The following is a 57,671-nucleotide window of genomic DNA, read 5'->3' on the forward strand; positions in this document are numbered from 1 at the left end:
GTAGGGGCTGTGATGAAGTTGCTGAGCCATCTGAAGATCCGCACCAAGCTTGCCAGCATGGTCTGCCTCGCGGCCCTCACGGTCACGGCCATCATCGGCGTATCCGCCCTGCTCAGCAAGAGCCGCATGATGGAGGATCGAGTCCAGCAGATGCGGACGGCGGTGGAGTTGCTCTACAACTACGCGCAAGCGCTCCAGGACGAGGTGACCGCCGGCAAGTTGACGCAGGCCGAGGCCAAGTCCCTGTTCCACCAGCGCGGCCGCCGCATGAACTTCAATGGCAACCAGGGCTACCCGGTGGTCTACAACCAGGACTCCTCCCTGGTCGTGAACGGCGCCAATCAGCAGCTCGAAGGCAAGATCACGGGCGCGAAGGACTCCAACGGTGTGCTGATCGCCGACGCCATCATCAAGGCGGGTGATCAGACCGCACAGGGCGGCGTAACCTCCTATCTCTACCCCCGCCCCGGCCAGACCGAACCTGTCCGCAAGACGGTGTTCGCGCGCAAATTCGCGCCCTGGAACGTGACGATGAGCTACGGCCTCTATGTCGACGACATCGACGCGGACGTGCGCGCGCTGACGCTGGAGCTCGGCGCGATCGGCATCGGCCTGATGCTGCTGATGGCGGCGCTGTCCTGGCTGATCGCCCGCGACGTGCTCGGCGCGCTCGAACGCCAGAAGAACCGCATGCAGGAGATCTCCGAAGGCGCGATCGACAAGCCGGTCGAGGAAACCGGCCGCGGCGACGAGATCGGACGCATGGCCGAGACCCTCGAAGTGCTGCGTCAGACGGCTTTGACGGCGCGCGCGCTGGAGGCCGAGCAGGTCGCCACCAAGACCCGCACCGAGCAGGAGAAGCGCGACGCCCTGATCGCGCTCGCCGACCGTTTCGATGCCTCCGTCGGCCAGCTCGTCGGCCTGATGGCCTCCGGCTCCGGCCAGCTCGAGACCACCGCCAAGTCGATGTCCTCGACCGCTGAAGGCACCAACCGCCGCGCCGCCGTCGTCGGCTCGGCCGCCACCGAAGCCAGTCAGCGCGTCCAGACCGTCGCGGCTGCCGCCGAGGAGCTGTCCTCCTCCATCACCGAGATCAGCCGCCAGGTCGCGCAATCCGCCGAGGTCACCGGACGCGCTGTCGACAGCGCGCGCCGCACCGACACCATCGTGCGCGCGCTCTCGGACGGCGCCCAGCAGATCGAGCACGTCGCCGAACTGATCTCCAATATCGCCGCCCAGACCAATCTGCTCGCGCTCAACGCCACCATCGAGGCCGCCCGTGCCGGCGAAGCCGGCCGCGGCTTTGCCGTCGTCGCCTCCGAGGTGAAGTCGCTCGCGAGCCAGACCGCGGAGGCCACCCGCGAGATCGGCGACAAGATCGCCCAGATCCAGGGCGCGACCAGGGAAGCCGTCGACGCCATCGGCGGCATCACCGCCACCATCGAGGAGGTCAGCCGCATCGCTACCTCGATCGGCGCGGCGATCGAGGAGCAAGGCGCCGCCACCGCCGAGATCGCCCGCAGCGTCTCGCAGACCGCGGAGGCGACCCAAGAAGTCACCACCAATATCGGCGGTGTCTCCACCGCCGCCAACGAGACCGGCAACGCCGCCGGCATGGTGCTCGCCGCGGCCAGCAACCTCTCCAAGCAAGCCGAGCAACTCTCGGGTGAGGTCGGAACGTTCCTGGCCGGCGTGCGCGCGGCGTAGGCTGGCACTTAGAACTCAGGAAGTTTGGCGCTAAGGTGCCGCCACATCCTCATGGCTGGGCTTGTCCCGGCCATCCACGTTTTTGCCATGCCGCACGACGAACGTGGATGCCTGGGACAAGCCCGGGCGACGGCATCTTGGGCTTCGAACTTACCGCCGCGCCAGGCTGCAGCCGCTCGACAACTGGCGTGCCGAGCCGGTCGAGCCGTCGTTCGACTGCGAGGGGAATTCCTCGAACGGCGAATTCTGCTTGCCGGTGTTGAACTCGAAGATCTTGCGGAACAGGCCGGGCGCCATCGCCGAGATCGGATTGACGCGCATCACCGGCGCCGCCGGCGTGCCGACCACCTCATAGGTCACGCCGATCAACCCTTCATTGTTGCCGCCACCCAGGAAGATGCCGAACAGCGGAATCTGGCCGAAGATGTTGTTGACGCCATACATCGGGACGAAGGTGCCGCTCATGCAGACCTGGTTGCCGGGATAGTCGATCGATCCCTCGATGGTGGCGCCGATCATCGGGCCCTTGACCACGCCGTCGCGGATCGTGAGCGCGCCGTTCTGCCGGGTGAACTCGGCGCGGAGCGCGCTGAAGGAGACGCCGTTGCCGGTGCCGTTGGGCGCGCCGGCGGCGACGCGTTCGAGCTGCGCCTCGCCCTTCACCGTGAAGTCGCGGACGTTGATCAGGCCCTCGCGCGAGGTGTTCGGCTCCGACGACGGCGGCTCCATCGCCACCACCATCTGGCCGCCGACCGCCTTGGTGTAGGTGTCGGTGAAGCGCAGCAGCGCGCCGGCATCGTTGGTCTGGAGGTAGATCACCTCGCGGCTGCCCTGCGCACGCCCGCCGCGCAGGTCGGCGGCCACCGGCGTATCGCGGCCGATCTTGCCGCTCAGGGTAAAGGCCTTGATGGCGCCGTTGCGCTTCGACATCTTGGCATCGACGCTGCGCATCGCCTCGCCATTGAAACCGGCGACGGCACCGAGCTTCACGTCGATGTCGAAATCGACGTTCTTCATCTTGTTCCTGGAATCGTCCTTGGAATTGCCTGAGATCGCCGACTTCAGGAAACCGCGGCCATCGAACACGTCGCCGCGCATGGTGCCCCTGATGACGCCGTCCTGACCACGCTCGGCCTTCAACGACGTCTTGTCGCCGTCGGACGGCGAATAGATCGGGAAGTTCACGTTCATGAGGTCGCCGTTCGCGTCGACCTCGAGCGAGCCCCTGATCGAGGCGCCGCCGCCTTCAACGACGATGTCCTCCAGCCGCGTCGATTGCGCCGTCGGCACCACCTTGAAGCTGGCCTTGCCCGATTTCCCCGGCAGCTTGACCCAGCCCGGCAGGATATTGTCGAGCTTGACCGATGTCAGGTCGGCCTCGACGCCGAGCTTCGTCGTCTGGTCGGGACCTGCGGCGATCTTGCCCGACAGCTTGATCGGCAACGATCCGCTGACGGCAGGGCCGAGATCGAATCCCAAGCGCGCCCGGCTCGCATCGTCCAGCGTCGCCTGCAGTCTGACGTCCGCATCGCCTTCGGCCGGCTTGCGATAATCGAGCGAAGCCGCCTGCCCGTTGATCTTGACGTCGCCCTTGACCTGATACCCCCCGTTGTTCGCGACGATCTTGAGGCTGTTGGCCTCCAGCTTCTGGTTCATCACCAGCTTGTCGGCCGAGAAGCCGTTGAGGTCGGCCGCCACGGAATAGGTCGTGTCAGACTTGGTCAGCTCACCCTTGACCGGCAGTCCGAGCTGGATGTTCGCCGTGAATGTCCCCTTGCTGGTGTTGGGATCGACGACGGTCGACGACAGATCGCTCAAGCGATCATTGGAGAGTATTTCAGCCGCCGCGGGCACCGGACCCTCGACGCGGAATTTAGTCCGCGACGGCGACGGCTTGGGCGCCATGTCAGGCACTTCGAACACGAAATCGGAAATCGTGACCTTGCGGCCGGCGGGCGTATCGGCAATGCCCTGGCTGATATTCACGGTCGCGGTGCGCCCGGTTACGCGCGCCTTCAAATCGGCATCATGCACGACCGGCATGCCGTCCACGGGACGGACCGCGACGCCGCTCGCCACGATGTTGACCGACAGGCCGTCGTCGGGAATGGGCGGGCCCTTGCGTGGAAGGTTCTTCGTCGGCGAATTGACGCCGATCTCGATGCGCTGAAGCGTACCGCGCTCGATCCGCTCGATCACCCATTCGCGCAACTCTGGAACGACCAGCGTCGGCCACATCCGCTTCAGCGCAGAGGCCGACATCGGCGTTCCCGCAAAGCCCAGCGTCAGGCGCGGCTCGCCCGAATAGTCGATGGCGCCGGTGCCGGCGACGCCGATCTCGCCATTGCTGATGTCGGCTTGCGTCAGCAGGAAGCGCTTGTGGTCGGTGTCGAAACGGAAGCCGATCGCAATGCGGTTGAAGACGAGCGGCGGCTCGTTGTCGATACCGCCGAGCAGGATCGAACCGCCACTGAAGCCGAGCTGCCAGTCATTGACGGTGCCGTTGGGCGGCTCGAGATGGGCCAGAAGCGTCAGACGGTTCGCACCCGACAGGATCTTGAACGGTGCGACCAGCACCCGGCGATTGGCGTCCCACTCGACGTTGATCTCGGCCTGGTCGATCGCCATCGGATAGTCGGGCGTGTCGGTGTCGATGATGTTGCCCGCGCCGACCGCGATCTTGCCGCGGAAGAATGTCGGCACGCCATCGCGGCCGAGTTCGCCTTTGAGCTCGCCCGTCAGCGGCAGATCGGCCGTATAGGTGAGGTCCTTGACCCGCAGCGCCAGCAGGATGTTGGAGGTCGAGACCTTGTCGGCCTTGATGTCGACCGAGCGCACGCCGTTCTCGGCCGGCCCGATCGTGGCGCGCAGCATCCACGGGCGTGCGCCCTCCTCGCCCAGGCTCAGCGTAACGCCGCCGCGGCTCGGGCGGCGCAGGCTGAGCGTGATGTTCTCGAACGACCATTTGCTGCCGCGCTGCTGATCGTCGACGATCAGATTCCCGTTCTTCAAACCGATCTCGTTGAGATTCTGGCCGTCGAGGCCGGTCATGCTCAGGCTGTCGAGCCAGTCGAGGCCCTGCAGGATTCCGCTCTGCGCGGTTGCCTGAGGCGCCGCCTGGGACGCCTCCGGGCCTGCAGGCTGCTGCGTGACGAAGGGCGGCGGCGGAACGCCTGCGCGGGGGAATGTGGGCGGCAGGCCCGCCTCTTTCTTGGAGGCCACGCCCGTTGCCAGTGGCTTCGTGGTGTCACCGGCCGAAACCGTGACCGTGCCATCGGGCGCGATGCGGATCGCGAGCTCCGCGTCGACGAGATTGAGGCTTTCTGCACGCAGATGCCCCATCAGCAGACCCGCACCCGACAGCTTCACCTCGGCCTTGGGCGCGCTGGCAACGACGGCGTGATCGCGGTCGCGGACGACGATGTCACGGATGCGGACGGCGATGCGGATCCGCCCGGCCCGCTCGATCTGGGTGCCCCCGATCTCAACCGTGTTGCCGTGACCGATGTTGTCCTCGATCGCGGCCGCCAGCCATGGCGTTGCGATGTCGAGATTGATCGGACCTGCACCGAGCCGCCACCAGAGCGCACCGAAACAGCCGACGAAGATGACGACGAGAGTCCCGACGACGAGGATGAAACGCTTCAGCCAGCGATCGGCGGCCAGCCAGCGGCGCAACGCCCCAAACCCGTCACCGACGCGATGAAAGCCCGAATTGGAACGCGACAACAACCGGCGCGCGCGATAGCCCGCGGCCGCCTCCTGATCCGGGTCCCAATCGGCGTCGTCCCATTCCTGCGGTTGTTGCCCGCCACCACGCCGATCGAAGTCCCGATTGTAATCCTGGGGCGACTTATTCCTTGCCATTGCCTCTCGATACAGGCGCCCGTCGTAGGATTGAGCGCCGCCGGGACCACAGCCGTCCACGGGACGCGAAGCCCCCTGCGCCGGCACTGCAGCCATACCTCGAATATTCCTGCTGTTCGTCATTTCGCCCCGGGAGCGCGTTCAACGAGCAGTGGGGTGGTGCGTGGAATTCCTTGTAACCATACTCCGGCGTCGCCAGACTTGCCCAGCCGAGGGCGCGATTCCGGCACGCCGGACGAGAGCTGCAATACCGTTTCGGTTGACCCGCCGAAAGCGTCGAAAGGAAGGCGTATGTCCAAGAAATCCCGAACGAAATTGTCCAAAACGCCCTCCGGCAGTCCGACGGCTAAAAAGAAGGCCCTGAAAGCACGGGCATCGACTCAAACAAGCTCCGCGAAAACGCAACGGACACCGGCAGGCAAATCAACCGGGAGCTTGGCAAAAGCAGGATCACATAAGGCCGCATCGAAACAGTTAAATTCCTCCAAATCGGCATCCGCGCCCGCAAGCGCGAAATCGGGTCCCGCCGAGGGCACCAAGGCCCCCGCCTTCCGCCTGCCCCGCGACGGCGGCGAGATGGTCACGTTGGCCGACTATGCCGGCCAAAAGCTGGTCCTGTTCTTCTACCCGCGCGCCGATACCCCCGGCTGCACCCGGGAGGCGATCGATTTCACCCGCCTGGCTGGCGCTTTCGCGGCTGCCGGCACCGCCGTGCTCGGGATCTCAGCCGATCCGTTAAAGGCCCAGGAGAAGTTCCGCAACAAGCACGATCTCGGAGTCCCGCTGCTTTCGGACGAGCAACACGAGGTGCTCGAAGCCTATGGCGCCTGGGGCGAAAAGTCCATGTATGGCAAGAGCTTCTTCGGAATTCTTCGCACCACGGTGCTGATCGGGACTGATGGCAAAGTGGCCAAGGTCTGGCGGAATGTCCGGGTCGACGGACATGCCGACGCGGTGCTGAAAGCGGCAAGAAGTCTTTAACCAGTCCTTTGAATTCGCATGTTCCCGTTTCCGGAAAATTAACCATGACCGGCCCAGATTGCTGCGGCAATTAGGCCGTACGGACTCATCCGACCGGCGCGGGAGTGCCGATGTCGAAAAGTTCTGCCCAATACTCGCAGTACCCCCAACATCATCCTCACGACCACGGACGGGCCTTCCAACGCCGGCCTGCTGTCGCAGCAGCCGCAGCGATCCCCCTTCCCGCGACCGACGACGCCTACACCATCGTCCACGCCGGCAAACAGGTCCGCTTCGGGCCCGTGGTGTTCTGGATCGTGGTCGGTACGGTGGTGCTGCTCGGTCTCTGGTCGGCGGCGACCGCCACTTATTTTGCTTTCCGTGACGACGTCCTGACCCGGCTGATCGCGCGCCAGGCCGAGATGCAATACGCTTATGAAGATCGCATTGCCGAGCTGCGCGCCAAGGTCGACCGCACCACCAGCCGCCAACTGCTCGACCAGGAACAGTTCGACCAGAAGCTCGACCAGATCATGAAGCGGCAGACGGCGCTGGAGTCCCGGGCCACGGCGCTCGGGGCCATGCCCGACGTCACCGGCTCGATTCCCCGGGTGCCCCCACAGCGCGGCGATGCGAGTCAGAGCACGCCAAAACCCTCGCCGATCAGCGACACCGTGATCTTCGTGGCACCGCCGGACCGCGAGGCGCGGCTCGAATCGCGCGCGCCGGCCGTCTCTGGCCCGCCGACCAGCCAATTCGCCAAGAACCAGGGCTTCGACAACGTCCTCGTCCGGCTCACGACCTCGCTCGACCAGGTCGAGCGTCGCCAGATGGCGACGCTCAGCGCAGTCGAGGAAAGCATGGATTCACGCATGCGCCGGATGCGCGGCGTCGTCAGCGATCTCGGCCTCAATCTCGCCCATCTCGAAGCCGCCGTGCCGCGCGCGGCGATGGGCGGGCCGTTCGTGCCCGTCAAACTGACGGCCAATGCCGGACCATTCGAGAAGCAGCTCAACCGCATCAACATCACGCGGGCCGAGATGGATCGTCTCAATCGAACGCTGGCGCTGGTGCCTTACCGCAAGCCCGTCATCGGCGAGGTCGAGTTCACCTCCGGCTTTGGCGTCCGCAGCGATCCCTTCCTCGGACGGCCCGCGATGCATACCGGGCTCGACTTCCGCGCCGCCAGCGGCGATCCGGTTCGCGCCACCGCCTACGGCAAGGTGGTCTCCGCCGGCTGGTCCGGCGGTTACGGCCGCATGGTCGAGGTCGACCACGGCAACGGGCTTTCGACCCGCTACGGCCATCTCTCCGAGATCAACGTCAAGGTCGGCGAGACCGTGAAGATCGGCCAGGTCATCGGTCTCGCGGGATCGACCGGCCGTTCCACCGGGCCGCATCTGCATTATGAGACCCGCATCGAAGGCGAAGCGGTCGATCCGCAGAAGTTCCTGCGCGCCGGCGTACGCCTCAGCGCGGGCTAGCGCTGGCGCAACGTCGCGAAGTGAAACCCGCGAGCCCCAAATCTACCTGCCGTGGCGCAGCAGATTCGCAAGACGCCCGTCGATCACCAGCAGCGCGCTGCCGATGACTATGGCGCCCACGATCTCGCGCATCGAGATCGGCTCTCCCAGTACCAGCCATCCCAATAGAATGGCGGTGACGGGGATGAGCAGCGTCACCAGCACGACGTTGCTGGCGCCCGAACGCCGCAGGACCTGGAAGAAGACGATGTAAGCGAGCGCCGTCGACAGGGCCGCGAGGCCAAGCACCGCAAGCCAGGTCGCAAGCCCCGGCATCGGCAGACGCCAAGGCTGCTCCACAGCACCGGCGACGACCGCCATCATCACGGTCGACGCCATCAGCTGAAACGTCGCCGTGCCGAGCGGGGCTGCGTCCTTGAGCAATCGCCGCGCTGCCGGTGCGGCGAATCCGTAGCTGAAGGCGCCGCCAAGACAAAGCAGGATGCCGAGCCCCTGCCCGGTCCTTGTCTCGAGGCCCCATCCGCGCAGGATGATCACGCCCGCAAGGCCGAGCGCCACGCCGGCCACGCGGCGCATCTGCAAGGTCTCCTCGCCCGCTGCCGCCATCACCAGAACGGTGAACAGCGGCGTCGTCGCATTCAGGATCGAGGCCAGTCCGCTCGGAATGAACGTCTGGCCGATCACGATCAGCGAGAACGGGATGACATTGTTGAGCAGGCCGATGACAACGAATGGCGTCCAACCCGACATGCTCTTGGGAAAACCGATCCCCCGGACGCGCAGCAACGGCACGAGAATGGCCGCGCCGAGCAGGACGCGCAGGAACACCAGCGTCAGTGGCGGCAGCTCTCGCAACGCGGCGCCGTTGAAGAAGAACGAGCCGCCCCAGAGGATCGAGAGCACAGCGAGCAGCGACCAGTCGCGCGCGTCGATCCTGTTGTCGCTTGGGGGCATGGGTTCTCACATCGGCGGCCGAGCCCGCTGACCTAGGACGACGCGGCGACCAGTTCCACCCGATTTCCGACGAAGTGCCCGGCGGAGGCCACGCCTCCTGTTCAGTTTTCAATAGCGGACATGACCAAGTCGCCGCAGCTGGTCCGCTAGGGGCCAGAAGCGGGCACCGCACTAGATCGGAAGTTACCCACGGTTGGCAGAACCTGCCTTTCACCATAAACCAGCGACGACCGGGTCCTCCTTGCATCGCTCTGCTAGAAGCTACGAGCGACACAATCAGAGCGAGAGCGATGAGGCCCTTGGTTTTGGCGATAATCTTTACCGCAATTTGTCTATACGACGCCGCGCATGCCGCTTCCGCGACGAGTTCTACAGCCGCTACCCGCCACAGCGCTCAGAGATTTGATACCAATTTGCAGCAGGCACGTACTCCTGAGAGTGACGAAGCCTTCCGGAAGAGCGCTCCGCCCCCAGGCTCAGTGCGACTGAGCAATAGAGCTTTTGCAGTTTTAGAGACCTTTATGCGCGGGGTTCGTCGTGCAATGCCGGAAGGCGATCAAATCGCTTGGATTGGATGGGCGAAGGATCAAGCAGTCAAAAGACCGAGCGACACCAATTGGACAAGTCGCGGCTCGGGATGGGTTCTTGGCTCTTACTCAAGGGCTCAGGTACCGCCCGACGTCATCGACAAGTTTCGAGGCGTAGAAATTGTGTTCACTACTGATGAAGATCCGGCATCACTGACAGGAAAGACCATCGACGTAGCAAATCGCAGATTCTTTGTGCGCGACTAAATCACAGCAGAAAATTCTAACGGGGTCTCCGGTCCAACCTTTGACTCGATAGGGGGTCAGACCCAACGGGCAATCTGCCGATTGTGAACGAGTTGGACAAGCTGCCATTGTTGCAAGGATGAGGCTCATGGGCCGCTCGATCCGAATTGATTTTCAGATTCCAGCAGCATCAGGACTGGAACGGAGTTTGGCGATACACAATGTACGCAACTTCGCTGAAGAGCTCAGCTTGACGCTAGGCGAACGCGGTTACTTGCCGATGGAGCAAGCCGACGCTGCAACCAACAGCGTTATGATAATTGATATCAAGAAGAGGAGTGTCGGTCGCTGCCGTGCGCACGTGACGAGACTACTCGAAAAGTACGGGATCAGTGCAAACGTAACCAAACAGCTCTCGGATATGACATGAGCTTCCATGGCAGATCATGCTGTCAACCGGGCTGTCCTTTGGAAACTAATGATGCCACATTGGCTAGTCGTAGTTCTTGTGTTGCTGTTCGTCGGAGTATGCATGGCAATCGCGTGGCCTTCCCGCAAGAAAGTGGGGCACGACAAGGACGACTCCGGTGTCTGGACTGGCGGAGATGGAATGCACCACGGATCCGACTGACTTCAGCAATGGGTCAGAAGCGGCCCCCAGCTCGCATCACCGTAGGGTCCGCTACGGGCCACAACCGGACGTCTAGCGACCAAGATTGCCTTGGAGCATAGGAACGTCTGCAGGCCTGTGATCGTTGGTCCGCAGCTTGGTAACTATGAGCGTTCGGAAACGCGGTCGCAGACATCGTGAGATGTTGCAGCAACATTCCTGATGTGGATGTTCGGCGTTCTCGCGGCCGCACATCTGATCAAGAGGCGTTTCCGCGGAACGTAGCATCGATGTCTAGAGAAGCTCTTTCAGATGAACTCAGGAACGTAGAGCGCCAGGTGATCGAAGGAGAGCGGAGACTGGCCGTGTGCGAAGCGCGCATCGTTGAGCTCAAACGCAGTAAACAGGACACAACTGCAGCTGAAGCAGAACTTGACGCGATGCGAAAGGATCAGCGGGCTCTTGAACAGGACCGGCAGCGCCTCTTAGGGCATCTCCAGCCCTAGATCGCCGGATATCGGGCCGCAGCGGCGACTGTGAGGTGCTGTTTCTCTCAGCGCCGGCCGACTCGATTGACGGGGCCGCCCCGATTCATCGGCGTTCCAGGCCGAACGCCTACACCAACGGCGCCGACGCCGGGGGTTACCACGGCTCGGGCGACCGGTCGCGGTCGCAGCACGACACCGGGCCGTACAATGCACCCGACGGGGTAGGCAACATACTGGCAGTAAACCACGGCGCTCGCTTGTTCGGTGCTTGCGGCCACGAACCCGGCAACGAGTATGGCTGACATCGCGATCGACAGCTTCATGTTCATATCCTCAGTTGGTTGGGAAAGGTTTCGTCAAAGAACGTTTTTCTTCGCTTCCGAATGACAGGACCACGAGGCACCAGACCGCCAGCGCCGCGTGGGCGAGCACCACCGGCCACAAAGCGACGCCGGACAGTCCTTGGGTAGTCCACGCCAGAACGAGGATCGCGACCACGGCTGCATTGTAGATCAGCATGGAAGCGACCAATCCTTTTGCGGCAGGGCCAGCGGCGTCGTGCCGCGCGAGCCAGCACGCAACGCCGAGCGCGACCATCGCCACACCGGTTACGCGGCTGACTGTGATGCCGGCAGCCACGCCGGGCGCCGCGCCCAACAGCAATTCCACCAGCAGGGACGGTGCCACCGCGAGCGCCAGGCCGGTTGCTGCCTCGGCCGCGCCCATCGTTGAAAGGAGCGGCTTCGGGCCGGGAATTATCGACCCACTCATTTCCGCGCCTTCGATGCGCGCTGTTTGTCCGCGGGTTGTTCGATCGGATCCGGCTCCGGTGGTTGCATCGGTCCCAATTCGGCCTTGGACTGCGCGACGGCCTTGATCTCGGGTTCGAGCTTGAACGTCAGCCTGTTGATCCTGCCTGTGAACTTGAACGGCGGGTCGTAGCGATACTGCAGCATGGCGACACCGCTGCGGGTATCGATACCGACGTCGAAGCTTTCATCCTCAGGGAAGGTGACCGGCATGGAGTGCTCCATGGATTTCCGGGCCACTTCCTTGCCGTCGACGGAGAGAACGCCGGTCCCTCCCTTGCCCAGGCCCGGACCATCCGACTTGAAGTCGAAACGATGGTGTGCTTGCCCGCGCTTAACTCTGGTCCCTCCCAGCTCGTGCGCTTGAGGTTGAGCAGGTTGTAGAGGAACACTGGCTTGCCCGATCGAATGCCCGCCACACCCTTGCTCAGGAACAACCCATAACCGCCGAAGCGACCGCCTTCGGTGACGATCATGCCTTCCGCGCCGCCTTGCGGAATCGTGACCTCGGCGGTGATCGTATAGGACTTGTTGAGAATACTCGGCGCCGCGCTGGCCGGCACGCCCGACAGCTCGCCCGAATAGGTGAAGACGCTTCGTCCCGCCGTGAGGCTCGGGCGCGGCGTGTTCCAGCGTAGCAGTGTCGTGTTGTCGAGCGGCAGCACGTTGTACTTCTTCGCCTCCGCATCGAACACCGCCTGCAATTCCCTGACCTTGTCCGGCATCTGCGTGGCCAGGTCATTGAACTGAATCGGATCCTCCTTGACGTTGTAGAGCTCCCATTTGTAGGCGCTGACATCCGGGGGCGGCGTGGTGCTCAGCACCCACGGCTGGGTGACCGGCGTCGTCGCCGCCACCCAACCCTCGTGATAGATGGCGCGATTACCCAGCATCTCGAAATATTGCGTGGTGCGCCGGCTCGGGGCGTCGGTGTTGGCCTTGTCCAGCGTGTACAGCATGCTCACCCCTTCGATCGGGCTTTGCTTGATGCCGTTGACGAGCTCGGGTTGCGGAATGCCGGCCGCTTCGAGAATGGTGGGCACGATGTCGATGACATGGTGGAACTGGTGGCGGATGCCGCCCTTACCGTTGATATGGCCGGGCCAGGAGATTGCCATGCCCTGCTTGGTTCCGCCGAAATGCGACGGCACCTGCTTTACCCATTTGAACGGTGTGCTCATCGCCCATGCCCAGGGCGCCGCAAAGTGCGGGAACGTCTTGTCCGAGCCCCAGAACGGATACCAGAGGAACTGGGCCTTCACCGGCACCGGGACGCCATTGAACGTCGTGAACTCATTCGGCGTGCCGTTGAGCATACCTTCCGCGCTCGCGCCATTGTCGCCGCTGATGTAGATGATCAGCGTGTTGTCGAGCTGGCCCATGTCCTCGACCGCCTGGATGACGCGGCCGATCTCGTTGTCGGTGTAGGCGAGGTAGGCGCCATAGACATCCGCCTGCTTGATGAAGAGCTTCTTTTCCAGCTCGCCGATGGAATCCCATTCCGGAAGTTCCTTCGGCCAGGGCGTCAGCTTGGCGTAATCGGGCATGATGCCGAGCCGCTTCTGGTTGGCGAAGATGGTTTCGCGCAACCTGTTCCAGCCCTCGTCGAACAGGTGCATGTCGCCGATCTTCTTGATCCACTCCGGCGTCGGATGATGCGGCGCGTGGGTGCCGCCTGGCACGTAATAGACAAAGAACGGTTTTTCCGGCGCGACCTCCTTGAGCGTCTTCAAATGCTGGATGGCCTCGTCGGCCATTGCTGTTGTGAGATTCCAGTCAGGATTACCCTGGAAGGGATAGATCGCGGTCGTATTGCGGTACAGGTTAGGTTGCCACTGGCTGGCATCGCCGCCGACGAAGCCGTAAAAATATTCGAAGCCCATTCCGTTGGGCCACTGCTCGAACGGTCCGGCCTGGCTCGACTGGTAGGACGGCGTGTTGTGATTCTTGCCGAACCAGGAGGTACCGTAGCCGTTCGCCTTCAGGATGGTGCCGATGGTGCCCTTGTCGATTGGGATGATCGAATCGTAGCCCGGATAACCCGTTGCGATTTCGCCGACCACCCCGGTGCCGACCGAATGATGGTTGCGACCGGTAATGATGGCTGCGCGTGTGGGCGAGCAAAGCGCGGTGGAATGGAAATTGGTGTAACGCAGACCCTGTGCTGCGATGCGGTCGAGCGCAGGAGTGGGGATCACTCCACCAAACGTGCCGGGCGCACCGAAGCCGGCATCATCGGTCATGATGAGCAGCACGTTGGGCGCGCCTTTCGGCGGCACCACGCGCGGCGCCCACCAGGGTTTTGATTCCGAAGCTCTCGCCCTGATTTCCCCGCCGAACGCGGGGGGCGGTGGCGGAATTTGTTTTCCGTCGATGGTGGTGGTGGCACCGGGCGTGCCCGGCTCCCCCGTCGTCATCACTTGAGCATTCGTGGGTCCCGAAAGCACGGTGAGAAGGAGTACAACGAGGCCGTTGGTTTGCAGGACATCGCGACGGGTGCGCATGACGAAGTTCCCCTTTGTCGGCTAGTTGGCGGCCTCCGGGATCTTGCTTCTGCGTCTGACGCAGCGGAATCCGACGTGACTTGTGGATGTATCGATCGCTTCCGCATGGCGCGCGGCCGGCCGATAACGGCGGCAATAGTTCGGCGCGCAGAGATGCGAGCCGCCCTTCAAGGGTTTGCCCGGAATCCGCATATTGGGTTGATCTGGATCAAGGCTTTTGACTTCCGGTCCGCCGCGCGGGTCTTCCGGGATGCAGCATGCCTTCGTCGCGAGCGCATCCGAATAGGCGACATGTACGACAGGATGACTGTCGTGCACATTGATACTACTCTTTGGGCCATAAGGGTGCCGCCAGTCGGCACCCTTCATGAATTGCCACCATCTGCTCCAGTCGCGGACATCGACGGCCCGCGCGGGCGCTTCCTCGAGGTAATGCTGATCAGAACCCATGCGGAATATGCCGTCGGTCGCCCCGGTTTCCGCTTCGGGTCAGAAGTCGACTTTAGCGCGTTCCTGCCCACGTCAGCTTTGGGTCAAAAGCGGCCCACGAACGAATGGGGTTCGTAGGTCCTCAACGGGCCAGAAGCCGAAGTCCGCGAACCCAGCGTTCCTTTGGATGTTTGCCAAGATCGATCCCGTGAAATGCGTTCGCAGTTCGACACGAAATGCGCGCTGGAGATGCGTTGCAACCGCGCTGCAGTTTTAGTCGCCGCGATGCCGGCGTGATCCAGCGCACACTTGATACCGCGCTGATCCGAACCCCTCCGCTTTGCGTAGCCACCAACGGATGTCTGAAACTCAAACTCCAAAAGGACAAAACCATGATTACCAAAACGCTGTTCGCCGGGCTTCTTACAGTCGGTTTTCTCTCCGCAGCTTTCGCGGTCGACGCACAAGCAGAGCCACGTCATTCCCAGCACGTGAAAAACGTGGGAACGACCCAGGGTGGTGCCCGGGCGGGCTCTATGGATAGCTGGCCGCAGACGATGGACGAACTGACCAACGCCTATAACTGTGGTCCGTATGCGGACAAAGAGTCGGCCAAGAAGTGCAAGAAGTAACGCTCTTTAACCGTTACAGTGCTGCAGAAGGGGTCAGTTAAACGCTGGCCCTTTCTCTTTGGGCAATGACTCCGTGGCCACCACAACTTGTCAGTGATGGGCGACGCTCCTCCTGCGGCCGCGCGCACGAGCAGAATCCGGCGGGCAGCTCGCCGTGGCCGCGCCTGGCGCGAAGCGCAGAAACACCAACGTCAGCGGCGGCAATTCCCGCTACGCGGCACCATTGAAGAAGAATGAGCCGCCCCAGAGGATCGAGAGCAGCGAGCAGCGACCAGTCGCGCGCGTCGATCCTATTGCTTGAGGGCATGGGTTCTCACATCGGCGGCCGAGCCCGCTGAGCTGAGGCAAAAGACCTACGTTCGGATCATCACGCGATAGACTTGCGCGACGCCCATCGCTTATCTGCAACCATCGATAGGCAACGGGCGTGACGAGACTTCGCACTTGCAGCATTGAATGTATTTGAGCTGACGCAATTGGACGAATATCGTCGCTGTCCCTTGAGTAAAGAGTGGGGCAAGCAATGAGTGGTTTCCAAGCCAAATTGGAGCGTTTCGAGAACCTCGCTGCGGAGTGCGAGCTGATCGCTAGTCGATCGAAAGGAAGCAATCGCGAACTATACCAGCGAGCATGCCAGCATTATCGCGAGTTGGCCAATGATGTGCGTGCCTTAATCGCATCGTTCGATCTTGCGGCTTAGGTCTATTGCATCGCCATTGATCAAGATTGGTCGCCCTGGGCGCCAAGCCGATTTGCGCTGCGACTTACTGTAACCGTCCGATGAAGGCTGCGGGTGAACGGTCGCAAAGCGGAATTTCTCCCGCTTTTCTCCCCTTTGCTTTTTAGCAAATGGGAGGAGGAGTTGGCTTACTCTTGTCCTTTCGCCCACTTCGCGGCTTCCACTGCGCGCTGGTTTGAGGTGCACCCCAACGAACCTGGAACAACGATGAGACAGACCTTCTCATTCTTTGGGCGCGGCCGGGATGTAACAGTCACGCCGCCATTGTTCGTTGCCTTGTCTGTCGTAGCCTGGCCAGGGCGGTTGACGGACGGCGGCGGTGACGTATTTGTGCTGTAGGTGCCGCCCGCGTTCGACCGGTGATCACGAACTCCAGCGTCCGCCGGGATCGAGACCGTCAGGAGCGTTGCCGCCAGGACCGAACCAGCAAGTAGTTTGACCTTTGCACTCATAAGTGCCTCCTTCTTGGGATGTGTACACTGCTGTGAAGTACGGTGTGCCTGCCCATTAGAACCGCCGGGATACGAAGCGCGTAAGCTGGAAGACGGTGTGAGCCCAGGGCTCGTCAAGTCCACTCGGGGCAGAGCGGAATTGTCCTGCTTTTCAACTCTTCACCGTTCACCTGATGGGGTCTCCCCTTACAACCTTCGCGGCTGTCACCGCGACCTTGTTTGAAGTGCACCCATATGAGCCTGTACCCATGATGCACACCTTTACTTCCTTCTTCGGGCGCGGCCTGGATGTAACAGTCACGCCACCATTGTTCGTTGCGTTGTCTGTCGTGGCCTGGCCAGGGCGGTTGACGGACGGCGGCGGTGATGCATTTGTGCTGTAAGTGCCCGCGTTCGACCGGTGATCACGAACTCCAGCGTCCGCCGGAATCGAGACCGTCAGGAGCATTGCCGCCAGGACCGAACCAGCAAGTAGTTTGACCTTTGGATTCATAAGTGCCTCCTTCATGGGATGTGTCCCTTTCGCGGTGGATCGCTAACCACCGTCACATCAAGATAAATCGAAGGCGCAGGATTTTATGTGCAACAGGTCACGCAGCCTGTGACCGTCTGGCTTTGCAGGCCACTGCGGCCGAAAGGCGTAGCCAAGTCGGAGCCCTGCACGACAACATCGCCTAGATGAATCCCTATGCGAAATCTGAGAGCGATATCGTCACGGAGATCGGCCGCACGGTCTTCGATTTCGCTGCATTTCGATGCAGCACTCACCGGCCTCCAAGGCGCTCGCGAACTCTGCCAAGACGCTGTTTCCGGCCGTGTTGGCTATTCGTCCGCCGTACTCGGTTATGAGCTGATCGAAAATGGCACGAGCATCAGAGAGTGCCTGGACAGCGCCGCTTTCATCCACGCTCATTAGACGCGAGTAACCGCCACGCCTGCGGCAAACGATTGCTGCGAGCTACCTGCTGATAGAACGTTGACTTTTTGCCACCGCTCCCCCCTTGGCCCGCCAGAAGAGACGGAAGGCTCGAAACGAAAGTTATTTCTTCAGGACCGCTTCGGGTCACAAGCAGTCCTCCACGCGCAATACTTGAGAGGTCTGCTAAGGGCCGACAGGCGACATGCCTCCGTCCGAGGGACGTAGAGAAACGCGTTCCAGTCAGATCATCGGCGCGCCATCACTCTACGTCCAATGACCGAGCGAAGCCTTACGCTGAACGCCTCACGATTTCGGGGGGCATCGGCGTCCACGGGAATCACACGCTGGCGGGCGCGGCGCCTGCTGCTGGAATCTCACGAGCGGATTGAGATCACAATAGCTGGTCCACCGCCCGGATGCCGACGCCAGGCACTGCTCTCTCGTCTCGTACATGCACTCGCCGGGAGGGCCAGCATGGCCACCGAAGACACACCAGGGATAGTCGCGGCCGGCCTGTGCTGCTGAAGAAAGTCCCATCAGCAGAAACCCAATGAGCAAAGCGAGGCGCATTCGACCCTCCATCATGTCAAGCGGACGGATTATAGAACATGCTGGAAGCGAGTGGAGCCTCAAAAGTAAATCCTGGGGCCGCAGCCGTCACCGAGGATATATTGCAGTGCAGCCCGTCGCTTTGGGCTGATGAACTCCGGGATACGATGCCGCCAGAGCCGACTTCGCTCTTATGAGCACCCGCCCTAGGACGGCTTCTTCGGCCGCGACACCAGCTCGATCATCCTGCCTTCATCATCGTCCGGCATCGCAGCCTTCGCCTGCGCGTAAGACTCCACCGCGGCGCGCGCGACCAGCGGCTTGTCCGCCAGCAGGCTCTCCGCGAGCCTCACCGCATAGGCGGCATCTTTGTGCCGCAGCGCCGATGTGAAGGTCGCGCCGCTGAAGTCGCGGGCAACCATGCGCTTGGAATGGCGCGCGACCTGCGGGCTTGCGGCAACGCCCGCCTGGATCGATTCCAGCACCAGGTTCATGTCGAGCCCGGCCTGCTCGGCGATCGCAAGGCCCTCGGCAAGCCCAGCGATCTGGATCGCGCCCATCAGGTTGTTGATGAGCTTGTAGACCGTGCCGGAGCCGACCGCGCCGAAATGGCGGATGGTCGAGCCGATCGGTTCGAGATAAGGCCGCGCGCGTTCGAGATCGGCCGGATCGGCGCCGACCAGCAGCGTCAGCTTTCCGCTGGCGGCCGCGTCGGGCAAGCCAGTCACCGGGCAGTCGATGTAGATCAGCCCGCGCGCGTTCAGCTCGCGGCCCATCTCGCGGGCGTGGTCATAAGAGACAGTCGAGCATTCTACCGCGATGGTGCCTGATTTCGCGGTCTTGGCTGCGCCGTTCGGCCCGAGCCAGACCGCGCGGGAGGCTTCGTCATCGGCCACCATGGTCACGACGGCGTCGGCGTCGATCGCAGCGTCCTCAGGCGAGGTCGCCCAGTGCGCGCCGCGCGCGATCAGGTCAGCAGCCTTGGCCTTGCTGCGATTCCACAGCGTCACGGTGAAGCCGGCGTCGAGATAGCGGCCGGCCATACCGTGGCCCATCCGCCCAAGCCCGATGAAGGCGACCCGGGGCATGATCAGTCCACGTCCTCGATATCCGCGCCCGTGGTCCCGAAGGCCCGTTGTGCCAACGTCGCGGCCATGAAGTCGTCGAGCTCACCATTGAGAACGCCCGACGTGTCGGAGGTCTGCACGCCCGTGCGCAGGTCTTTCACCATCTGGTAGGGCTGGAGCACATAGGAGCGGATCTGGTGGCCCCAGCCGATATCGGTCTTGGCGGCCTGGTCGGCGGCGGCCTTCTCCTCGCGCTTCTTCAGCTCGATCTCGTAGAGGCGCGCGCGCAGCATGTCCCAGGCCTGCGCCCGGTTCTTGTGCTGGGAGCGGCCGGCCTGGCAGACCACCGCGACGCCGGTCGGAATATGGGTCAGGCGCACCGCGGATTCGGTCTTGTTGACGTGCTGGCCGCCGGCACCGCCCGAACGCATGGTGTCGACGCGGACGTCGGATTCCTTGATGTCGATCTTGATGCTGTCGTCGATGACGGGAAACACCTGCACGCTCGAGAACGAGGTGTGCCGACGCGCATTGGAATCGAACGGCGAGATGCGCACCAGGCGGTGCACGCCAGCTTCGGTCTTCAGCCAGCCATAGGCGTTGTGGCCGGAGACCTGGATCGTCGCGGACTTGATGCCCGCCTCTTCGCCCTCGGACTCTTCCAGGAACTCGACCTTGAAGCCATGGGTTTCAGCCCAGCGCGTGTACATGCGCAGCAGCATCTGCGCCCAGTCCTGGCTCTCCGTGCCGCCGGCACCGGCATGGACTTCGAGATAGGAATCGAAACGATCGGCCTCGCCCGACAGCAGCGCCTCGAGCTCGCGCCGCGCGACCTCCTTCTTCAGGTTCTTCAGCGCGGCTTCGGCTTCAGCGACGACGCCGGCATCGCCCTCGGCCTCGCCGAGCTCGATCATGCCGATATCGTCTTCGAGCTCCTGCTCGACCTTGCCGATGCCGCCAAGCGAGTCCTCGAGCGAGGTGCGCTCCTGCATCAGCTTCTGGGCCTTCTGGGGATCGTTCCAGAGGTTGGGATCTTCTGCGAGCTTGTTCAGTTCAGCGAGGCGCGCCGTCGATTTCTCGACGTCAAAGATGCCTCCTCAGCAGCCCGACTGACTGCTTGATCTCTTCTACCAACCGTTCGATTTCGGCGCGCATGTCGTTCTCTGATCTCGCGGAATCCCGCGTGCAAGCGCATGGTCCGGGAAAGTGTGCAGCGGCTTCCCGAAAAGATCATGCGCAAACAAGAAATACAGCGCGATGACTGATCGCGCAGATGGGGATGTAGCGGCGGCGGCCGCAAAGCGCAACCGCCCGGAACCGCAATCGTCCGTGTTGTCCGGCCTCAGTAGAGGCCACCGGTGCCGGGCCGCATGAAGAAGCCGGAATCCGGTTGCTGCTGCGAGGCCGGCATGCGTCCGTCGGCGTCGGCAACGCCGATGACGGAGTAATTGTCGGGCGGCGCCGTGCCCGGCTTGAAGGCCTCGAGGATGGTTCCGCCGGTTTCGCCCGGGCCTGCACGCATGCCGGTCTTTGCGGCGACGCGCACGAGCTTGATGCCGGCCGGCACCTTGAACGGCACGGCGGGCTTGTCGGCAAGCGCGAGCTGGAGGAAGTCGCGCGCGATAGGGGCTGCCAGATGGCCGCCGGTTGCGGCGTTACCTTTGCCGAGCGGACGCGGCTTATCGTAGCCCATATAGATGGCGACGGCGATGTCGGGCGAGAAGCCGACGAACCAGGCGTCCTTGGCCTCGTTGGTGGTCCCGGTCTTGCCGGCGACGGGTTTGCCGACCGCCTTGATAACCGTGGCCGTGCCGGACTGCACCACGCCTTCCATCAGCTCGGTGATCTGATATGCGGTCATGGAGTCGAGCACCTGTTCGCGGCGGTCGATCAGCTGCGGCTCGGGCTGGTTCTTCCAGCCGCCCGGCGCGTCGCAGCCGCGGCATTCGCGCTGGTCGTGCTTGAAGATGGTGTGGCCGTAGCGGTCCTGAATACGGTCGATCAGCGTCGGCTTCACCCGGCGGCCGCCATTGGCGAGCATCGAGTACGCCGTGACCATGCGCATCGCCGTCGTCTCGCCGGCGCCCAGCGCGTAGGAGAGATAGTTCGGCAGTTCGTCATACACACCGAAACGGCGGGCATATTCGCCGATCAGCGGCATGCCGATGTCCTGCGCGAGGCGCACCGTCACGGTGTTCAGCGACTGCCGCAGCGCGTTGCGCAGTGTCACCGGCCCCTGGAACTTGCCCGACGAGAAGTTTTCAGGCCGCCATACGCCTGCGCCCTGCCCCTGGTCGATTTCGATGGGAGCATCGAGCACGACCGTCGAAGGGGTATAGCCGTTGTCGAGCGCAGCCGAATAGACGATCGGCTTGAACGACGAACCGGGCTGCCGGTAGGCTTGCGTGGCGCGATTGAACTGGCTCTGGTCGAACGAGAAGCCGCCGACCATGGCGAGCACGCGCCCGGTCCAGGGATCCATCGCCACCATGGCGCCGGACACTTCGGGGATCTGGCGCAGCCGGTACTGGCCCTCGACCGGCTGGCCGTCCTTGTAGAGCGGATCGGCATAGATCACGTCACCGGGCTGCAGCACCTGCGACACCGCCGTCGGCGTCTTGCCTTTGGTTCCGCCCTGCACGGCCCGCGCCCAGCGCACGCCGTCAACAGTGACGATGCCGGTCTCGCGCTGCTTGCTCACGGCGCCGCCAAGCTCGCGGCTCGGCTGGAAGCCGATGCGGGCCGACTGGTCACTGGTCTCCAGCACGACCGCCATGCGCCAGGGCGAGATGTCGGAGAGCGATTTGATCTCGGCGAGCTTCACGCCCCAATCGCCCGAAACATCGAGCTTGCTCATGGCGCCGCGATAGCCCTGCTGCTCGTCATAGTTCACGAGGCCGGTGACCATGGCCTTGCGCGCCATGACCTGGATCTTCGGATCGAGGGTGGTTCGGACGGACAGACCGCCCTCGTACAGCTTCTTCTCACCATAGCGTTCGAAGATATCGCGGCGGACTTCCTCGGCGAAATACTCGCCGGCGAAGGTGTGGGCGCCGTTGGAGCGGCTGGTGACGGCGAGCGGCTCCTTGCGCGCCTTATCGGCGTCGGCCTGCTTGACCCAGCCGTTCTCCACGAGACGATCGATGACGTAATTGCGGCGCTCGATGGCGCGGTCGCGGTTGCGGACCGGATGCAGCGTCGCGGGCATCTTCGGCAGCGCGGCCAGATAGGACGCCTCCGCCACGGTGAGCTCGTTCACTGACTTGTCGAAATAGACCAGCGAGGCGGCCGCGATGCCGTAGGCGCCGAGGCCGAGATAGATTTCGTTCAGATACAGCTCGAGAATCTTGTCCTTCGAGTAGGTCTTCTCGATCCGCATCGCCAGCAAGGCTTCCTTGATCTTGCGGGCGAAGGAGACCTCGTTGGTCAGAAGGAAGTTCTTGGCGACCTGCTGGGTGATGGTAGAGGCGCCCTGCGGGCGCCGATTCGAGCCATAGTTCTGGATATAGACGAGACCCGCGCGGGCCATGCCGGTGTAGTCGATGCCGCCATGCTCGTAGAAATTCTTGTCCTCGGCCGCGAGAAACGCGTTGATCACGAGCTTGGGCACGGCCTGGATCGGCAGATAGAGCCGCCGCTCCTTGGCGTATTCGCCGACCAGCGAGCCGTCGACCGCATGCACGCGCGTCATCACCGGCGGCTCGTAATCCTGAAGCTGAGAGTAGTCGGGCAAGTCCTTGGAGAAATGCCAGATCAGGCCTGCCGCGGCCCCGACACCGACAAGGAACACCACCGTTCCCGCGGCGAACAGGAAGCCCATGAACCGCACCAGCAAGCGCATTATCTGTTTATCCGTTCAAACTCTGGATCAGCCCAGTATCAGCCCAGTATCGGCCCCTTGGCACCCAAACAGGCGCCAACCTCACGTCGCGAATTCACCGGCTTACACAATACATCAGTGCCGGACTTACGACGCTTGCCGAACAGGATTCTCGCCGATTCCGGAACCCCCTGCGGCATTTTTATAAAGCGCCCGCTGTGGCCAAACTAGGGCTTTTCCGGCGGAACGGAAAACCCTTTCAGTTTGACAACTTTCGGGGGCGCCCAATTGGGCGATCCCGAGGTCGTCAATTCGACGATCCCCGGGTCGTCAATTTGACGATCCCGCGGTGGCCATCCGTTTGGTCAAGAACCCGTCGATTGCCTGCGCCATCGAGCCGACGGCCTTGGACCGCCAGCCCTCCGAGACCAGATGCTCGAGGTCGGCCTTGTTGGAGACATAGCCGATCTCGACCAGCACCGAGGGCACATCGGGCGCCTTCAGGACCCGGAAGCCGGCCGACTTCAGGGGATGCTTGTGCATCCGCACCGTGGTCTTCATTTCACCCATCAAAAGGCGGGCGAAACGATTTGAAAAGGTGCGGGTTTCTCGCTGCGTGAGGTCGATCAGGATGTCGGCGACGTCGGTCGGCTCCTCCGTCAGATTGAAACCGGCGATCGCATCTGCCCGGTTTTCCGCATCCGCCAGCCGCTGGGCCTCGGCGTCGGACGCCTTGTCGGACAACGTATAGATGGTCGCGCCCTGCGCATCGCCCTCGGCACGAGGCAACGCATCGGCATGAATCGAGACGAACAAGGCGGCCTTGAGATTGCGGGCGATCTTGGTCCGGTCGCTCAGGGGAACGAAGGTGTCGTCGTCCCGCGTCATGACCACCCGATATTTGCCGGCCTTCTCAAGCCTGTCGCGCAGCGCCAGCCCAAAGGCCAGCACCAGGTTCTTTTCGCTCTCGCCGCTCGACTGCGTCCCGTTGTCGATGCCGCCATGGCCGGGATCGATCACGACCACCGGACGGCCATCGGCCTTCTGCGGCGCCGTTTCCGGGGCCGTCGTCGCCGGAGCCGTCGCAGGCTTCGCCTCGGCGATGGTGGGCCGGAGTTCGGGACGATTTTCGGGCGCGAGCGACTGCACGAAGGTGGCGCGGTCGACCTCCTCCAGTTCCAGCACGAGCCGGGCGGGCTGGCCGTTGGCCGCCTCCACCGCGTAGGAATTGGCGATCCTGGCCGGTCCCGTCAGGTCGAACACAATCCGCGAGCCGCCGGGCATGACCAGCCCGTAGCGGAAAGCCTTGACCAGTCCACGCCCTCCGGCTCCGGTGCCCGCCGGCAGCTGAAAATTGACCTGCGGCACGTCAATGACCACCCGGTAGGGGTCGGCCAGCGTGACGGCGCGGAAGGTGATGGCCCGGTCCACGTCGAGAATGAAGCGGGTCTGCTTGCCGTCGCCGGCCAGTCGGGCAGCCGAGGCAATCGGGAAATTCGCTACCGCAACAGCGGGTTGCGGCTGGCTCTCCGCTGCGCTCAGGCGCGAAGAATCAGCATATGGCAACGCCGCTGCGCACAGCAGTGCGCATCCCAGCAGAACCCGTTGAATTGTGCGGCTCGCCACCGATTCCGTGCCTCCGAGCAGCCCTTTTAACGCAATAGAACCACAGGGTTAATCGATCCTTAATGACAGAAACGCGAAACTCGCTGACTGTGACCGCCGTGCGACGCTCCCTTGCACGTATGGCTCATTCCTCGTATGTACGGAATGCTGACGGCCGATATTTCCGGTTGTGTCGCATTCAGCCTCCCGGTGCATCGCCGGAACTCTCAAGGTTTGAGAATTCCAGCGTTTTCCGTTTCCCTCTAAGACCAGCGCGGTGCGCGGCAGCGAGTGGAGCGGGTCAAGCGTCGGCGGCGGACGGTCCTGGGTTACCACTCGCGTTACCGGGACGGTTCTGACAGCGACCTAACCCATTACCCGGTCCCTTGATCCCAAGGGGGCGGTTCGTGATCCCAAGGGCGAGCGCGCTCGCGCCATGCCTGGCCAGCAGCAACTGATTGAAGGGCGGCCTCGCCGCCCAACGTTTCATACGGGCCGACGCTTGATGCGCCAGACTGTGCCGACGAATTCTAAAGGACCATTCGCGACGCTGCGGAGTCAAAATCCCGCGCGCCGCCATGGTCCTGAAGCTTCCGGTCCGGCAAGGCGCGAGAGACGGCGTTTCGGCCTTCCCCTCACCCCCGAATCAGGTGGACCGTCGCGTCACCCGGCGGCGCGATACGCGCCCACGGTGAATCGCGCCCGCCGCCGCCAAGAGTTAAGACATGCCCAACAAGATGTTGATCGATGCCACCCACCCGGAAGAGACCCGGGTCGTCGTGGTCCGCGGCAATCGCGTCGAAGAGTTTGATTTCGAGACCGCGCAACGCAAGCAACTGCGCGGGAATATCTACCTCGCCAAGGTCACGAGGGTCGAACCCTCGCTCCAGGCCGCGTTCGTCGAGTACGGCGGCAACCGCCACGGCTTTCTCGCCTTCAGCGAAATCCACCCCGACTACTACCAGATCCCCGTCGCCGACCGGCAGGCGCTGATCGAGGCCGAGGAGCAGGCCCACCGCGAGGCCGAGGAGGAGAGCGAGAATCGCTCCCACGGGCGCCGCCGTTCGCGCCACCGCAACTCACGCCGCCGTAGCCATGGCGAACGCGTCCGCAGCGACATCGTGGAAGGCGCCGATCCCGCAGCCCAGCCGGTCCAGGGCGAGGCCCTGCCCGAAGGCGCTTCGCACGAAGGCGAGCACCTGCACGCCGACGCGGAGCATCACGGCGAGCATGAAGGCCACGATCATCACGATGACGACCACGAAGGACATGATCACCAGGGACACGATCAGCAAGGACATGATCAGCAAGGACATGATCAGTCAGGACATGGGCACGACGACCATCACGCTCATGGTGACGATCACCGCGACCATGATCATGCCGACGAGACGCCTGCGCCTGTCGCCGCCATCGGCGCCGAGCCCGTGGTCGCCACCGGGGTTGTTGCCGAGCCGCAAGAGGTTGCCTCCGACGCACATGCCGAGGATCTCGCCGAGGCCGTGACATCGGCAGCCGAGCCGGCCGATGCCGTGTACGCCGCCGGCGAGAGTGCCGAGGCTCCGCATCACGAATCCGAAGCGGCTGCAGGAGACGACGAGGCCGAGGACGACGAAGACGACGAGGAAGCCGAAGACGAAGTCGTCGAATCCGTCGGCGGAGACGACGTGCTGGAGGAAGTGCCGGAGCGCACCTTCCGTCCGCGCCGCCAGTACAAGATCCAGGAAGTCATCAAGCGCCGCCAGGTGATGCTGGTGCAGGTCGTCAAGGAAGAGCGCGGCAACAAGGGCGCGGCGCTGACGACCTACCTGTCGCTCGCCGGCCGCTATGCCGTGTTGATGCCGAATACCGCACGCGGCGGCGGCATCAGCCGCAAGATCACCAGCGCCCAGGACCGCTCGCGCCTGAAGGAAGTGGTGCAGGATCTCGACGTGCCCGAGGGCATGGGCATCATCCTGCGCACCGCCGGCGCCGCCCGCACCAAGCCGGAGATCAAGCGCGACTTCGAATATTTGATCCGCATGTGGGAGACGGTGCGCGACCTGACGCTGAACTCGCAGGCCCCGACCCTCGTCTACGAGGAAGGCTCGCTGATCAAGCGCTCGCTGCGCGACCTCTACAACAAGGAGATCGACGAGATCCAGGTGGCGGGTGAATCCGGCTACCGTGAAGCGCGCGACTTCATGAAGATGCTGATGCCCGCCAATGTCAGCGCGGTGAAGCAGTATCGCGACGGCCAGCCGCTGTTCTCGCGCATGGGCGTCGAGAGCCAGCTCGACGCGATGTTCTCGCCGACCGTGCAACTGCGTTCCGGCGGCTACATCGTGATCAACCAGACCGAGGCGCTGGTCTCGATCGACGTCAACTCGGGACGATCGACGCGTGAGCATCATATCGAGGACACCGCGCTCAAGACCAATCTGGAGGCGGCCGAAGAGGTCGCCCGCCAGCTTCGCTTGCGCGACCTCGCCGGCCTGATCGTCATCGACTTCATCGACATGGACGAGAAGCGCAACAACCGTGCGGTCGAGCGCAAGCTGTCCGATTGCCTCAGGCAGGATCGCGCGCGCATCCAGGTCGGCCGCATCTCCCATTTCGGCCTGCTCGAGATGTCGCGCCAGCGCATCCGCGCCAGCGTGCTCGAAAGCTCGACCGATCCGTGCCCGCATTGCGGCGGCACCGGCCATGTCCGCTCGGTGTCCTCCGTGGCGCTCCAGCTGCTGCGCGGCCTGGAAGAGATCCTGATGAAGGGCGCGACCCACAATCTCGTGGTCCGCACCCGCACCGACGTCGCGCTCTATGTGCTCAACCACAAGCGCGGCCATCTGCGTGATCTCGAGAACGGCTTCAAGGTCACCCTCTCGGTTATCGCGGATACCAGCGTGAGCGGGCCGCAGGCCTACCTCATCGACCGCGGCGAGCAGGTGCATACGCTGGAGGCCGCCAAGGCGCTGCTCGTGGCCCAGGCCGCCGCGAGCCCGCCACCCCTGGCCGAAGAAGCTTACGACGACGAGGAGTTCGATCCGGAAACCGAATCCGAGGTCGAGACCGAGGAAACCGAAGGCCTCGCCGAGGAGCAGGCCGCAGGCGACGCCGCCTCCGAGCAGGACGGCCAGCGCCGCAAGCGCCGCCGTCGTCGCCGCGGCCGCGGTGGCCCGCGCGACGGCGAGTTGCGCGAGGATGGCGCCCCCACCCTTCCCGAGGCGGCCGTGGCCGCCGGCGAAGGCGAGGATGATGCCGAGGCCGAGCAGGACGGCGAGGAAGGCGAGGAACAAGCGGCCCGTGGTGAGCAGCAGGGCAGCGGCGATCGCCGCCGCCGGCGTGGTCGCCGTGGCGGTCGCCGCCGTCGCGGTGCCGGCGAGGAAGGACTTGCCGGCTCCATCGGCGACGAACTCGGCACCAATCAGCCATCGGAAGCTACCGAGGCGGTTGCCGATTTCGACGGCTTCAGCAGCGAGGCTGCGCCCTCGATTGCACAAGCCGAGCACAGCGCTGAGCCACCAGCCTCACAGCCCGAGCCGCGCGACGAGGTGCAGACCGAGGCGCCGGCCCGGCCAGAACCCGTTGCCGCGGAGGAAGAGCCCGCCGACGACAAGGCCGCACGGCGCCGCTCCACGGTCCGCGAAAAGGTGAGCTTCCTGTCGAGCAGCCCCAGCGAGCCGGCGACGCCGGTTGCGCAAGCCGCCGAGCCGGTCGCCCCGCCGACGCCGACCGTTGAACCGGCGCCGGAAGCTGCAAGCGAAACGCCGGCCGCGCCGCGCCGCGCCGGCTGGTGGTCCCGCCGCTTCGGCGGCGGCGAATAAAGCCGAACATCCCATGCAAAACGCCCGGCACCGCCGGGCGTTTTTGTTTCGCCGTTGTTGCGATGTGCTAAGCCGTTTTCGCAATCAGAAAGGGGACCGGCATTGTCCGAACTTTGCGATTCCGGCGCCGTCGAGCTGCGCCGCCTCTTGGCTGCGCGGGCGATCTCGCCCGTCGAGCTGCTGGAGTCCTGCCTGTCGCGGATCGCCACCGTCAATCCCGCCGTCAACGCGGTCGTGACGCTGGACGAGCCGGGCGCACGTGCCGCTGCCAAGGCGGCCGAAGCCGCTATCCTGCGCGGCGAAGATCGTGGCGCCCTGCACGGCCTTCCCGTTCTCATCAAGGACACCCAGGACACCGCCGGGATGCGGTCCACCTATGGCAGCCCGCTGCTGAAGGATAACGTTCCAGCCGCCGACCAGGGCTCGGTCGCGCGGCTGCGCGCCGCCGGCGCCGTCATCTTCGGCAAGACCAACACCCCGGAATGGGCGGCCGGCGGCAACACCCGCAATCCCGTGTTCGGCGCGACCGGCAACCCCTTCGATCCCATGCGCTCGGCGGCCGGCTCCTCCGGCGGCTCGGCGGTGGCGCTCGCATGCGGCATGGCCCCGCTCGCCTCGGGCTCCGACACCGGCGGCTCCTTGCGCAATCCGGCCGGCTTCGCCGGCATTGTCGGCATGCGTCCATCCTACGGACTCGTCGCCAGCGAAAAACGTGCGTTCGGCTGGTCCAATTTGTCGACCGACGGGCCGATGGCACGCAACGTCGCCGACACCGCGCTGATGCTGTCGGTGATGGCGAGCGATGATGCCCGCGATCCGCTCGCCTATACGCTGCCCGGCGAGCCCCTGCGCGCGCGCGCCGAGCGCTGGGCCGCCCCGCGCCCCGCAGAGCTCGGCAGGCTGCGCCTCGCCTTCACCGAGGATTTCGGCTTCGCTCCGACCGAGCAGGCGATCCGCCGCGTGTTTCGCACGCGCGTGAAGAAACTTGCGCCTCTCTTCGCCGAATGCCGCGAGGCGACGCCGGATTGCTCCGGCGCCGACGACGCTTTTGCGGTGCTGCGCGCGGGCATGTTCCTGGCGATGCACGGCAAGAACTACAAGGAACGTCCCGAGATGCTCGGCCCCAATGTCCGCGCCAATGTCGAGGAAGGGCTCGGCTACGCGCTCGAAGATCATGCGCGGGCCACGACGACGCAGACGCGGATCTATCGCGCCTATCAGAGGTTCTTCGAAACCTGCGACGTGCTGATCAGCCCGACCATCACGCTGAGCCCGCGGCCGTGGTCCGAGCCTTATCCGGCGGAGATCGACGGCGCGCCGACCAAATCCTACTTCCACTGGCTCGCGCTGGCCTACGCCGTCACGCTTCCCGGCCATCCCGCCATCAGCATTCCGCTCGGCGTCGATGAAGCCGGCCTGCCGTTCGGCCTCCAGATCGTCGGTCCGCGCGGCGGCGACGCCATCGTGCTGTCTGTTGCCGCGAGCATTGAGGCAGCCTTCGCAGGCGATGCGCAGATGTGCCGGCCGGTGCCTGACCTGGCACGGCTCGCCGCAGCACCGGCTCTATCGTCTGCTCCCGGCTTCCTCACCTGGGAATAACCGACAGGAGAATTCTTCCGATGCAAAGCGCAATCGTTCTCGGCGGCGGCATGATCGGCGTGAGCGCGGCGCTGCACCTGCAGCAGCGCGGCTGGACCGTCACGCTCGTCGATCGCAGGGAGCCCGGCCGCGAGACCAGTTATGGCAATGCCGGAATGATTCAGGCCGAAGCGGTCCGTCCCTATCCGATGCCGCGCGATCTTGCGACGCTCCTCAAGATCGCGACCGGCCGGACCAACGACGTTCGCTACAGCCTGTCGTCGCTTCACCGCCATGTCGAGCCCCTGCTCCGCTATTGGTGGCACTCGGCGCCGAAGCGGCATCGCGAGGCGATCGAGGCCTGGGCACGGCTGATCGCCTACGCGACCGCAGAGCACGACATCCTCATCCGGCAAGCCCATGCCGACAATCTGATCCGCCGCGCCGGCTATCGCATGCTCCACCGCGATGCCGCTTCATTCGATCTCGCGGTCAAGACGGCGGAGGAAGATCAACGCGAATTCGGCGTGAGTTTTCGCGTGCTCTCCGGCAGCGAGCTTGCCAAGGCCGAGCCGATCCTGCGCGACGATCTCCCCGGCGCGATCCATTGGCTCGACACCTGGACCGTGTCCGATCCAGGAGCGCTCGTCACGGCGTATGCCGAGCTGTTCGAGCGCCTCGGCGGCAGCATCGTTCTCGGTGACGCCCAGAGCCTGCGGCAGACCAGGACGGGCTGGTCCGTCGATACCGACCAGGGGCGCCTCGATGCCGCCCATGCCGTCGTGACGCTCGGGCCGTGGTCGCCCGATCTGCTGCACAAGTTCGGCTATCGCATTCCGCTGGTGCGCAAGCGCGGCTACCACATGCATTACAGCGGCGGCGCCTCGCTCGATTTGCCTCTCGTCGACAAGGGCGGCGGCTATGCGATGGGACCCATGGCCAAAGGCATCCGCATCACCACAGGAGCCGAGCTAACGAGTCCCGACGCGCTCGCAACGCCCGTGCAGCTCGCCAGCGCGGAAGGCTCCGCACGCGAGCTGATCGACCTCGGCAAGCGCGTCGAGCCCGATCCGTGGTTCGGCACCCGCCCCTGCACGCCCGACATGCTCCCGGTGCTCGGGCAAGCACCGCGCCATCCGGGCCTCTGGATGAATTTCGGCCACGGCCACCAGGGCTTTACCCTGGGACCGGCGACGGGGCGCCTGCTCGCCGAGATCATGAGCGGCGAGACCCCGGCGATCGATCCGGCGCCTTATCGGCCGGAGCGGTTCTAGTCCCGAAAAGAAAGGGCTGATCGAATCTCGATCAGCCCTCCACTCTCGAAGCCTGACGATGCAGTATGCAGGTCAGTCCGTCGTGATCGCCGTCTCCATGTCGGTCGGATCGATCTCCTTGGCGAGGTTGGCGTTGAGCTTGTCGCGGTCGAGCTCGCCTTCCCACCAGGCGACGACCACGCAGGCGACGCCGTTACCGCACAGATTGGTCAGCGCACGGCACTCGCTCATGAACTTGTCGATGCCAAGCACGATGGCCATGCCCGGCACGAGGCGCGGATCGACCACGGCGAGCGTTGCCGCCAGCGTGATGAAGCCCGCACCGGTGATGCCGGAGGCGCCCTTCGATGTCAGCATGGCCACGACCAGGATCGTGGCCTGCTGGCTGAAGGAGAGATCGAAACCGAGCGCCTGCGCGATGAAGAGCGTCGCCAGCGTCATGTAGATGTTGGTGCCATCGAGGTTGAACGAGTAACCCGTCGGCACCACGAGGCCGACCACCGACTTGGAGCAGCCGAGCCGCTCCAGCTTCTCCATCAGCGATGGCAGTGCGCTTTCCGAGGACGAGGTGCCGAGCACGATCAGCAGCTCGTCCTTGATGTAGGCGAGGAACTTGAAGATCGAGAACCCGGCCATGCGCGCGATGAGGCCGAGCACGACGAACACGAACAGCGCCGCGGTGACGTAGAACGTGGCGATCAGGCCGATCAGGTTGAGGATCGCGCCGGTGCCGAACTTGCCGATCGTGTAGGCCATCGCACCGAACGCGCCGATCGGCGCGGCGCGCATCACGATGGAGATGACACCGAACACGGCGTGGGCAGCATCGTCGATGAAGCTGCGAATGGTGTGACCGCGGTCGCCGAGGCTCATCAAGGCAAAGCCGAACAGCACCGAGAACAGCAGCACTTGCAAGATCTCGCCTTGCGCGAAGGCACCGACCACCGTGTCCGGAATGATGTGCAGCACGAAGTCAACGGACTTCTGACCGGCGGCCTGCTTGGCGTAATTGGCGACGGCCGCCTCGTTTGCCGCGCCACCGCCGAAGCCTGCGCCCGGCTTCACCAGATTGCCGATGACGAGGCCGATCACCAGTGCGAAGGTCGAGACGACCTCGAAATAGACCAGCGCCTTGACGCCGATGCGGCCGACCTTCTTGGCGTCCTGGATGTGGGCGATGCCCGAGACCACGGTGCAGAAGATGATCGGGGCGATCACCATCTTGATCAGCTTGATGAAGCCATCGCCCATCGCCTTGATCCAATCGTTGGTCGCGAACGACGGCCACAGCCAGCCGACGATGGCACCAAGCACGATGGCGATCAGCACCTGGACGTAGAGAACCTTGTACCAAGGCTTTGCTGCGGGCGGCGCGACCGGCGCATCCGCCATCGTTGTCGTCGTCATCGTTTCACTCCCCTCAAACACTCGGGCCAGCCAAGATCAACTTGGCCGGCCCTGTCAATTCACACTGCTGGTTGTAGCGCGTCTTACCTGCGGCGATCGACGATCCGGCGCGCTGCCGGCATCAACGCCGCGCCGAGCGCGTTCTTGACCAGCGAAGCCGCAATGAACGGCAAGATGCCGACCTGCCAGGCCTTCGCAGCGCCCAGACCGAGGCCGAACGCCAACCAGCCGAACCCGGCGGCGAGAATGACGACATGGCCAACGGCCATCGCCGCAAACAGCAGCACCACGCTGCGATCCCAGCCGCGCTCGGCGAGCCAACCGGTCGCGAAAGCAGCCGCAACGAAGCCGAACAGATAGCCTGCGGTCGGTCCAACCAGCGGCGCAATTCCACCCACCGGTCCGGCAAACACCGGAAGCCCGAGCGCGCCCTCGGCGAGATAGGCGATCATGGTTGCGCTGCCAAGACGCCAGCCATAGGCAGCGCCGATCATCAGGACCACCAGCGTCTGCAACGTCATGGGCACGTAGGGCAGCGGCAGGTTGATCTTGGCCGACAGCGCCATCAGTGCCGTACCGAGAGCGACCAGCACGATCGCGCGCACTGTGCCGACGGTTTCGCCGGGCCGGGTCGGCCACATCAATGCGGCGAGAGGTGAATGGGTAGCAGCAGCAGGCAAGACAGATCGGTCAGACAAGATGAACTCCGGAAGTGGTCGACAACTGGCGGCTATTTAAGCCAGTGAGCGATCCGGTCAACTGCCTCGCGCATCTCCCCAGGCGAGCGCGCATAGGAAAGACGAATGAACGCGCGGCCGTGAACGGGATCGAAATCGAGGCCGGGCGTTGCCGCAACGCGCGCCTGCTCGAGCATCTGCTTGGCAAACTCGAAACTGTCGGAGGTGAAGTCCGAGACGTCGGTATAGAGATAGAATGCACCGTCGGCCGGCAGGAACTTGGCGAGGCCGGCTTTCGGCAATCCCTCGATCAGGATCCGCCGGTTTTCCTGATAGCCGTGCTTGATCGCCTCCATCTCGGCCGCACCGTCGAAGGCGGCCTCCGCTGCGATCTGCGACAGTGACGGCACCGAGATCGACAGGTTCTGCTGCAGCCGCTCGATCGGCCGCACCAGGATTTCCGGTACGACCATCCAGCCGACGCGCCAGCCGGTCATGCAGAAATACTTCGAGAACGAATTGATCACGAGCGCGTGCTCGGAGAGCGCGGCGGCGGTGACGGCCGGAAACGCATAATCGAGCCCGTGATAGATTTCGTCCGAGATGAAGCGGATGCCCGCGTCTTCGGCGGCCGCAATCAGGCCGGCGAGCGCATCGCGGGACATCATCGTGCCTGTCGGATTGGCGGGGCTGCCGACCAGCACGCCCTTCAATGGCGCCTTGCGATGCGCCGCGAGCAATGCCTCGCCGGTGAGCGCGTGGCGCGTCTCGTTCGTGGTCTCGATCAGCACCGGCTCGCAACCGAGCGCGGTGAGGATATGACGGTAAGGCGGATAACCCGGCACCGTCACGGCAACGCGGTCGCCCGGCTCGAACATCGACAGGAAAGCCAGGATGAACCCACCGGAGGAGCCGGTGGTCACCACGATCCGCTCGGGGCTGACGTCACAGCCATAGGCATCGCGATAATGGCGCGCGATGCGCTCGCGCAGGCTGGGGATGCCAAGCGCGGAGGTATAATCGATCCGTCCGGCCTCCAGCGCCGCATGGGCGGCCGCAATCGCGGTTTTGGGGGCGCCGGCCGCGGGCTGGCCGACCTCCATGTGGATGACATGGCCGCCAGCGGCCTCGATTCGGGCCGCCGCGGCCATGACGTCCATCACCATGAACGGGGGAACATCGCTCCGGCGGGAGGGCTCGAGCCACTGCCCCAACCGGTTCCTCAAGGTCGCATCGTGCATCGATTTCTGCTATTTCGCTGGCGGACCGGCGCGACCGGTCCGAAAAACGGGGCGCTTGCGCCCCAGACTGGCCGCATTGTACGGCTCATAAGGGGAACGGCTCACAAGGGCATATCGCGTATCCGGTCCGCCGCCAATCGCCAAAACCAATCACGAAACTGCTTTGATCAAGACCGTTTGACCCAGACCGCCTGATGTTGCTCCAGATCGCATTGCGCAAGAAGGCCTCCACCCTCACCGCCCTGGTCACGGCCGCGGCGATCGTGCTGACGCCGTTCTCGGCCGCGCGCGCGCAGGCCAAGGGGCCGCCGGTGCTGCGCGACACCGAAACCGAGCAGCTGCTGCGTGAATATACCCGCCCGATCCTGCGCGTTGCCGGTCTGGAGAAGCACAACATCCAGATGGTGATCATCAACGACGGCTCGTTCAACGCGTTCGTCGCGGACGGCCGCCGCATCTTCGTCAATTGGGGCGCGATACTCCAGTCGGAAACGCCGAACCAGATCATCGGCGTGCTCGCGCACGAGACCGGGCATCTGGCGGGCGGCCATCTCTCCAAGCTGCGCGAGCAGCTCGCCACGGCCCAGACCCAGATGATCATCGCGATGCTGCTCGGCGCCGGAGCGATCGCCGCCGGCGGCACCCAGCGCGGCAGCGCGGGCAGCAACGGCCTTGCCAATGTGGGGGCGGCCGCGCTCGCGGCGCCGCAGGAGATGATCCGCCGTTCGCTGCTGTCCTACCAGCGCCAGCAGGAGGAGAACGCCGACCGCGCCGGCGTAAAGTTCCTGACGGCGACCCAGCAATCGCCCAAGGGCATGTACGAGACCTTCAAGCGCTTCACCAGCGAGAGCCTGTTCGCCGCGCGCGGCGCCGATCCCTATCTCCAGTCGCATCCGATGCCGGCCGAGCGCGTCGCCTCGCTCCAGGAGTTCGCAAGCTCCAGTCCCTACTGGAACAAGAAGGACGACCCCGCGCTACAGCTCCGCCACGACATGGTGCGGGCGAAGATCTCCGCGTTCATGGAGCGGCCGGAGACGGTGTACCGCCGCTATCCCCAGACCAACGACAGCATGCCGGCGCGCTATGCCCGCGCTATCAGCACCTATCTGCATGGGGATTTGCGCAGCGCGCTCGCCCAGATCGACGCGCTGATCCAGGTCCAGCCGAACAACCCGTACTTCTACGAGGTGCGCGGCCAGGCCTTGCTGGAGAGCGGCAAACCGGCCGATGCCATCGCTCCCCTGCGCAAGGCGGCGCAGCTCTCGAACAACGCGCCGCTCATCGAGATGTTACTTGGGCAGGCTCTGGTTGGAACCGATAATAAGGCCTACACGGACGACGCCGTTCGGATTCTCCGCGCCGCGGTGGCACGAGAGCCCGAGGCCGCGCTCGGCTATACCCAGCTCGCGATGGCCTATGGCCGGAAGGGAGACTATGCCGAGGCGGATCTCGCGTCGGCGCAGGCCGCGTATTTGCGCGGCGACAACAAGACCGCCCGCGAGCTTGCCACGCGCGCGAAAACCCGTTTCGCCGTCGGCACGCCCGGATGGGTCAAGGCCGACGACATCGTGGCGGCCAAGCCGCCGCGCAATTGAACATCGTGGCGGCCAAGCCGCCATGCAGTGAAACAACCGAACGACGCCCGGCACCACGACGTCACGACATCGAGCTCAACTCCGCCGGGACGTTTTACCGAAACCTGCATTGGATAAGAGGATTTGCCCATGCCTTCGCTGCGCCTGCTTGCTCCTGCGTTGTTTGCGCTCGCCCTGTTCGGCGCATCGGCGCCCGCGTCGGCCGACAGTTTCTCTGCTAGCCAGCGCACCGACATCGAGACCATCATCAAGAACTACCTCGTCAACCACCCCGAGGTGCTCGAGGAGGCGATGGCCGAGCTGAGCAAGCGCCAGGCAGCGGCCGAAACGCAGAAGCACGAGGCCAGCGTCGCGCAGAATGCCGAGGCGATCTTCAACTCGCCGCGCCAGGTCGTGCTCGGCAACAAGGACGGCGATGTCACCTTCGTCGAATTCTTCGACTACAATTGCGGCTACTGCAAACGCGCGATGGACGACATGCTTACGCTCATGAAGAGCGATCCGAAGCTGAAGGTCGTGCTGAAGGAGTTTCCGGTGCTGAGCCAGGGCTCGGTCGAAGCGGCCCAGGTCGCCGTCGCCGTGCGCATGCAGGACCCCTCAGGCAAGAAATATCTCGACTTCCACCAGAAGCTGCTCACCGGCCGCGGCGCCGCCGACAAGGCGCGCGCGATTCAGGCGGCCAAGGAAGCCGGCCTCGACACGGCGAAAATCGAAAAGGACATCGGCAGTCCCGAGGTGCGCGCCACCATCGAGGAGAACTTCAAGCTGGCCGAAGCGATGGGCATGAACGGCACGCCGAGCTACGTCATCGGCAAGCAGATCGTGATCGGCGCCGTCGGCGTGGAAAGCCTCAGGGAAAAGATCGGCATCGCCCGCTGCGGCAAGGCAACCTGCTGATCCCACGTCCTACGATACTGAAAACACGAAAGGCCGGCTGAAGAGCCGGCCTTCTTCATGACGCCGAACGTTGGCGTCTTCGTGCAAAGTCGTTCATCTGGCATTCAACAAACAAATGCCGCGGAACAGGCGAAGTTCCGGAACAACTGAAATCTCCTTTCGTTGTCGGCGCGGGCAATGACGCAAAGACCACGTGAGGAGAATTTTCGATGTTGAACCGCTTTATGATTTCGGTTGCCGCAGCCGCGCTCGTCGCCGGCACGGGGCTGGCAAACGCACAGGGTAACATGGGCCGCGACGGCGGCGGTGGCGCGGGCGGCGCGCAGATGCAGCAATCACAGCCTTCGGGTGGTGCCGCCGAACGTGGTGGCTCGACGGGTCGCGATTCCATGAGCCGTGACAAGGGTACCGTCGGCCAGGCCGGCGGCTCCAGCGACATGAAGTCCAATCGTGCTTCGGACGACAAGCCCGGTGCCATGAAGGACGAGCGGTCCCCCGGCGGCGCGATGAACAAGAACGCGGCCGAGGACAAGGCTGGCGCGACCAAGGGCCAGCGCACCGACGAACGCGCCCAGGACAAGTCCCAGCAGGACAAGTCCAAGAGCATGAGCCAGGACACCAGCAAGGACACCACGAAGTCCGGCAAGGACCAGAAGGACATGAAGGCTGAGGGCAGCAAGAGCGGCGCCCCGACCAACAACGCCGAAAGCCAGAAGGGCACCACGAGCACCAACCAGAACGCTCAGGGCCAGACGGGGACCAGCACCAACCAGAACGCCCAGGGCCAGAGCTCTACATCGACCACGGTTGGCCAGGCCGGCGCTGGTGCGAAGCTCTCGACCGAGCAGCGGACCCAGATCACGTCGGTGATCCGCGAGCAACGCGTCGCCCCGGTGACCAACGTGAACTTCTCGGTCTCGATCGGTACCCGCGTGCCGCGCGAAGGCATTTCGCTGCACGCCCTGCCGTCCCGGGTCGTGACCATCTATCCGGAGTGGCGGGCTTATAAGTACATTATGGTCCGCGAGCAGATCGTGATCATCGATCCGGACACCTACGAGATCGTCGCCGTCCTCGACGTTTAAGGCCGGTCGCGGTTAACCTCAGGGGGCGGGCAGCAATGCCCGCCCCCTTTGCGGTTTGCCGGCAGCCATGCGCCGGACTGGTTAACAAGCGATTTCCGTGGTTTCCACACAGGTTTTTGCGCACTGGATGAGGTACTTGACCCCCTTCGGGAGGGCGTCAAGGCTTCCCCTCACGCGCATTGTTACCTATAACCCCCGCCACGCCGAGCACCTTTTCCGGAATTGGAATGGCTGAACCTGCAACCGACACGATCCTTGTCCTGAACGGGCCGAACCTCAACATGTTGGGGACGCGCGAGCCGGAAAAGTATGGCCACGCGACGCTGGCCGACGTCGAAACGCTGTGCCGAGAGACGGCGGCAGCCTTCGGTCTCAAGGCCGATTGCCGCCAGTCCAACCGCGAGGGCGAGCTGATCGACTTCATCCACGAGGCGCATGCGCGCAAGATGAAGGGCATCATCATCAATGCCGGCGGCTATTCGCACACCTCGATCGCGCTGCACGACGCGCTGCTTGCGGTGCAGATCCCGACGGTCGAAGTGCATGTAACCAACATCCACGCCCGCGAGAGCTTTCGTCACCATTCCTACACCGCGCGCGCGGCCTTCGCCTCGCTTTGCGGTTTCGGCATCGAGGGCTACCGCCTCGCCATCCAGGGCCTTGCCGCCAAGCTTGCCATCAAGCCCAAAGCCTGAAGCTCCCTCATCAAACAGAACATTCGGATCAAAGAACATGGCGCGCCAGCCAGACGACAAAGCAGCAGCAAAGTTTTCCAGCGAGGATTCCGCGCTCGTCCGCGAGCTCGCTTTGCTGCTCGATGAGACCAGTCTCACCGAGATCGAGATCGAACGCGCGGGCCTTCGCCTGCGCGTCGCCCGCAACATCAGCGTTGCCGCGACCATGCCTATGCCGATGGCAGCTGCTGCCGCAGCGCTGCCGGTAGCCTCCGCCGCGGCTCCCGCCGCCGGGCCCGATTTGTCGAAGCATCCCGGCGCCGTCAGTTCCCCGATGGTCGGCACCGCCTATTGGGCGCCGGAGCCGGGCGCCAAGCCGTTCATCGAGGTCGGCAGCAAGGTCGCGGTCGGACAGACCCTGCTGATCATCGAAGCCATGAAGACCATGAACCAGATCCCCTCGCCGCGCGCCGGCACGGTGACGCAGATCCTGGTCGAGGACGGCCAGCCGGTCGAATACGGCGAGCCGCTGGTCATCATTGAGTGAGGGAGTGACGAATAGCGAGTAGCGAATAGTTACTCCTCCCCATTCGCCATTCGCTATTCCCCATTCGCCCCCGAGGCACCATGTTCGACAAGATCCTCATAGCAAATCGCGGCGAGATCGCCCTTCGCATCCTCAGGGCCTGCAAGGAGCTGGGCATCGCGACCGTCGCCGTGCACTCCACCGCCGATGCCGACGCCATGCATGTGCGCCTGTCGGACGAGAGCGTCTGTATAGGGCCGCCGGCATCCAAGGACAGCTATCTCAACGTGCCTGCATTGCTCGCGGCCTGCGAGATCACCGGTGCCGATGCCGTGCATCCCGGCTACGGCTTCCTGTCAGAGAACGCCCGTTTCGCGGAAATCCTGTCCGAGCACAACCTGCATTTCATCGGTCCCAAGGCCGAGCACATCCGCCTGATGGGCGACAAGATCGAGGCGAAGAAGACCGCCAAGCGCCTGGGCATCCCCGTGGTGCCCGGCTCCGACGGCGCGGTCGGTCCCGATGACGACGCGATCGGCATCGCGAAGCAAATCGGCTTCCCGGTCCTGGTGAAAGCGGCGGCCGGAGGCGGAGGTCGTGGCATGAAGGTCGCGCACAGCGAGGCCGACCTCCAGATGGCCCTGTCGACGGCGGCCAACGAGGCCAAATCCGCCTTCGGCGATGCCTCCGTCTACCTGGAAAAGTACCTCCAGAAGCCGCGCCATATCGAGATCCAGATCCTCGGTGACGGCCGCGGCGGCGCGATCCATCTCGGCGAACGCGATTGTTCGCTGCAACGCCGGCACCAGAAGGTTTGGGAAGAGGGCCCCTCGCCCGTTCTCTCCGCCGCCGCGCGCGCCAAGATCGGCGAAACCTGCGCCAAAGCGATGCGCGAGATGAAATATCTCGGCGTCGGCACCATCGAGTTCCTGTTCGAGGACGGCGAGTTCTATTTCATCGAGATGAACACGCGCATCCAGGTCGAGCATCCCGTTACCGAGAGCATCACCGACATCGACCTCGTGCTGGAGCAGATCCGCATCGCCGCCGGCGGCGACCTGCCGGCAAAGCAGGACGAGGTCCAGGTCATCGGCCATGCGATCGAATGCCGTATCAACGCCGAAAATCCCCAGACCTTCCGCCCCTCGCCCGGCCGGATTCTTCAATACCATCCGCCCGGCGGGCTGGGCGTCCGGATCGATTCCGCCGTCTACCAGGGCTACACGATCCCGCCCTATTACGACTCCCTGGTCGGCAAGCTGATCGTCCACGGCAAGACCCGCGCCGAATGCCTGATGCGGCTGCGCCGGGCGCTCGACGAGATGGTGGTCGAAGGCATCGAGACCACGCTGCCGCTGTTCCGGGCGCTGGTGCGCGAAGACGACATCATCAATGGCGACTACCACATCCACTGGCTGGAACAATATTTGGCCGGGAAGGCGGAACCCGCGCCGAAATAATTTGCCTTCCTTCGTGGAACCCTTTGGCCCCTTTCGCGTTCTGGACGGTTGGGGCCAGTTCCAAGGGGGCGTATTGAATTCCACTGAATATAGACCGGTGAACCGCCGTGATGGCTGACGCCCAGCGACGGCGCGCGTTCTGGCAGATCCTGCTGTTCTCGGCGGGCCTTGTGGTGCTGACCGTGATCAGCGCCGGCTCCGTCTATCTCGTCAACAAGGCACGGGAGGATAGCAAATGGGTGGTTCATACGATCGAGGCCGAGAACCAGATTAACGCTCTTCTGCTGGAAATCCGGCGTGCCGAGAGCACCGCCCGCGGCTACTTGCTGACGCGACGGTCGGATTTCAAGGTAGACCATGACAAAGCCGTGGCGGCTATCGTCCCCGCGCTCGATAGGCTCACACGCCTGATCGGCGACAATCCGGAGCAGCGCAAAAGCATTGAAAAGCTGAGCTCGGCGATCGAGACTCGACTCGGTCAATTTGCGCAGGAGATGGATTTTATCCGCCTGGATCAGCCGGAAAAAGCCGCTGCATTGGTGCGCGAACTCGCCTCTGCCGATACCACGGCCACGATCAGCGAAGTCGCGACGGGAATGCTTCGGGAGGAGGAGCGCCTGTTCCACCTGCGCACCGCCAACTCCGACCGCAGTCAGACCACCGCCGCCTCGATGACGGGCATCGGCTCAGGCCTGGTCGTGGTTCTGGCGCTGATCTCGATCTGGCTGGTGCGACGCTCGGCAGTCGCCCGCGACGAGGCAGAGAATCGCCTGCGCGAGGCCTTCGCCAACCTCGAATCGGTCGTGGAGGAGCGCACGGCGGACCTGCGCGAGGCCAACGACGAGATCCAGCGCTTTGCCTATATCGTCAGCCACGATCTGCGATCGCCGCTCGTCAACATCATGGGTTTCACCAGCGAGCTCGATGAGCTCGGCAACGACATCTTTCGCCGCATCGGCAGCCTCGCCCAAGTCCCTGCGGACGGACCGCCGCTCGCGCCCGCAGGGCCCGGCGAGATCGCGCTCGAGGGCGCCGACAAGCAGCTCTCGGAGGATTTTTCCGAAGCGCTCGGCTTCATCAAGTCGTCGATCGCCAAGATGGACCGGCTGATCTCGGCGATCCTCAACCTCACCCGCGAAGGCCGGCGCGAATTCCAGCCCGTGAAGATCAACACCAGCGAGCTGATCGAGGCGATCGTGTCGACGCTGGCGCACCAGGCCGCCGAGGCGCAGGCCGAGATCCACCTCGAGGCCCTGCCCGATATCGTGAGCGACCGGCTCGCGCTCGAGCAGATCTTCTCCAACCTGATCGACAATGCGATCAAATATCTGAAGCGCGGAGTGCCCGGAGAGATCAGAATCCGCGGGCGGACCAAGCTCGGCTATGCGATCTTCGAGATCAGCGACAATGGCCGCGGGATCGATCCGAAGGATCACCAGCGGATCTTCGACCTGTTCCGCCGCGCGGGAACCCAGGACAAGCCCGGCCAGGGCATCGGTCTTGCGCATGTGCGTGCACTTGTGCGTCGCCTCGGCGGCACCATGTCGGTATCATCGGAACTGAACGCGGGCAGCACCTTCACCATCACGCTGCCGATCGCCTGGAACGTCAGCAACCGGAACAGAGATCGATGACCCAGCCTGTCACCATCATCATGATCGAGGACGACGAGGGCCACGCCCGGCTGATCGAGCGCAACATCCGCCGATCCGGCGTCAACAACGAGATCGTCTCCTTCAAGAACGGCACGGACGCGATGCAGCACCTGTTCGGCGCCGACGGCAGCGGGCTCGTGCAGAAGGGCAATGCGCTCTTGATCCTGCTCGACCTCAATTTGCCCGACATGACCGGGATCGACATCCTGAGGCAGATCAAGGAAAACACATATCTGAAGGCTTCGCCCGTCGTGGTGCTGACCACCACCGACGATTCCCAGGAAATCAAGCGCTGTTACGAGCTAGGCTGCAACGTCTACATCACCAAGCCCGTCAACTACGAGAATTTCGCCAATGCCATCCGGCAGCTCGGCCTGTTCTTCTCGGTCATCCAGGTCCCGCCCGCCGCCCCATGAACCAGCGCACACCCACCCTGCTCTACATCGATGACGACGGTGCGCTGGCGCGCCTGGTCGATCGCGGCCTGACGCGGCGCGGCTACAGGGTCGTCCATGCCGCGAGCGGCGAGGAAGGTCTGGAGCACATCCGCCGCGCGAGTGCCCAGGGGACTATCGACGGCGGCATCGACGTGGTTGCGCTCGACCAGTATATGCCCGGCCTCGATGGGTTGGAGACGCTGGAGCAGATCATGGCGATCCCGGGGGCGCCGCCGGTGGTGTTCGTCACGGCCTCGCAGGACTCCAACATCGCGGTCACCGCGCTGAAGGCCGGCGCGGCCGACTATCTCGTCAAGGACGTCACGGGCGATTTCATTCCCCTGCTCCACGTCGCAGCCGAGGGCGCGCTGCGCCAGGCCGAACTGCAGAAGGCGCGCGAGGAAGCCGAAGCCGAGATCCACGCCTCGCGTGACCGCTATGCGGCGCTTGCCGCCGAACGCGAGCTGCTGCTGCGCGAGGTCAATCACCGCGTCGGCAACTCGCTGCAGATCATCGCTTCGCTGCTGCACCTTCAGGCAAGCTCCGCTGCGCACGACGAGGTCAAGGCGGCACTGACCAATGCGATGGGCCGCGTCGCCGCGGTCGCGCAGGTGCACCGGCGCCTCTACACCTCGCAGGATCTGAAGAGCGTGGTCCTGAACCAGTATCTCGATTCGCTGCTCGAGGATCTCCGCCGCTCTGCCGAAGGCAACCGGATGTCGCGCCTCACACTGAAAGCCGAGCCGATCGAGATCGATCCTGACCGCGCGGTCGCCGTCGGCATCATCGTCAACGAGCTGGTGATGAACGCGGTGAAATACGCCTATCCTGACGGCGCCGGCCCCATCCATGTCGAGCTGAACTCGAAAGGCGACGATCTCCTGCTGTCGATCACCGACAACGGCGTCGGCGACAACGTCAAGGCCGATCCGCGCTCCACCGGCATGGGCCAGCGCATCGTCGCGGCCATGGCCTCCAAGCTCGACGCCTCGGTCGAGCGCGATCCCGCGCATTCCGGAACCCGGATCATTCTGAAGTTCAGTCGCGTGCCGGCAAACCACGGCAAGGCCAACACTGCCGCCGCGGGTTGACCTCGCGCCCTCCTGCGCACCCCATCGCAACCGCATCGCGATCCTGCTATGATTGCGAACCATGACTTCGCGCGACTCCGCCCCGTCTGAAATCACACCGGCCGTGCTGCTGCGCGCCTATGCCTGCGGCATCTTCCCAATGGCGGAAAGCGCCGACGATCCGACTCTGTTCTGGGTCGAGCCGGAGTTGCGCGGCGTCATTCCCCTCGATGGATTTCGCGTCGCCTCGCGGCTCGCGCGCACCGTGCGGTCGGATGTATTTCGCGTGACCGTCAACACCGCGTTCAAGGCGACCATCGCCGGCTGTGCCGCGCCCCAGGCCGGACGCGAGGACACCTGGATCAACAAGCGCATCCGTGACCTCTATGGCGGCCTGTACGAACTCGGCCATTGCCACAGCGTCGAGGCCTGGCAGGGCGAGGATCTCGTCGGCGGCCTGTACGGCGTCAGCCTGGGGCGCGCCTTCTTCGGGGAGAGCATGTTCCACACCGCACGCGATGCCTCGAAGGTCGCGCTGGTGCATCTGGTGGCGCGGCTCATCCATGGCGGCTTCGAGCTGCTCGACACCCAATATGTCACGGAGCATTTGAAGAGCTTCGGCGCAGCCGAGATCTCGCGGCGGCGCTATACCGCACTGCTCGACAAGGCGCTCGCCGGCGAGCCCGGCGATTTCCTCAGGCTCTCGGCCGGTGACGCCGTCCCGGGCGCACGCGCGCTCGAGATCATCGCCTCGCGACAAGAATGATGGAAAGCTGGGTCAGCGGCCGAACCCAGTGGATTTGGCCTACCGACCAAACCCGGGAATACCGAACAGGCCTGGCCGCTGCTCGGGCGGCGGAGGCGGCGGTGCCGGTTGCTGCTGCTGAATGGGCGGCAAGGGCTGCGGCGGACGCTGCTGGACCTGCTTGGGCGCGGCCTTCTTCTGCGCGGGCGGCGGTGGCGCGGGCTTGGTCGCGGGATCCGGTGCCGCAGTCGCGATGGTCTGCTGCGGCTCTTTGCAGTCGGTGAGCCAGATGTCGTAGATCGGGTGCTCGACACCGTGCAGGCCGGGACTTGCGGCGTACATCCAGCCCGAAAAGATGCGCTTCACCTCGCCCTGCAAGGTGATCTCGTCGACCTCGACGAAGGCGTCGGTGTTGGTGGCCTCCGTCGCCGGCCGCGTGTAGCAGGCGTCGGTCTTGACGCGCAGCGCGCCGAACTGGACCGTCTCGCCGATCTCCTCGTCGAAATTGATGATGCGTCCGGTGATCTTGTCGAGACCGGAGAAAGTCGCCTTCTTGTTCACGATCTTCTGGGCCGGCGGCTCGGTGACGACCTCGTCGCCCGGCTGCAGGCTCGCCGGCGTCTGCGGCACGGCGCCCGGAGCGCCCTTCTGCTGCGGCTGGCGCTGACCGGGCGCACCCGGGGCTTGCGGACCGGGCGGCGCAACCGCCGCGGAGGGCGGCTGGTTCGTCGGCGCGACGGTGGAGCCCGGGGGCGGCGCCAGCGGCTGGGTCTCGACCGGGCCGGGCATCACGTTCCCCTGCCGGCCCGGAGGCGGTGGCATCGGGCGCGACGGCAGCACACGGCCCTGCGGCGGCAGCTCCGGCACCTCTTCGTCGTCGTCGGGAATCTGCTGCGGCTGCTGCTGGCCGCGCGGAATGTTGCCGGGCGGCCGCAGCGGCGGCGGATCGGAAAAGATCGTGCCGATCTGCGCCTGAGCCGGCGTCGCAACCGTCAGTGCGGTGGCGGCCAAAAGCGCCGCAAGACCTGTCAGGGTAATGGTTCGAAACATCTCGCGCGGCTTCAACAGCGAATCGGGCTTGTTGGACATTCTACAGGGGTTACCGCCGCTCGCAGGCCCTCCGGTTAACACGGCGAATACGGCGGGGGAAGGGCGGCATCCCTGCCCTTCCCGGCCCCGTCTGGCCAGACCGGCTTCCGGATGGGATAGTCGGAGGCTCCTTCCCGAACCCGAGGCGGGCACCGTCCGCCGAAAACGGGGCTCCAACCATGACTGGAAAACCCAGAGGCCGCCTTTAATGCCCGTTGTGCTCGATTCCGACGCCGCCGCCGTCTACAGGGCCTTTCAGGAAGCCGGCCGCCCTGCCTACGAGACCCTGACCGCAGCGGAAGCCCGCGCCTATTACGCGCAGGCGCGCTTTGCCACCAATCCGGAGCCGCCGGAGCTCGCCCGCGTCGAAGCGCTCGCGATCCCGGCCCCACACGGCGCCATCCCTGCCCGCCTCTACGTCCCGAAGGAGCCGCGCCGGCACGACGGCCTGTCGCCGGCGCTGGTGTTCTTCCATGGCGGCGGCTGGGTGGTCGGCGATCTCGACTCTCACGACGTCGTCTGCCGTCAGCTCGCAGTCGAAGGCGCGCTGATCGTGATCTCGGTCGACTATCGCCTCGCACCCGAGCACAAATTTCCCGCCGCCATCGAGGACGCCATCGCCGCGACCACATGGGTTGCCGCAAACGCGCGCGAGCTCGGCATCGACGCCTCACGCCTGTCGATCGGCGGCGACAGCGCCGGCGGCAACCTCACCGCCGTCGTGGCGCTCGCCGCGCGCGACGGCAACGGTCCTGCGATCGCGGGCCAGGTGCTGATCTATCCAGCGACCGATTTCGCCATGACCCATGGCTCCCACAGCGAGCCCGAGACCAGCGTATTGCTGACGCATTCGGTGATCCGCTGGTTCCGCGACCATTATCTGAACGGCGCCGCCGACATCCACGACTGGCGCGCTTCGCCGGCGCGCGCGCAAGACCTCGCCGGCCTGCCGCCGGCCTATGTGCTGACAGCCGGCGCCGATCCCCTGCGCGACGAAGGCGACGAATATGCCGAACGCCTCAGGCAGGCCGGCGTGCCCGTGACCACCAAGCACTATCCCGGTCAGTTCCACGGCTTCTTCACGATGGGAAAGTTGTTGCGAGAGGCGACCGCTGCCGTGAGCGAGATCGGCGCGTGGTTGAAGGGATTGGGCTGACGGCGCCTGCATGGCTTCCGCTCGTCGAACCATCTTCGCCCTCCCGTTGCGCGCCCTGACCTGGCTCGGCAGCCAAGGGACCCGCGCGGTGGCGGCCGTCGTTTTCATCGCGGTCGCGGTGCCGCCGCTCGGCGCGCTGCTGCGGCCCTACGTCACCGAGGCGATCTTCGTCCTGCTCTGCATTTCCTTCATGCGGGTCGATCTGGCCGTGCTCTCCAGCCATCTGCGCCGGCCGGCGCTGGTTGCGACCGCCACCGCCTGGACCACGATCGGCGTCCCGCTGATCGTCGGATTGATCGCCCATGCAACAGGGCTCACGAGCCGCGCGCCCGGCCTTGCCCTTGCGCTCATGCTCCAGAGCATGGCTTCTCCGATGATGGCCTCGCCGGCACTTGCCGCGCTGATGGGCCTCGATGCGACCCTCGTGCTGGTCACGCTGGTGACCTCGACCGCGCTGGTGCCCTTCACGGCATCGCTGTTCGCGGGGCTTTTCCTCGACGGGATGCTCAGCATCTCGGCCCTGGCACTCGGCTTGAAGCTGCTCGGCATTCTCGCCGCATCGTTGCTTACGGCGACCGTCATCCGCTGGATCTTCGGCGCGGAGGCAATTCAGCGCGCGCAGCAGCCGATCGATGGATTCAACATCATCATCCTGCTCGTGTTCGCCTGCGCGGTCATGGGCGATGTCGCCGGCGAACTCTTGACCCGGCCGATCTTCACCATCGGCCTCGCAGCTCTGTCCTTCGCGATCTACTTCACGCTGCTCGCGATCACCACGCTGCTGTTCCGCCGCATTGGCACCGACCGCGCACTGGCGCTCGGGCTGATGGTGTCACAGCGCAATCTCGGCCTGATGCTGGCGGCAACGGCCGGCGCATTGCCGCCCACCACCTGGCTCTATTTCGCAATGACGCAGTTTCCGATTCACCTCGCACCATACATGCTGATGCCGATCGCGCGGCGGCTGACCGGGCGCGCGAATGCGTCCCGCGGAGCCGCGGCAGACAACGCTGCCTAGGCATGTCCTCACAACATCGGGATGTCCGTCCGGAAGCAAGCCGAACAAGTGGTTCCAGTCACGGCATGTCGCTCACTGGTTGATCTCGCATCGACGAAGGAACATCAATTCAAAGATCCCGTTAAAGCCTTTCTTCGAAAGGGAGATTGGCGATGAGGTTTGCTGCAATTCTGGTTCTCGGTTCGCTTGCCATGGGCTCAGCAGCGAGAGCAGATCAACCTGGGCCGGACTGGATGCCGATGGAGCAGGTGAAGGCCAAGGTCATGGAGTCGGGCTATTCGCAGGTGACCAAGCTTGAAGCCGATGATGGCCGGTGGGAGGGCGAAGGCATCAAGAACGGACAGAAGATGGAGTTCCATGCCGACCCCAAAACCGGGGCGATCGTACGCGAAAAGCAGGACAAGTGAGCATCGGCGACGTCCGATTTTGAACGGCGCGGACGTCGCCATTCCGCACGTGCCCCATTCAAACGTACATGACTATCCCGCCCGCGCAGCGCGCCGCAGCGCCTGCGGCGGCTGGCCGAAGGCGCGGATGAAGGCGCGGCGCATGCGCTCGGGATCACGGAAGCCCGTGGCTTCCGCAACCAGCTCGATCCCCTCGCGCGAGGATTGCACGCGCTCGCGCGCGACCTCCAGCCGGAGCCGCTCGATCGCCTTGGAGGGCGTCGTGCCGGTCTCGGCGGCGAAGGCACGGGCGAAATGCCGCGCGCTCATGCCGGCGCGATCGGCGAGATCCTCCACCGTCAGCGGCGCATCGAGATTTTCGCGCGCCCACGACAACAGCGCGCCGAAGCGGCTGTTCGGCGCCTTCAGTTCCAGCAGCGAGGAAAACTGCGACTGGCCGCCGCTGCGGCGATGGTAGAGCACGAGGTGCCGCGCGGCTGCCCGCGCGATCTCCTCGCCGTGATCCTCGGTGACCATCGCGAGCGCCAGATCGATGCCCGCGGTGATACCGGCCGACGTCCAGACATTCCCATCGCGGGTGAAGATCTGGTCGGGCTCGAACTTCACCTTCGGATAGCGCGCGACGAAATCGCGCGTCCGGCCCCAATGCGTGGTGGCGCGGCGGCCATCGAGCAGCCCCGCCTCGGCGAGCACATAGGCGCCCGAGCAGACGCTGGCGACGCGCACGCCGCGCCGCGCCAGCCGCTGCACGAAGGCGCGCGTGGCCTCGCAGCGCGCGGCATCCGCGACACCCGCGCCGCCGGCGATGACCAGCGTCGTGATCGCATTCGCCGACTTGAAATCGCGCGCCATCATCTCGACGCCCGACGAGCTGCGGACCGGCCCGGCATTCAGAGCCAGCACGCGGAGCGCCAGCGGCTTGCCGGCGCAGCGTGCCGCGACCTCGAACGCCGAGATCGGGCCGGCCGCGTCGAGCAGCTGGAAATCCGGGAAGATCAGGATGCCGATCATAGCCATGTCCGAAATAGAGGGAATTATGCCATTTCAGACGCAAAGGCACCATGCCAGTCTTCGCGCGTCAAGCTCATCTTTGGAGGATCCGCCGATGTCGTCACCGCTCCAGATCGGAATTTTGGTGTTTCCGCGCGTCACCCAGCTCGACTTCACCGGTCCCTTGCAGGTGTTCTCCATGGTGCCCGGGGCAACGCTGCACCTGATCTGGAAGCGGATCGAGCCTGTGCCGAGCGATTCCGTGCTCATGCTGACGCCGACCACGACGTTTGCGGATTGCCCGCAACTTGATGTGATCTGTGTGCCCGGCGGCGGCGGCACCAACGACCTGCTCAACGACGAGGAGGTGCTCGCCTTCCTGCGCAAGCAGGCAGCGGGCGCGAAATACGTCACCTCCGTCTGCACGGGATCGCTGGCGCTCGGCGCTGCCGGACTATTGAAGGGCTACCGCGCCGCGACCCATTGGAGCGCGATGGAGATGCTCGGCCAGTTCGGTGCCACGCCGACCAGGACGCGTGTCTGCGTCGACCGCAATCGCATCACCGGTGGCGGCGTCACCGCTGGGATCGATTTCGCGCTGACGCTGGTGTCCATCATGATCGATCGGACCATGGCGGAAGCGATCCAGCTTCAGATGGAATACAATCCGGCCCCGCCGTTCAATTCGGGATCGCCCGACACCGCGCCGGCGGAGGTCCTGGCATTGCTGAAGGAGCGCGGCGCGCAAAACCAGGCGCGGCGGCTCGACGCCGTGAAGCGTGCGGCTGAGCGCGTGATGTAGCTATCGTGTCCCGGACGCGGTGCGGTACCCAGCGACGCTCCGCAGAGCCGGGACACGTCAGGACGATAGCAACAGAAAAAGGCCGCTCGGTTTCCCAAGCGGCCTTTCCTGTCTTACGGCGGCTGCACATTTCATCGGGCGATTTCGGAGCTTCCAGACCGGGGGCCTATCTCCCGATCGAGTCCTGGTCGGCGGCCGCTGCATTTCGGGACAGTCGCGAACTGTTGCCCGAACCGAACGCGATGGTCTCCCATCTCCGTAAGATGGGACCATTGAGCCGCATCGCACGCATTGGCGCAACGGCCGCGCAACCGCCGTCCCCGCTGTTCCCGTTGTTCACAGCAGGGTGCGGCGGATGCGTATGCATCCAGTTCGACGATGAAGATCGCGGAGGCTGAAAACCTAGCCAGGCGTCCAGGGCTGATAGTCGCCGGTCGCCTTCGGCCGCTTGCCGCTGGCAAGGGTCGATCCCGAGGGACGATAGGCCTTTGCCGTGCCGGTGAGATTGGGCTGGTGCGGCTTTTCCCACTCGCGCGGCTGATAGTTGGCCTCGGTCGGCGGCAAATCGACGACATGATGCATCCAGCCGTGCCAGGACGGCGGGATCCGGCTCGCTTCGGCATAGCCGTTATAGACCACCCAGCGCCGCTCGAAGCCGAGGGTCGGATCGACCGTCCCGCCGCGGGTGCGATAGTAGAGATTGCCCTGCTCGTCCTGGCCGACCAGCTCTCCGTACCGCTTGGTCCAGAGTTGGGTGCCAAAAGTCTGGCCATTCCACCAGGTGAAGAACTTGAGGAAGAATTGTTTCATGCGGCAAGGGCCCTGCTTCGTGGGGCCCTGATGCCATCCGGACGGCAAAATGTCCAGTTCGGCGGAACGGTGGGGCCCTTCCGCAAATGCGCGGCCGCGACATAAAGGCCGCCGCAAATCGGACGCGATCCGTTCATGCCGGGTACTGGGGGCGCGCATGAGGCTTCTGGTCGCGCGCAAACCGGCGTGATCCCAGGAACCCTAGCCCTTTCATAGGGTTTGCTTCCGGGAAAAGGAGTTTGACCATGAACAGTCTGAAAGTTTTGAGTGCCGCAGCAGCGCTAGCGCTCGTTCTGCCCATGACCTCGCCGAGCTTTGCACAGGGACCCGGCGGCGGCGGCCGTGGAGGCGGAGGCGGTGGCGGTGGCGCGGCCATCGGCGGTGGCGCTGCCATTGGCGGCGGCGGCGGTGGCGGCGGTGCCATCGGCGGCGGTGGCGGGCGCATGGGCGGCGGCGCTGCCTTCAGTGGCGGCGGAGCACGGATGGGCGGCGGCCCCGCGATCCACGGAGGTGGCGGCAACTTCGCGGCCGGCCCGGCACGCCCGAGCGGCGGCACGTCCTTCACCGGCGGTGTCAGCCGTAACTTTGCAGCAGCCAACAGCGGCACCTGGCAAGGCAGCGGCAATTGGAGCGGCGGAGGCAGGCATCATCATCACCATTATCGTCGTGGCGGCTTCTGGCCCGGCTTCGCGGCGGGCGCCGCGATCGGCGGCCTCGGCTCGTACGCCTATTACGGCAGCAGCTATTACGATGACCCCTACTACTATGGCGGCTACTATGACGAGCCGACCGTGGCGGTGGTCCCGGGTGGTGGCGACGATGCAGCTTATTGCGCCCAGCGCTATAAATCCTATGACCCGGCTTCAGGGACCTATCTCGGTTACGACGGACGGCGGCATCCCTGTCCGTAAGACGACCTGAACGATAGTTGCAGCAAGACACGATGGGCGGCGCCGGTCACTGGTCGGCGCCGTCCATGCGTCTTGGCGAGCCGCCTGAATTCTCCAGCTTGCGATAGAGCTCCAGCCAGCGCCGCTCGCGCGCGGTCAGCGGCTCGCCGTCGAACGACCACGCCGGACACCCCTCCTCGTCGAGCGGTGCGATGGCCTCGCGCCTTTCGAACTCCGCAAGTTCGCCCACCGTCGGCCGTAAGGCGGCAAACACATTCGAGCCACGGCAGGGGTGACGCATCACTGTTCCCAATCGACATCCCCGATCCGTACGCTGCCGATCGATGCCATCAGGCTGGCGAGCTGGGCTTGGCGTCTGGTCGTGGTCTTGGCGAAAACTCGGCGCAGATGCGTCTTGATGGTATTTTGCGACAGCCCGAGCGCGCGTGCGGTCTCGATGGTGGTGCTGCCGGACGACGACGCGAGCGCGACTCGCGCCTCGGCGTGGGTCAGACCATATGCGTCCATGATCCGTCCGAGCGGGATCGATCGTCGGTTGGCAGCATCGACGACGAACAACAGCACCGCCGCGTCCTTCACGCCCGCATCGGATAGTCGTCCAAGATCCTTGCCGCGGATCGCGGTGACCAGGACGGTCAGGAGCCGGCCGTCCTGGTTGCGTGGCAGGCTCATCGTGCCGCCGGCGGCCCCCCGCAGCGCCGCGCGCACCAATTCGTTGAGCCGCTGCGAATGCACAGGCCAACGGGTCGCGATCGACTGATGCAGTCGCAACGACCCTTCCTCCGACATCCGTCTTGCAGAGGCATTGGAGAACAACACGCGTGCCTTGTGGTCCAGCACCACGACACCGTCGGCAAGCCGGTCGAGGACATCGAATGCTGCATGCTGCATGGCCAGATAGCCGTCGATCCGAAATCCGAGCGTCACCGACCGGCGCAGATGCGGCGACAGCCGCTCCAGCAGCCGCACCTCATCGGGATCGAGCGGCCCGCGCCGCTCGCTTCGACACATGTTGAAGGCGGCACGAAAATCGTCGCGCGCCGCCAGCGCAATCATTCCGTTATACCCGATCTCCTGAGGCCGCAGCACTTCGTCGTAGAATGCGGTCGCCTGAAGCTTTGAGAGCGGGATCGCTTGATCGGACTGCACCAGCCGCCCTACCGGCTGCGTCTCCATATATTGCGACCATGGATTATTCATGTGCCGGTCCTGATAGGCGCGATTGCACGCCTCATTCAGGCGGCCGTTGAAATCGAAATAAACGCGCTGCGCGGTGACCGATTGACCGAACAGGATGCCGCCCTCGCTATGCGTGAGATCGGCGATGGCCGTGAGCGCATGGGGCCACAGATCGTTTTCGGCCGCGGCGTCGTAGATCAGGTCGAGGAGCTTTTCGATCCCGTCGTTGGAGAAGTTCACCATTTTGCCGCCCGAGTCATCGACAACCAATGGTTGCCTATACAACCTTAAGAGGTATTATGATGATACCGCATTTGGCGGTGCAATGCCTCACCCGGTGGGGTGAGAGAGACTGCCAATGTCGGTCATGATCCGGTCTTGTGTTCTCCTCAGGACCACTGCGGGATCGTGGCAGACTGCGTAGAAGTGCGCATCCAAAGTCGTTGTGCCAGCGGCTGACGCTCGTATCTTGCGAGCCTACCGGCATGCTCCGCATGTCGATGCAAGCCCGCCGCGACGTTTGCCAACCGTAGAGTGAGAAGCTCGTCTGCAACGCTGCGCTGATGACGAACTCGACGGCAAAGGACGCCCGCGCGCCCACCGTCGAGGACAGCTTTGACGATCTTGTTCCGTTCGTGCGGCGTGCTCGTCAATGAAAGCGTGCCTCGCATCGCGAGCTTGGTCATCGTGGAATTCCCACACACTGTGTTCTGCGCGCCACGGTCACCACTCATCTTTCGCCCCTCACCCCGTTGGGCGACGCGACGACCCGTCACCGCTCGCTATCCACATCGTCGACGGTTGCGCTCGGGCGAGTCGGGACACCCGCACAGGTTTGGAAGAAGACTGGGAATTGGCAATGGCACAGGCACGCCGCGAGATCTCGAAGCCCGCGATGGGCCATTGCGGCACCCGCCGGGAGCGCCTCCTTACGCGGTATTTCGCAGGTTCATTGGTCCTTTCGGCAGCACTGCTGGCAGGCCAGTCGGCACAGGCGGATTGCACGCCGCAGGCGGCAGGCCAATCGAACCTCGTCGCAACCTGCACCGGAACGACCCTCAATCAGGGCGGTGGCGCGCCGGGAACAAGCGCCGGCGCCAATGGCTACGGCACCGGTGCAGAGAACGCGACCGTCACGGTCGCAAGCGGCGCCTTGGTTTCCGGAACGGCCGCCAATGCGCGAGGTATCTATCTCGGCCAGGGAACCGTCATCAACAATAGCAGTGCGACCATCGCAGGCGATCGATCCGGAATCGCCACGACCGGCAGCAATCCGCTTACGGTCACCAATTCGGGCACCATTCAGGGCTCTGGTTTTGGTATCGACGGACTGGGACAGACCACAGTCACCAACAACGCTGGCGCGACGATCACCGGGACGGCGTACGGGGTTTCCGGCACGACGCTGAACCTCACGAACCAGGGGACCATCACCGGCACCGACGCGAGTGGCGCCGCCGGATTCTTCGGCAGCACGATCACGAATTCTGCGGGTGGTAGCATTACCGGAGGAGCCTATGGAGTACGGGTCAACCAGGCGGGCCTTGTCACCAACTATGGCACGATCGCCGCCGTCGGATCCGCCGTGGCAGCCCCTCAGGCCGGCGTCGGCGTAGGCTCTAATTCGACCATCAACAATTTCGCCGGCGCCACCATCTCCAGCGGAAGCCAGGCAGCAGTCACGGTCGGTTCCGGTAGCGTGATCTACAACACCGGGACGATCGCCGGCTTCGTCTACGGTGTTCAGGCTCTCGGCGGAGGCGTCTCGATGCACAACGCGGGCAGTCTCAGCGCCGTCGTATTCGATGGCAACACACAGGCCATCAACGCCATTCTCTTCACTGGAACCGGCAATACCCTGACGCTGGCGCCCGGATCGAACATCTCGGGCGCGGCAATCGGTACCGGAGCCGACACCCTCGAGCTCGGCGGCAGCGGCGCGGCGACTTTCGACGTCTCGCAGATCAATTCAACCGGGCAGTATCGCGGCTTCGGCACCTTCAACAAGGTCGGCGACTCCACCTGGAGCTTGACTGGCACCAGCAGCTTTGCCGGTCCGGTCAACGTGGACAGCGGCACATTGCTGGTCAACGGCGACATTTCGTCCGCGAGCGGCGTCGCGGTGAACTCGGGCGGTACACTCGGCGGCACCGGCACCGTCGCCAACGTCATCGTCAACGGCGGTACGCTCGCGCCCGGCACTTCGATTGGAACGCTGACGGTTGCCGGCAGCCTTTCTCTCACCGCGGCATCGACTTATCTCATCGACGTTTCCCCGTCTTCTTCAGACCGCATCAATGCCACCGGCGGCGCAACGCTCGGCGGGGCGGCAGTGCAGGCATCGTTCGCGGCAGGAAGCTACGTCTCGAGGCAATACACGATCCTCACCGCCGCAGGTGGCGTCAGCGGGACATTCGGCGCTCTCACCACCAACCTGTCGCCCAACTTCAGCACGAGCCTGAGCTACGATGCCAACGACGTCTATCTCGACCTGGTTCTCAACTTCGCCATTCCGGGTGGTCTCAATGCCAACCAGCACAACGTCGGCAACGCGCTGACGAGCTTCTTCAATGCCAATGGCGGCATTCCTGCGGTCTACAGCATGCTGACTCCGGCCGGCTTGACCCAGGCTTCGGGCGAGGCCGCCACCGGCAGCCAGCAGGCGACGTTCAACGCGATGAACCAGTTCATGGGCGTCCTCACCGATCCGTTCATCACCGGACGGGGCGAGACGGCGACGTCCTCGGCGACGTCGTCCTTCGCGGCCAGCGATGCGCGCCGTGGGGCATCCCGGCCCGAACGCGATGCCTATGCCGTGATGTTCGCGAAGGCGCCTGTCGCGCAGGTCCATGATCCCCGCTGGCGCGTGTGGGCGGCCGGCTTCGGCGGCGCGCAGACGACCGATGGACATGCGGCGCTCGGCAGCAACACATCGACCAGCCGCCTTGCGGGGGTCGCCGTCGGCGCCGACTACCGCTTTTCTGCGGACACGGTCGCCGGTTTCGCGCTCGCAGGCGGCGGCACGAGCTTCTCCGTCGAGAACAGCGGCTACGGTCGATCCGATCTGTTTCAGGCCGGCGCGTTCGTGCGCCACAGATCCGGTGCAGCCTACGTCTCGGCGGCGCTTGCCTACGGCTTTCAGGCCATCACCACGGACCGCATCGTGACGATCGCGGGCCTTGACCGGCTGCACGCCGAGTTCAATGCGAATGCCTATTCAGGCCGTTTCGAGGGCGGCTATCGCTTTGCGACGCCCTGGCTGGGCGGCCTTGGCCTGGCGCCCTACGCTGCGGCCCAGTTCACCACGTTCGATCTGCCTGCCTACGTAGAGTCGGCGCTGGCGGGCACGCCGGTGTTTGCGCTCGCCTATGGCTCGAAGAGCGTCACCGACAGCCGCAGCGAGCTCGGGTTTCGCAGCGACAAATCGTATGCCCTGGCTGGTGCGATGCTGACGCTGCGCGGCCGGCTAGCCTGGGCGCATGATTTCAACACCGACCGCGCGGCCACCGCGACATTTCAAGCCTTGCCGGGTGCGAGCTTCGTCGTCAACGGCGCCGCCCAGCCGCGGGATTCCGCGCTGACCAGTGCATCGGCCGAGGTACGGTGGACGAACGGCTGGTCCGCCGCCGCAACGTTCGAAGGCGAATTCGCGGATGCAATGCGCAGCTATGCTGGCAAGGGCGTGGTCCGCTACTCTTGGTAGGCCCACCGTCCGCGACATTGGCCGCTTCCGCTGGCCGTTGCGGCTCCGACATCTGCACGTCATAGAACGAAACATCCGCGCAGCCTTGCGGCAGGACCGCGGCGTCCCTGCTCGTCATGCTGGTGCGCCGCCCCACCTACCCGTCACATCATCCGGGTCCGGCCGGCCTTCGCTCCATTTTGCTGCAATCTTTCATCGAAGAGGACTGGCCTTAAGGGGGCATCCGCGCCGCTGCCGCGACCGACGCGACTTTCGCCAGGCGGAACTCCGGACCCCTATGCACTGCGCCGTGCATATCTAACCTTATCCAATCCAAAATTGACCCGATGCGCGATTCACCTGTATCACCGTCGTGGGGACTTCGATTGCTGGGAAGTGTCATGCCGCGTGTTCTCGTGGTTGATGACGATCCGATGGTCGGCGCGACCATCGAGGTCCTCCTCCAACGTCAGGGCTTCGACGTCACGCTGGCCGATGGCGGTGAAACAGGACTGGCTGCGCTGGAAACGCAGGCCTTTGAGGTGATGCTGGTTGACATCTTCATGCCGCATATGCGCGGCTTCGAGTCCATCCGCATCTTCCATGAGCGCGCGCCGGCTACTCCGCTGATCGCGATGTCCGGTTACGCCTTCGCGTCATCCGCCTCGCCCTCTCCCGATTTCCTCCGCATGGCGCTGGAGCTCGGCGCAACACGCTGCCTGCGCAAGCCGTTCACGCCCGACGCGTTGCTGACCGCCATCCGGGAATGCCTTACGGGCGAGAGCGCGCAACCGAAGGACAAGAAAGAAGCCCCTTGATTCCAACGCAGCGCGTCATTCTCGGTGCCGGACTTGCCATCCTCCTGATCATCACGGCAGCCTCGATCGCCCTCGACGTCAAGTCGCGGTCCGATGCGGCGTGGATCAATCAGACCGTCCAGGTGCAGAAGAAGATCTCCGACCTGCGTGTGCTGCTGCGCCGCTCCGAGAGTGCCGCGCGTGGCTACGAGCTCTACCGAAGCCAGGGCTTCAACGACGAGTTCCAGGCGGTGCGTGCCGAAATCACGCCGGCGCTGGCCGATCTCAAGCGCGGCGTGCGCGACGCTCCCGATCAGGTCGCGCTGTTGGAGGCCACC

General features: G+C 64.4%; 43 protein-coding genes and 2 pseudogenes (1 of these 45 running past the window's edge). 26 read left to right on the plus strand and 19 right to left on the minus strand.

The window, feature by feature from the left end:
- Positions 1-12: 12 nt before the first annotated feature.
- Positions 13-1,707, plus strand: coding sequence for a methyl-accepting chemotaxis protein (locus tag RX330_RS20980; RefSeq protein ID WP_317239657.1), 1,695 nt, complete (start codon positions 13-15; stop codon positions 1,705-1,707).
- A 150-nt stretch (positions 1,708-1,857) separates the two neighbouring features.
- On the opposite strand, the gene RX330_RS20985 is transcribed toward RX330_RS20980, so the two are convergent.
- Positions 1,858-5,670, minus strand: a complete 3,813-nt coding sequence (locus RX330_RS20985; protein WP_317239658.1) for a DUF3971 domain-containing protein — start codon at positions 5,668-5,670, stop codon at positions 1,858-1,860.
- A gap of 195 nt (positions 5,671-5,865) precedes the next feature.
- Here RX330_RS20985 and RX330_RS20990 point away from each other — a divergent pair, with 195 nt between their 5' ends.
- Positions 5,866-6,555 (plus strand): peroxiredoxin, encoded by a 690-nt coding sequence (locus tag RX330_RS20990; protein WP_317239659.1) that lies wholly within the window; start codon positions 5,866-5,868, stop codon positions 6,553-6,555.
- A gap of 110 nt (positions 6,556-6,665) precedes the next feature.
- A complete protein-coding gene (locus RX330_RS20995) occupies positions 6,666-8,018 on the plus strand; it encodes a peptidoglycan DD-metalloendopeptidase family protein (protein WP_317239660.1) in 1,353 nt (450 codons plus the stop codon).
- A gap of 42 nt (positions 8,019-8,060) precedes the next feature.
- On the opposite strand, the gene RX330_RS21000 is transcribed toward RX330_RS20995, so the two are convergent.
- On the minus strand, positions 8,061-8,972 hold the full coding sequence (locus RX330_RS21000) for a DMT family transporter (RefSeq protein ID WP_317239661.1): 912 nt from the start codon (positions 8,970-8,972) through the stop codon (positions 8,061-8,063).
- A gap of 921 nt (positions 8,973-9,893) precedes the next feature.
- Between RX330_RS21000 and RX330_RS21005 the strand changes: the two genes are divergently transcribed.
- Complete coding sequence (locus RX330_RS21005; protein ID WP_317239662.1) at positions 9,894-10,175, plus strand: hypothetical protein; 282 nt, start codon at positions 9,894-9,896, stop codon at positions 10,173-10,175.
- Between the two features lie 733 nt (positions 10,176-10,908).
- Here RX330_RS21005 and RX330_RS21010 read toward each other — a convergent pair.
- The 4 genes and pseudogenes from RX330_RS21010 to RX330_RS21025 all read right to left on the minus strand — a co-directional run.
- Positions 10,909-11,166, minus strand: coding sequence for a hypothetical protein (locus RX330_RS21010; RefSeq protein ID WP_375847721.1), 258 nt, complete (start codon positions 11,164-11,166; stop codon positions 10,909-10,911).
- 10 nt (positions 11,167-11,176) lie between these two features.
- Positions 11,177-11,569: a hypothetical protein gene (locus RX330_RS21015; RefSeq protein ID WP_317239663.1), complete on the minus strand. Its 393-nt coding sequence runs from the start codon at positions 11,567-11,569 to the stop codon at positions 11,177-11,179.
- Positions 11,570-11,610: 41 nt separating this feature from the next.
- Positions 11,611-14,069 (minus strand): annotated as a pseudogene (locus RX330_RS21020) (arylsulfatase).
- A gap of 108 nt (positions 14,070-14,177) precedes the next feature.
- Positions 14,178-14,645, minus strand: a pseudogene (locus RX330_RS21025) (SUMF1/EgtB/PvdO family nonheme iron enzyme); the annotation flags it as partial.
- A 176-nt stretch (positions 14,646-14,821) separates the two neighbouring features.
- Between RX330_RS21025 and RX330_RS21030 the strand changes: the two are divergent.
- On the plus strand, positions 14,822-15,217 hold the full coding sequence (locus RX330_RS21030) for a hypothetical protein (RefSeq protein WP_317239664.1): 396 nt from the start codon (positions 14,822-14,824) through the stop codon (positions 15,215-15,217).
- A 2,413-nt stretch (positions 15,218-17,630) separates the two neighbouring features.
- Here the strand turns inward: RX330_RS21030 and RX330_RS21035 are convergent.
- The 5 genes from RX330_RS21035 to RX330_RS21055 form a co-directional block, all read right to left on the minus strand.
- Entirely contained in the window at positions 17,631-17,912 is a 282-nt protein-coding gene (locus RX330_RS21035; protein WP_212085675.1) for a DUF3551 domain-containing protein, read from the minus strand.
- A gap of 170 nt (positions 17,913-18,082) precedes the next feature.
- Positions 18,083-18,964, minus strand: coding sequence for an NAD(P)-dependent oxidoreductase (locus tag RX330_RS21040; RefSeq protein ID WP_317239666.1), 882 nt, complete (start codon positions 18,962-18,964; stop codon positions 18,083-18,085).
- Positions 18,965-18,966: 2 nt separating this feature from the next.
- A protein-coding gene (gene prfB / locus RX330_RS21045) for a peptide chain release factor 2 (protein ID WP_212085679.1) occupies positions 18,967-20,098 on the minus strand; the annotation gives its coding sequence in 2 pieces (ribosomal slippage) (positions 18,967-20,028 and positions 20,030-20,098; 1,131 coding nt in all).
- Between the two features lie 187 nt (positions 20,099-20,285).
- On the minus strand, positions 20,286-22,784 hold the full coding sequence (locus RX330_RS21050) for a penicillin-binding protein 1A (protein WP_212085687.1): 2,499 nt from the start codon (positions 22,782-22,784) through the stop codon (positions 20,286-20,288).
- Between the two features lie 309 nt (positions 22,785-23,093).
- Entirely contained in the window at positions 23,094-24,389 is a 1,296-nt protein-coding gene (locus RX330_RS21055) for an N-acetylmuramoyl-L-alanine amidase (protein ID WP_317239667.1), read from the minus strand.
- Positions 24,390-25,093: 704 nt separating this feature from the next.
- Here RX330_RS21055 and RX330_RS21060 point away from each other — a divergent pair.
- The 3 genes from RX330_RS21060 to RX330_RS21070 all read left to right on the plus strand — a co-directional run bounded on the left by RX330_RS21060 (position 25,094) and on the right by RX330_RS21070 (position 31,023).
- Entirely contained in the window at positions 25,094-28,171 is a 3,078-nt protein-coding gene (locus tag RX330_RS21060) for a ribonuclease E/G (RefSeq protein ID WP_317239668.1), read from the plus strand.
- Between the two features lie 102 nt (positions 28,172-28,273).
- Positions 28,274-29,770, plus strand: a complete 1,497-nt coding sequence (locus RX330_RS21065) for an amidase (protein WP_317239669.1) — start codon at positions 28,274-28,276, stop codon at positions 29,768-29,770.
- A 20-nt stretch (positions 29,771-29,790) separates the two neighbouring features.
- Positions 29,791-31,023 (plus strand): NAD(P)/FAD-dependent oxidoreductase, encoded by a 1,233-nt coding sequence (locus RX330_RS21070; RefSeq protein ID WP_317239670.1) that lies wholly within the window; start codon positions 29,791-29,793, stop codon positions 31,021-31,023.
- 72 nt (positions 31,024-31,095) lie between these two features.
- On the opposite strand, the gene RX330_RS21075 is transcribed toward RX330_RS21070, so the two are convergent.
- From RX330_RS21075 to RX330_RS21085, 3 genes are all read right to left on the minus strand, one after another.
- On the minus strand, positions 31,096-32,430 hold the full coding sequence (locus tag RX330_RS21075) for a dicarboxylate/amino acid:cation symporter (protein ID WP_212085704.1): 1,335 nt from the start codon (positions 32,428-32,430) through the stop codon (positions 31,096-31,098).
- 83 nt (positions 32,431-32,513) lie between these two features.
- Positions 32,514-33,071: a biotin transporter BioY gene (locus RX330_RS21080; RefSeq protein ID WP_317243941.1), complete on the minus strand. Its 558-nt coding sequence runs from the start codon at positions 33,069-33,071 to the stop codon at positions 32,514-32,516.
- Positions 33,072-33,160: 89 nt separating this feature from the next.
- Positions 33,161-34,348 (minus strand): pyridoxal phosphate-dependent aminotransferase, encoded by a 1,188-nt coding sequence (locus RX330_RS21085; protein ID WP_317239671.1) that lies wholly within the window; start codon positions 34,346-34,348, stop codon positions 33,161-33,163.
- 194 nt (positions 34,349-34,542) lie between these two features.
- Here RX330_RS21085 and RX330_RS21090 point away from each other — a divergent pair, with 194 nt between their 5' ends.
- The 10 genes from RX330_RS21090 to aat all read left to right on the plus strand — a co-directional run bounded on the left by RX330_RS21090 (position 34,543) and on the right by aat (position 44,513).
- Positions 34,543-35,943: a M48 family metalloprotease gene (locus RX330_RS21090; RefSeq protein WP_317239672.1), complete on the plus strand. Its 1,401-nt coding sequence runs from the start codon at positions 34,543-34,545 to the stop codon at positions 35,941-35,943.
- 129 nt (positions 35,944-36,072) lie between these two features.
- Positions 36,073-36,840, plus strand: a complete 768-nt coding sequence (locus tag RX330_RS21095; protein ID WP_317239673.1) for a DsbA family protein — start codon at positions 36,073-36,075, stop codon at positions 36,838-36,840.
- Positions 36,841-37,049: 209 nt separating this feature from the next.
- Positions 37,050-37,925, plus strand: coding sequence for a DUF1236 domain-containing protein (locus tag RX330_RS21100; RefSeq protein ID WP_212085719.1), 876 nt, complete (start codon positions 37,050-37,052; stop codon positions 37,923-37,925).
- A gap of 227 nt (positions 37,926-38,152) precedes the next feature.
- Complete coding sequence (aroQ, locus tag RX330_RS21105) at positions 38,153-38,620, plus strand: type II 3-dehydroquinate dehydratase (RefSeq protein ID WP_317239674.1); 468 nt, start codon at positions 38,153-38,155, stop codon at positions 38,618-38,620.
- A gap of 37 nt (positions 38,621-38,657) precedes the next feature.
- Entirely contained in the window at positions 38,658-39,146 is a 489-nt protein-coding gene (accB, locus tag RX330_RS21110) for an acetyl-CoA carboxylase biotin carboxyl carrier protein (RefSeq protein ID WP_317239675.1), read from the plus strand.
- A gap of 80 nt (positions 39,147-39,226) precedes the next feature.
- Complete coding sequence (gene accC / locus RX330_RS21115; RefSeq protein WP_212085725.1) at positions 39,227-40,585, plus strand: acetyl-CoA carboxylase biotin carboxylase subunit; 1,359 nt, start codon at positions 39,227-39,229, stop codon at positions 40,583-40,585.
- Positions 40,586-40,692: 107 nt separating this feature from the next.
- On the plus strand, positions 40,693-42,219 hold the full coding sequence (locus tag RX330_RS21120; RefSeq protein ID WP_317239676.1) for a sensor histidine kinase: 1,527 nt from the start codon (positions 40,693-40,695) through the stop codon (positions 42,217-42,219).
- Positions 42,216-42,656, plus strand: a complete 441-nt coding sequence (locus RX330_RS21125; protein ID WP_212085729.1) for a response regulator — start codon at positions 42,216-42,218, stop codon at positions 42,654-42,656. Before RX330_RS21120 ends, RX330_RS21125 begins: the two co-directional genes overlap by 4 nt.
- Complete coding sequence (locus tag RX330_RS21130) at positions 42,653-43,768, plus strand: sensor histidine kinase (RefSeq protein ID WP_212085731.1); 1,116 nt, start codon at positions 42,653-42,655, stop codon at positions 43,766-43,768. Before RX330_RS21125 ends, RX330_RS21130 begins: the two co-directional genes overlap by 4 nt.
- A 61-nt stretch (positions 43,769-43,829) precedes the next feature.
- Positions 43,830-44,513 carry a leucyl/phenylalanyl-tRNA--protein transferase gene (gene aat / locus RX330_RS21135; protein ID WP_212085733.1) on the plus strand — a complete coding sequence of 228 codons (684 nt, stop codon included), beginning with the start codon at positions 43,830-43,832 and terminating at the stop codon, positions 44,511-44,513.
- A 39-nt stretch (positions 44,514-44,552) separates the two neighbouring features.
- On the opposite strand, the gene RX330_RS21140 is transcribed toward aat, so the two are convergent.
- Entirely contained in the window at positions 44,553-45,581 is a 1,029-nt protein-coding gene (locus RX330_RS21140) for a DUF2155 domain-containing protein (RefSeq protein ID WP_317239677.1), read from the minus strand.
- 208 nt (positions 45,582-45,789) lie between these two features.
- On the opposite strand from RX330_RS21140, the gene RX330_RS21145 reads away from it, so the two are divergent.
- From RX330_RS21145 to RX330_RS21155, 3 genes are all read left to right on the plus strand, one after another.
- Positions 45,790-46,737, plus strand: a complete 948-nt coding sequence (locus tag RX330_RS21145) for an alpha/beta hydrolase (RefSeq protein WP_317239678.1) — start codon at positions 45,790-45,792, stop codon at positions 46,735-46,737.
- 10 nt (positions 46,738-46,747) lie between these two features.
- The gene (locus RX330_RS21150) at positions 46,748-47,755 is read left to right on the plus strand and encodes a Na+-dependent transporter (RefSeq protein ID WP_317239679.1); all 1,008 of its coding nucleotides are present in this window, start codon (positions 46,748-46,750) and stop codon (positions 47,753-47,755) included.
- Positions 47,756-47,907: 152 nt separating this feature from the next.
- On the plus strand, positions 47,908-48,162 hold the full coding sequence (locus tag RX330_RS21155; protein WP_212085742.1) for a PepSY domain-containing protein: 255 nt from the start codon (positions 47,908-47,910) through the stop codon (positions 48,160-48,162).
- A gap of 72 nt (positions 48,163-48,234) precedes the next feature.
- On the opposite strand, the gene RX330_RS21160 is transcribed toward RX330_RS21155, so the two are convergent.
- Entirely contained in the window at positions 48,235-49,173 is a 939-nt protein-coding gene (locus RX330_RS21160) for a GlxA family transcriptional regulator (RefSeq protein ID WP_317239680.1), read from the minus strand.
- Positions 49,174-49,267: 94 nt separating this feature from the next.
- Between RX330_RS21160 and RX330_RS21165 the strand changes: the two genes are divergently transcribed.
- The gene (locus RX330_RS21165; protein WP_317239681.1) at positions 49,268-49,954 is read left to right on the plus strand and encodes a DJ-1/PfpI family protein; all 687 of its coding nucleotides are present in this window, start codon (positions 49,268-49,270) and stop codon (positions 49,952-49,954) included.
- Positions 49,955-50,356: 402 nt separating this feature from the next.
- Here RX330_RS21165 and RX330_RS21170 read toward each other — a convergent pair whose 3' ends face one another.
- On the minus strand, positions 50,357-50,764 hold the full coding sequence (locus RX330_RS21170; RefSeq protein ID WP_317239682.1) for an NADH:ubiquinone oxidoreductase subunit NDUFA12: 408 nt from the start codon (positions 50,762-50,764) through the stop codon (positions 50,357-50,359).
- Positions 50,765-51,009: 245 nt separating this feature from the next.
- On the opposite strand from RX330_RS21170, the gene RX330_RS21175 reads away from it, so the two are divergent.
- Positions 51,010-51,675, plus strand: a complete 666-nt coding sequence (locus RX330_RS21175) for a BA14K family protein (RefSeq protein ID WP_212085750.1) — start codon at positions 51,010-51,012, stop codon at positions 51,673-51,675.
- 46 nt (positions 51,676-51,721) lie between these two features.
- On the opposite strand, the gene RX330_RS21180 is transcribed toward RX330_RS21175, so the two are convergent.
- Together RX330_RS21180 and RX330_RS21185 are read right to left on the minus strand one after the other, a co-directional pair.
- Positions 51,722-51,955 carry a hypothetical protein gene (locus RX330_RS21180; protein WP_317239683.1) on the minus strand — a complete coding sequence of 78 codons (234 nt, stop codon included), beginning with the start codon at positions 51,953-51,955 and terminating at the stop codon, positions 51,722-51,724.
- The gene (locus RX330_RS21185) at positions 51,955-53,097 is read right to left on the minus strand and encodes a helix-turn-helix transcriptional regulator (RefSeq protein WP_317239684.1); all 1,143 of its coding nucleotides are present in this window, start codon (positions 53,095-53,097) and stop codon (positions 51,955-51,957) included. The genes RX330_RS21180 and RX330_RS21185 overlap by 1 nt, the downstream gene beginning before the upstream one ends.
- Positions 53,098-53,713: 616 nt before the next feature.
- Between RX330_RS21185 and RX330_RS21190 the strand changes: the two genes are divergently transcribed.
- The 3 genes from RX330_RS21190 to RX330_RS21200 all read left to right on the plus strand — a co-directional run.
- Positions 53,714-56,557 carry an autotransporter domain-containing protein gene (locus RX330_RS21190; protein ID WP_317239685.1) on the plus strand — a complete coding sequence of 948 codons (2,844 nt, stop codon included), beginning with the start codon at positions 53,714-53,716 and terminating at the stop codon, positions 56,555-56,557.
- A gap of 380 nt (positions 56,558-56,937) precedes the next feature.
- Positions 56,938-57,354, plus strand: coding sequence for a response regulator (locus RX330_RS21195; protein WP_212085759.1), 417 nt, complete (start codon positions 56,938-56,940; stop codon positions 57,352-57,354).
- Positions 57,351-57,671, plus strand: the 5' end (the start) of a protein-coding gene (locus tag RX330_RS21200) for a CHASE3 domain-containing protein (RefSeq protein ID WP_317239686.1). Its footprint extends 1,917 nt past the window's final position; 321 of the gene's 2,238 nt are visible here — the first part of the coding sequence; it begins with the start codon at positions 57,351-57,353; the stop codon falls past the right edge of the window. The genes RX330_RS21195 and RX330_RS21200 overlap by 4 nt, the downstream gene beginning before the upstream one ends.

The sequence above is a fragment of the Bradyrhizobium sp. NDS-1 genome (genome assembly GCF_032918005.1).
Classification (GTDB): domain Bacteria; phylum Pseudomonadota; class Alphaproteobacteria; order Rhizobiales; family Xanthobacteraceae; genus Bradyrhizobium; species Bradyrhizobium tunisiense.

Excerpts from the sequence above, each read along its gene's own strand:
- RX330_RS20980 (WP_317239657.1), top strand. The coding sequence starts at position 13 with ATGAAGTTGCTGAGCCATCTGAAGATCCGCACCAAGCTTGCCAGCATG.
- RX330_RS20985 (WP_317239658.1), bottom strand. The coding sequence starts at position 5,670 with ATGGCTGCAGTGCCGGCGCAGGGGGCTTCGCGTCCCGTGGACGGCTGT.
- RX330_RS20990 (WP_317239659.1), top strand. The coding sequence starts at position 5,866 with ATGTCCAAGAAATCCCGAACGAAATTGTCCAAAACGCCCTCCGGCAGT.
- RX330_RS20995 (WP_317239660.1), top strand. The coding sequence starts at position 6,666 with ATGTCGAAAAGTTCTGCCCAATACTCGCAGTACCCCCAACATCATCCT.
- RX330_RS21000 (WP_317239661.1), bottom strand. The coding sequence starts at position 8,972 with ATGCCCCCAAGCGACAACAGGATCGACGCGCGCGACTGGTCGCTGCTC.
- RX330_RS21005 (WP_317239662.1), top strand. The coding sequence starts at position 9,894 with ATGGGCCGCTCGATCCGAATTGATTTTCAGATTCCAGCAGCATCAGGA.
- RX330_RS21010 (WP_375847721.1), bottom strand. The coding sequence starts at position 11,166 with ATGAAGCTGTCGATCGCGATGTCAGCCATACTCGTTGCCGGGTTCGTG.
- RX330_RS21015 (WP_317239663.1), bottom strand. The coding sequence starts at position 11,569 with ATGGGCGCGGCCGAGGCAGCAACCGGCCTGGCGCTCGCGGTGGCACCG.
- RX330_RS21030 (WP_317239664.1), top strand. The coding sequence starts at position 14,822 with ATGCGCGCTGGAGATGCGTTGCAACCGCGCTGCAGTTTTAGTCGCCGC.
- RX330_RS21035 (WP_212085675.1), bottom strand. The coding sequence starts at position 17,912 with ATGATGGAGGGTCGAATGCGCCTCGCTTTGCTCATTGGGTTTCTGCTG.
- RX330_RS21040 (WP_317239666.1), bottom strand. The coding sequence starts at position 18,964 with ATGCCCCGGGTCGCCTTCATCGGGCTTGGGCGGATGGGCCACGGTATG.
- RX330_RS21050 (WP_212085687.1), bottom strand. The coding sequence starts at position 22,784 with ATGCGCTTGCTGGTGCGGTTCATGGGCTTCCTGTTCGCCGCGGGAACG.
- RX330_RS21060 (WP_317239668.1), top strand. The coding sequence starts at position 25,094 with ATGCCCAACAAGATGTTGATCGATGCCACCCACCCGGAAGAGACCCGG.
- RX330_RS21070 (WP_317239670.1), top strand. The coding sequence starts at position 29,791 with ATGCAAAGCGCAATCGTTCTCGGCGGCGGCATGATCGGCGTGAGCGCG.
- RX330_RS21075 (WP_212085704.1), bottom strand. The coding sequence starts at position 32,430 with ATGACGACGACAACGATGGCGGATGCGCCGGTCGCGCCGCCCGCAGCA.
- RX330_RS21080 (WP_317243941.1), bottom strand. The coding sequence starts at position 33,071 with ATGTGGCCGACCCGGCCCGGCGAAACCGTCGGCACAGTGCGCGCGATC.
- RX330_RS21085 (WP_317239671.1), bottom strand. The coding sequence starts at position 34,348 with ATGCACGATGCGACCTTGAGGAACCGGTTGGGGCAGTGGCTCGAGCCC.
- RX330_RS21090 (WP_317239672.1), top strand. The coding sequence starts at position 34,543 with ATGTTGCTCCAGATCGCATTGCGCAAGAAGGCCTCCACCCTCACCGCC.
- RX330_RS21095 (WP_317239673.1), top strand. The coding sequence starts at position 36,073 with ATGCCTTCGCTGCGCCTGCTTGCTCCTGCGTTGTTTGCGCTCGCCCTG.
- RX330_RS21100 (WP_212085719.1), top strand. The coding sequence starts at position 37,050 with ATGTTGAACCGCTTTATGATTTCGGTTGCCGCAGCCGCGCTCGTCGCC.
- aroQ (WP_317239674.1), top strand. The coding sequence starts at position 38,153 with ATGGCTGAACCTGCAACCGACACGATCCTTGTCCTGAACGGGCCGAAC.
- accB (WP_317239675.1), top strand. The coding sequence starts at position 38,658 with ATGGCGCGCCAGCCAGACGACAAAGCAGCAGCAAAGTTTTCCAGCGAG.
- accC (WP_212085725.1), top strand. The coding sequence starts at position 39,227 with ATGTTCGACAAGATCCTCATAGCAAATCGCGGCGAGATCGCCCTTCGC.
- RX330_RS21125 (WP_212085729.1), top strand. The coding sequence starts at position 42,216 with ATGACCCAGCCTGTCACCATCATCATGATCGAGGACGACGAGGGCCAC.
- RX330_RS21130 (WP_212085731.1), top strand. The coding sequence starts at position 42,653 with ATGAACCAGCGCACACCCACCCTGCTCTACATCGATGACGACGGTGCG.
- aat (WP_212085733.1), top strand. The coding sequence starts at position 43,830 with ATGACTTCGCGCGACTCCGCCCCGTCTGAAATCACACCGGCCGTGCTG.
- RX330_RS21140 (WP_317239677.1), bottom strand. The coding sequence starts at position 45,581 with ATGTCCAACAAGCCCGATTCGCTGTTGAAGCCGCGCGAGATGTTTCGA.
- RX330_RS21145 (WP_317239678.1), top strand. The coding sequence starts at position 45,790 with ATGCCCGTTGTGCTCGATTCCGACGCCGCCGCCGTCTACAGGGCCTTT.
- RX330_RS21150 (WP_317239679.1), top strand. The coding sequence starts at position 46,748 with ATGGCTTCCGCTCGTCGAACCATCTTCGCCCTCCCGTTGCGCGCCCTG.
- RX330_RS21155 (WP_212085742.1), top strand. The coding sequence starts at position 47,908 with ATGAGGTTTGCTGCAATTCTGGTTCTCGGTTCGCTTGCCATGGGCTCA.
- RX330_RS21160 (WP_317239680.1), bottom strand. The coding sequence starts at position 49,173 with ATGATCGGCATCCTGATCTTCCCGGATTTCCAGCTGCTCGACGCGGCC.
- RX330_RS21165 (WP_317239681.1), top strand. The coding sequence starts at position 49,268 with ATGTCGTCACCGCTCCAGATCGGAATTTTGGTGTTTCCGCGCGTCACC.
- RX330_RS21170 (WP_317239682.1), bottom strand. The coding sequence starts at position 50,764 with ATGAAACAATTCTTCCTCAAGTTCTTCACCTGGTGGAATGGCCAGACT.
- RX330_RS21175 (WP_212085750.1), top strand. The coding sequence starts at position 51,010 with ATGAACAGTCTGAAAGTTTTGAGTGCCGCAGCAGCGCTAGCGCTCGTT.
- RX330_RS21180 (WP_317239683.1), bottom strand. The coding sequence starts at position 51,955 with ATGCGTCACCCCTGCCGTGGCTCGAATGTGTTTGCCGCCTTACGGCCG.
- RX330_RS21185 (WP_317239684.1), bottom strand. The coding sequence starts at position 53,097 with ATGGTGAACTTCTCCAACGACGGGATCGAAAAGCTCCTCGACCTGATC.
- RX330_RS21190 (WP_317239685.1), top strand. The coding sequence starts at position 53,714 with ATGGCACAGGCACGCCGCGAGATCTCGAAGCCCGCGATGGGCCATTGC.
- RX330_RS21195 (WP_212085759.1), top strand. The coding sequence starts at position 56,938 with ATGCCGCGTGTTCTCGTGGTTGATGACGATCCGATGGTCGGCGCGACC.